Raw genomic sequence first — 57,671 nt, forward strand, 5'->3', positions numbered from 1 at the left:
AGGTTCTGGTGTTGGTTCAGGTGTTGGTTCAGGTTCTGGTGTTGGTTCAGGTTCTGGTGTTGGTTCAGGTTCTGGTGTTGGTTCAGGTTCTGGTTCAGATTTAACTCTAGAGCCAAATTCGGATAAAATGTCTTCTGCGTCTTTTGATTTTTTATTGTTGCTCAATTTTAAATTCCTGTTATACCGAATTTCTCTCTCGCTTTTATTTAATTTTTCAGGTATTTCCTTTCAAATAGTCTTCAAATAGTTTTTCAAGATCGTCATCATTGTCTATTTTCTTGATTTGCTCGACTAGATCTACTTCTTCAATCTCATAGCAATTCATCACATCTTGAGAATCCTTGAACACCAGCATTACTTTATTTTTAAAAATACAGTGATAGAGTTTTTCCTTTTCCATTTTTTCAGGTTTAAACTTGACACCATTTTCATCCACAGATACAGGATATTCCATGGAAATACTATTCTTCATCAATATTTAGATGAATACACAATATAGTAATAATCAAAACAGTCCAGAAGAGTATTGGAAACAAGAGTAGTTTTCCACATAGATTTTGATTATTTTTATGCCCAATGTGAAGAAACAAGATCTCCAGAACTAAAATCAAAACCAGTATGTGTTTGTGTTTATTCTGATAGAGGAGGAGATAGTGGGGCCATTGCTACTGCAAATTATACGGCCAGAAAATACGGAGTTAAATCAGGAATTCCAATTGCATTTGCAAAAAAAAGACTTGAAGAAAGAAAAGATGCAGTTTTTTTACCAGTTGACTTTGATTTCTATACTGAAATTTCAGAAAAAGCAATGGAGATCATGAAAGAGTATGCAGATATTTTTGAATATGTTGGCAGAGATGAGGCATATCTAGATGTAACAGGCAGAGTAGAAGGAAGTTTTGAAAAAGCAAGTCATCTCGCACAACAAATAAAAAATTCCATTAGAGATAAAATAAAACTCAGCTGCTCAATCGGAATTTCTCCAAATAAATTAATTTCAAAAATAGCATCAGACTTTCAAAAACCAGATGGTTTAACTACAGTATCACCAGAAAAAGTTGAAATATTTTTAGATCAATTAAAAATTAGAACCATACCAGGCATTGGTAAAAAAACTGAGGAGAAATTTTTAGAAATGAATTTAGAAACAATTCAAGATTTGAAAAAAATAGATATTTTCACATTAAACAAAGAATTTGGCAGAAAGACTGGAGCATACATCTACAATGCAGTTAGAGGAATAGATAATGAACCAGTAAAAAAACGTGATGCACGAATACAATATAGTAAAATTACAACATTAAAGCAAGATTCAAAAGATTATCAATTCTTATCTGAAAATATTATAGAACTTTGTAAAGAAGTACATAATGTAGTTAAAAAAAATAATCAAATGTTCAAATCAGTTGGCATACATTTGATACGATCAGATTTATCAAACAAATCAAAATCAAGAATGCTTAGAAGTCCCACTACCAGTATTGCAGAATTAGAAAAAACAGCTGATCAATTATTAAAAGAAGCATTAGAAAATCAAACCATTACAATTAGAAGACTAGGAGTTAAAGTCTCAGAACTTTCAGAAATTCAGGGACAAAGCGACATTACTTCTTATTTTTAAAATATCATTTATTTTTCGGATTTTTTAAGGCGTCTTGATTCAATGATAATTACTACTAAAATGAACGCAAATAGCCAAGGTAAGAACATTATCTCACCTGCAATTTTATGATATTCTTCCCAAGCAACAGGATCAGTTGTAACTTTAAGCGCATACCAAGATAATGAGAAAATTCGGATTAGATTGACGATAATAGTTCCAATAATTCCTAAAACAAAGTAAATTGCCTTTCTAGTTCTAGGGATGTTTAGTTTTAGCATGAATGCCCCAATCACTAATGAGAAAATTATGATGCTATGAACACCAGCTGATGGCCAAAAGACTTGAAGAGCCATTGAACCATGGTCACCACGTAAGAACATTACATTGTCTTTAGCAACTGCAGTTCCAAGATCAAGTACAGTAATTATCCAAACATTTGCTTGTACAAAGTATGGGACGATATATTGTAAAGGACCAAGTGTATCATATGGGAAAAATGCGTCAAGTGAAAGAATTATGGCAGTACCTGTAAGAAATATTGGACCAGCAGGGGCAATTCTAATCCAACGTTTTCCAAAGAATATACTCAATGCAACAACAATAAAAATTGCCATTACAACAAAGTCCCACATCCAAGTCCAAGAATAGATTAATTGTACATCAAAATATTTTGCAGATTCAATAATGTAATCTCTTAAACCATATTCTAATGAAACAAGATAAACAATTGTAGCCACAGCTAAAGGAATTACAGCAAATAATTTTTTCTTTGAAATCACAATTTTTAATCCGATTAATTCAGCAACAACAAATATCAAAGCAAAGAAATAACCTCCTCTTCCTTCATTCCAACTCCAAGATATAGAGTCTGGAAATGCAATCATTGCAAAGAGAATAGGACTAGAAATTATGAAAATTCCAAAAATTAAATTCCAATTCTGCATTATGTTAAACCCGAAAAAGGCAAATAAATATCTCGACTTTGAAATTTATGAAATGTATCAAATCAATGTAGAAATTTAGAGAGAATACTAGTCTTCAGCATCTTCTATTTCATCAGATTCTGGATCTCGTCTACCAGGCCTAATTGGAATATAGAGGATGGTCATACAAACACTCGAATTAACTGCAAGATACATTCCAAGGTTGCAATTGTTTGTCTAAGTGGTGATTTCTAATACATCATATCTTTGGATCAAACTTACACTCAATTTTCAAAGATCTTACGGAAGTAAAGTAAGTGATTGCCAATATTCCAATAGCAATTATTCGGATGGGAGTTTCATAATTTGTCAAAAATGCTGTTGCCGTAGCGCCAACAGAACCAAATGTCGAGATTACAGCAAACCCAATAGGACCACAACTACATGCACCTGCAGCAGCTCCAATTATTGAACCAAAAACACCTCCACCCATTTTTTGTTTTGATTTTTTCAGTATATTGATACGAAATATGTTCATCGGTAATACTATGGCAGATAAAGCAGATATTGTAACAATAAGAACAAATCCAAATTCAGTTCCAGATGGGATATGGCTAACTACATAGGGTTCTAAGAAAATATACTCAGATATAATTAACAGGCCAATTAACATGGTTGAAAAAAGGATAATTGATAAAAAAAGATATTTTGAATTTGAAAATACAAGATTAATTGCAGATACCATTAGATCATTTTGTCCAACACTTGTTTGAACACAGAGAAAGGTTGCGCACCACCAAGTTGCTCTTGTCCATCAGGACCAACAATAAAGAAACCAGGAGTTCCTCTCACGCCATGATCTCTTGCTTGTTGACTATTGTATTGTACACGTTTAGAATATTTTCCAGAGTCAAGACAACTCTCAAACAGTTTATCATCTAGACCTAAATCAAGAGCAATTGCTTTCAGCCTTTCAGAATTTGCCCATCCACTATCAATTTTGTCTTCTTGTAAATTGTAAAGCATGTCATGGTATTCCCAGTACATCTCTTGATCTTCAGCACAATAAGATGCCTGAGCTGCTTTTGGAGAATCACGTCCTAAAAAGGCTAAATCAACAAAAACTAGATTTGCTTTTCCAGTTTCAATATAATCACGAGTTATTGCAGGTTTTGTATTGTGAAACCAATTATAACATTGATGACATTGGTAATCACCAAATTCTACAATAGTGATTGGAGCTGAAGGATCACCCAATATCGGAGAACCCATTGCAGTTGAAATGGTTCCATGTGTTCTGCCCATATCCAAATTAACAGTTTCAGAAGTAGATGTGGAAAAGGATACAGCAGCCCCAGCAATAATTGCAATAACTATGGCGCCTATAATCACGCCTATTTTATTCATAATTAAAAACAGGGATTCTTGGTTAAAAAAACTTATTCCAAATTACGAGAAGATTTTCTTTTGAATAAATTTACAAATTTTGCAATAACAGTGTCAATTGGACAAACCTCACATACAAAACTAGACGAATGACTTTCAATATGTTTATCAAATTTTTGACGAGATTCTAAAATTAAATCACATTTTTCACAATAAATTTTAGATACATTATTCTTCAAAGGTTTTTTCACAAACATTTTGAGGGATTAGTGCTTATAAAGATCCTGTTGAAAATCAACATATGATAAAAATTGTAGATAAAACTATAACATGATTTTTCATCATAACATTTGGAATTTCCCAATATTCTATAAAATATTTAGTTAAATTTAATCAATATAGAATTGGGGTTTATTATATTCTTAAGAATTAAATGAACCTATATTGGATTATGATTAATTTCATGGGATGCAGGAATTCTAGATATTAAAAGATACTAGACACCAAATAAATTATAAAATGAATTAGATATAATGAATTCGCATATGGACATTTAATTCAACTTGATATTGTGTTACATATCCACAATGAGTACATGTAAACATTTCATGTTCAGACTGGGGTGTGGTATTTTCAATTATTTTTCCAGAGATAGACGTAATGTTTATCATGTCATTATTTGAAATTACAGCAAAATTTTGTCCTTCATCAATAGAATCTAAAAATTCCTTTATTGCAGAAATAACTGCAGTAGTGTCAATAATTTCATCATCATCAAAAGAAGACAATGTAAACTGATGATTCTTCAAAGTGGGGATTGCAGCAACTTGATCTGCCACAAATACAAGCAAATCATTTTTGACTGATACCACATCTTTGCAATCAATTGTAAGCATAAAATATCATAATTGAATCGATATTTTAGTTTAACAAGAATTTGAAAATGATTATTATGGTTTAATATTGTGAGTGTAATTACATGGCAGATTCTGAAACATTTGGAGTAGAAAAAGGACACGGAGAAGAAGTCATAGCATGGCTAAATGAACAGGCAAAAGTACAATCCATCAAACTAGAGGCAAGGCTGTACGGTTACAATGTGACTACAGAGAATTTTGGAGAGTTTGAAATGTTTTCATGGATTGGTAATGTTCAGAATGCAAGAAAGATGATCATCAAAGCAAGTAAAAGATTCAAAGTAAAAGTCATCGAAGGCGGATACAAACCAAAAGAAAAAATAATTAAAATGAAAAAATTTGATTTTGCCAAAGTCAAAAAAGGAGATAAAACAATTGGCCAATTAGAATTTGTAGCATCAAGATTTGGAAACAAATATTGGGAGATTCAAAATGAAGAGAGACATTAGTGTAACAATTCCAGGAGAAGCTAAATGAAAAAAATAGGAATTATCGGATTAGGTATGCTAGGTAATGCAGTGGCTTTACATTTAGTTGATTCAGGTTATGAAGTAACAGCATACAATAGAACAAAAGAAAAATCAGCAGAATTAAAAGAAAGAGGCGCAACAATTGTGGAATCCCCAAAAGAAGTTGCAGAAAAATCAGATTTAGTAATTACAATAGTAAAAGATGCAGATGCTGTAAAACAGATTTCATTTGAGAATAATGGAATTGTATATGGAAATCACAAAAATCTAATTGTTGCAGATATGAGTACAGTTGATCCAACAGAGTCAAAAAATATTTCAAAACAATTTATGGATTCTGGAATAACAAAGCTAGACATCCCAGTAATGGGAGGGCCAAATGTAGCAATAACTGGAGATTTAGTTTTGATGGCATCAGGGAATAAACAAAGTTTTGACAATTGTAAAGAAGTGTTAGACACAATAGCAAACAAAGTATTTTTCTTGGGGGAGAACGGAGTTGCTAATTCTATAAAATTAGCTATGAATCTCCAAATCACGATGTTAGCATTGGCATTATCTGAAGGAATAACACTTGTAAAAAAATCAGGTGTTGATCCAAAAATATTTCTAGAAATTTTAAACTCTACTTATTTCAAAACAGGAATGAGTGAAAAAAAGGCTTACAAAATGATAGAAGGTAAATACGATATAACATTCACGCTTTCAAATCTTAAAAAAGACATCACCACCATGACAAATGCTGCAAAATCACTTGGAATAGAACTTCCCATGATTAGTAAAGCAGAAGAAGTTTATGAAAATGCAATAAAGGAAGGATTCGGAGATATTGACTATACTGGCATTATAGAATATCTTAAAAAAATTAATGAAAAAAAATAATCAAAATTACGAATAGAATTCAACAAAAATTCTATAAGATAGGATAACAAGACCATATTATGCGATTAAATGAAAAAGTTGCAATAATTACAGGAGCATCAAGTGACATTGGGAAAGGCATTGTCAAGAGATTTGTAGAAGAAGGGGCCAAAGTAATCTTAGTTGCAAGGAATTTAGAGCAATTAGAGGCAACTAGAAAAGAGATAGGTCATGAAGAATCAACGGCTTCAATTTCATGTGATTTGACTGATGAATCCCAAGTATTACAAGCAGTGAATCAGATTATGGATACATATGGTAAGATAGACATTTTGGTAAATAACGCAGGAGCAATTAATGACCCGATACATTTTCACGAAATGCAAGATTCTGAAATAAAAAAATTGATTGATGTAAACTTGTTTGGAGTATTCCACATGACAAAAGCAGCTCTTTCAAAAATGTCAGATGTGAAAAAAGGAGCAATAGTTAACGTAGGATCAATTTCAAGTGAAAGGGCAATACCAAGAGTTCACTTGGCAGTATACTCATCTACCAAAGCTGCAATATCCATGTTCACAAAATCAATTGCAGTAGAATATGCAAGACGAAACATCAGATGTAATTGTGTTAATCCAGGAATTATAAATTCAGGAATGATAAAACCGTATCTGGATGATCCTCAAGCAAGAAAAGTGTTAGAAGAAAGACTACCTCTTGCAAGAGTTGGTGAACCAGTTGATGTTGCAAATGCAGTTCTTTATTTAGCATCTGATGAGGCAAACTGGGTTACAGGAACCATTTTGAATGTAGATGGCGGTAAAACAGCTTCAGAAGGATGACATTAGATTTTAAAATAATTTCATGTAGAGATCTTGTTCTTTTTAGAATATGCTCTATAGCTAAATCCAGTAACAAGCATAATAATTCCAGTGATAGCAGACCACATTAAAAAAGATCCAATTTCAGATTCATCCACATTTTACAACAAATGAATAAACATCTAAAGTTTGGGTTGAGAATGAATATTTCACAAAAAGTATGAAACATCTAAATAGATTTGATGATGACGGGATTTATGCCTGAAATTATATGTCCAGACTGTGGAAAACGGCTATTTCATGAAAATGAAACCACGTTAAAAATTGAAGAGACAATTCATTCAAAATTCTGTAGAAAAACAGAAGGAGAAACCCATAGTTTCATGCACAGAGATCCTGCACATATGGGAACTTTTGATTCAGAAAGAGAAAATGACACCACCGGCACTCCAGTGTTAAAAAAATAATAATTCTTATTCCTCAAAATTATATCCTAGGTATTCATCATTGAAGTAATTGTCAGAAGAACATCATTATGATTTAGTCATCGTAGGCGGCGGGCCAGCAGGTTCCTCAGCAGCATATGCTGCAGCAAAGAACGGAATCAAGGTAGCATTACTTGAAAAAGAAAACACTATTGCAGAAACGGTTAGAACTAGCGGGGTAACCTGGATTCAAAATATCAAAGAATTTGGAATTCCAGATGATTGTTTTAATCCAATTAAGAATTTTTCATTTTGTTCTCCCAATAATGAAGTCACAATTAGTGATACAATTCCAAGAGCCGCAGTATTAGATGTGAGAAAAACATATCGGTGGTTGGCAAACGAAGCAGAAATTGCCGGTGCAGACATTTTTGTAAAAATGAATATCAAAAGTGTGATAAAAAATGAAAAAGGAGACATCACAGGAGTGAACGGTGTCGGCCCTAATGGAGAAACAACATTTCATGCTAAAGTGGTAATTGATGCCAGCGGTTTTCCATCAACAGTTTGTAAGGCAATGGGATTAGCACCACAATGGGAAAGATTTGGTGCAGGTGCAGAATATGAAATGAAAGCAGAAAATGTAGACTCTGAAACATGGTGGTTAATGGTAGGTCAAGAATACTCGCCTGCAGGATATGCATGGATATTTCCATTAGGAAATAATATAGTCAGAATTGGAGTAGGTGTTGGAAAACCAGAATCAAATGTAGACCCCACCCAAAGACTCAAAGAAATTATTGAGAAAAAATTAGGGCCAATAAAAAAACTAGGCAAATTAACTGAAATTGAATTTCATTATGGATTAATTCCAAATGATGGATTGTCGAGAAAAACTGTTTTCAATAATTTGATTCTAGTTGGAGATTCAGCAGGACAAGCAAACCCGTTAGTGTTAGAAGGCATAAGATATGCGATAAAGTTTGGAAGAGTGGCAGGAAAAGTAGCCTCAGATGCCATAAAATCAGGAAATACAGATAAAAAATCACTCTACCCCTATGAGGAAAATTGGAGAAAAGCCATTGAATCAAAAATTAATTCTGCAAGTAAAGTTCAAGATAGATGGATTGGCCTCACCGATGAAGAATGGGATAAAGAATTGGACATTATCAACGAACTAAAACCTGAAGAATTCATAGATTTCATAAAAGCAGATTTTGGTTTATCAAACATGATCAAATTAGCAACTCATCATCCAAAACTAGTAGTTAGACAACTATTCAATTTGGTGAAAGGTAAAAAATAATTATTTTACGTTAAAGAAATCACTTACAATTAAATCATGATAAGACAACTGAACTACATAAACCCCAGAATCAAATGATTTGTTTACAACTTTGCTAAACTTTCCACCAGCAGTATCCTTCAATGCAATCTCTTCTACAATATTCCCTTGTTGATCATAGATGTCAATGAAAAGATCTTCAGGGAATTGAACAGTCTTTAAAAGAGCACCAGATATCACCAGTTTATCTCCACTATATTCAGCCATAATAGGGGCGGCCTTATTTCGTATTGGAAGATATCTTTCGATTAGAGATTTTAATTCGTTTAGATTTTCATTTACATTTTCTGCATTTTTGTCTTTGAATGCAAATTCGATTTCATTAATCACTGACCCAAATCTAGAATTTTCAGAATAACTTTTCCCACCAAATTTTTCAGCAAATGATTGTAATTCTTCAAATTCACGTGCCAATTCAACCATACTCAAATCAGCAGAATTGTATTCATAGTCAAAGTCTTCCTCAATATGGACAATTTGAGATGCTTTGGAATCTTTGTATTGCAACAGAACAATATACAGTCCAGGATCAGTAGGTGCAATCCATTGAGTAAAGAAATTACCTTGTTTTGTATCAGTAAATTCTAGACTACTATGTTTGGTTCCATCCATATTATACACAGTCACATAGAGATTTTCACGTCGGTCAAAAACGGATTTTTCAGTAGCACCGTTAATCACCCAAATGTTTTTTTCAGCATCAAATGAAATATCGTATATTATACTGTCATTATGAAGAACCAAATGTTTACTAAGATAGTCACCAATTTCCAAAATCTTTGATTCTGCATCTACAAAATTTGCCAATTCAATCATATGATCAGCATCTGCCATCATGGTGTTGTATTTATCTACATATTCTGAAAATCCTGCATTATAGAAAGTTGAAACCATATTTGAAAAAGTATCTAATTTTTTACGGAATTCGATTCGTTTGATTTCATCACCAGTGTAACCCACATCAGAACCATGTGGATCATCAGTGTATGCCTGAGAAACTAAACGCCATTCATCAAATAAATTACGAACTAGTACATCTGCTTGATCAAGATCATTTTTAATTACAAGATCTCGAACATTGTCAATTTTTTCATTAAATGTTTCAGCGAATTCAATATAATTTGGAAGGAATCTATTTTTCGTCAAACTCAATTCAACTAAATTTTCAAGAGATTTTGCACGTTGTAAAATATCACTTGCACGGATTTTGTATGCATCCTTGTTGTAAGAATCTAAATCATTTTGAATTTTTGAAGACATGTCACTAACCCAGCTTAATAAAACTTCAATCCTATCAATTCTAGTTATTGAAGGACTGCCAGATTCCATTTGTTTGGCAGTGTCCAAAATTTTCAATGCGTTATCAATTAAGAATAGATTTTCATAATCAGCTTGAAGTTCAGCTTTTTCTTTCATGGATTTATATTGGAATTCCAAGACTGTCAAAGGATTTCTTTTCTCTCTTAATTCGGTCATAGTTTGATCAAACTCAGAAACAATTTTTAAGATATCATCAATAGAATCAGCACTATCAACTTGCTCTAAAAGTAATTTCCAATCATTAACTAATGCAGAGTTTCCACCAGTAGATTGAGAAATCTCTACACTCTTACTGATTCTTGAAGAAATGTCTATGACTTGGACCATTTGATGGATTTTTGATTCAGATTCTAGAATATCTTCAACTGAACTAGCCAATGCCAAATCACGCTCTAATACATTCCAATCAGGTTTAATCAAATTGGCAAGATCACTATTTTCTTCAGAATTTGAAGAGATGAATCTATCAACATTATCTAATTCTCTTAAAAGAATGGCTGCCTGATGTAACTCTGAAACACGCATTGATGTGGAAATCAATTCATCTATAGACTCTTTACCCATAAGAGAGAGTTTTAGAGACTCCCAGTCATTTTGAACTAATCGATAAAGATCACTTTGTTTTCTAGAAACTACATCAAGATATCTAGATTTTGAAAGTACGTCTATTAATTCACCAATCTCATCTGAAAATACAGGGGCAGTTCCCCTTGCAAAAATAAATCCAACCTCATTTTTTACAGATTTACTCATTACGGTATCAGATTTTTTCATCAAATTCAATAGAGTCTCTTCTAATTCATCAAAAGTAGGAGCTCTTTGATTTGTAACTTTATCAGGATTGACATTTGTTACATCTACAAATGCATCAGTCAATAAATTAATGGCTTTGGTTTTATCCCCAATTTCATAATAAAAAATAGATGTAAAAATAGTTTCATCAATTGATTTTGCCATTTCAAAAGAAATTTCATCATCATCCAATAATTTTTGAACTATATCAAATGAGGAAGTTACCGTAGGTCGGATTAGAGGATCAATTTCAATTATCAAATCATCTACAAAGAACTCACTCCACAAATCTACAAAATCACGTTCTAGTTGAGATAAATCATTTGAAGAAGGTTCAGATAAAGGAGATGGAATATCAAATAATTTTCCAATTACATTACTATGAGAGACTATCAAGTTTTGAGCAGACAAAATCATTTGTTCTTCATCAGGTTCTAAAAAAGAGTCAGATGAAACAGTGAATGTTGTAGATTTTGAATAATCACCATAGAATAACTTTATTTCATAATCTCCAGAAATACCACAAATTCGACCTTTCAATGGAATAACATCCGTAATGAAAGCACCATTTGACAATGGCATCAATTGTTGAATTTGACATAAATCACCTTGAGGATTAATGATTTGCATTATCAAAAAAGAATCATCTAGAAGATTTGCTATTTGGCCATAGACAAACAATGGTTCTCCACTATGATAACTACCAAAATTTTCAAGTATTGTAATTCTGTCAGGAGTTTGAGCTGATGCATACACAGGCATCAAAAGTAGAACAAATAGGCTCAAAACGACCGGAATTCGACTCATACGGATCCAAATCGAGGCTCATACTACTTAAAACTTGAGCAGCTATTGTATCAAATATTTTGAATTATTTTGATAAATTAAGCCATGGTAACCACCATAGAATAGTTACCAGGCTTAATTTGGGGCACAGTGTTGGTTTGGTTTGTCTGGTAAGACATACAAATTGAATGAAATTGCTCTGGCGTAATTGTCGAACATTTGTCACAGATCATTCTGTTAGACTTGAAGCATTGAGAACATTTAGAATATTCATGCAACTTTCCACCACAATTTCGACAAGATTCATCAGGCAATTATATTCAAAAGAAATCATTGAAAATTAAATATAAGAAATACGTAGAAATTGTTCATGGTATAGATCAGTAAGAAGAAGAATATATTGGAAATAAAATAATTAAAACTCATGGATAAAGTTAGAGAAACTTTTGATAAATGGGCTCAAAATGGAAGGGCAGAACTCATGGAGGAAGAGCATGGAAAAAATGTTTTAAAATTTTTAGAATCAGTGTCATTTGATAAACCATTTACATTTTTAGATGTGGGTTGTGGAAATGGATGGGTAGTAAGAAAAATTACAAAAGAAAAGTTTTGCAAAAAATCCATAGGCATAGATAAAAGTAAAAAAATGATCATTCAGGCTAAAAAAAAGATAGAGAGTAAAAAAGAAGAATACATCCACACAGATATAGAATCTATGAATTACAGAGGGAAATTTAATTTCATTTTTTCTATGGAATCACTTTACTATGCAGACTCTATTGAAATTGCACTTGAAAAAATATTCAAATTATTAAAACCTGGCGGACAATTTTTCTGTGGAACTGATTTTTACACAGATAACAAAGCAACTGCAAGATGGGCAGGGATAATGAAAATTCAAATGCATTTACATTCAAAAAAAGAATGGATAGAATTTTTCAAAAAAGCAGGATTTAATGTAAAAACAAAAAATATCAAAGATTTGAAAAACAAAAAGAAATGGAAACGAGAACACGGTACTTTGTTCATCATAGGCACAAAACCCGAAAAGTAATACTCAAATCCCATAACAAAATACAGCAACCATGTGAGCTGGAGCACGACACGCTGCTACGGCAGAGGAAACTCCTCCCTCCAAACAGGAAATGTGATCTGGAGATAGATAATCAGAGATGGTTGGCAACGGAGCAGAAAATAATCCAATATGGCGCACTATGATGGCAAAACCTGAGGTTTCCATAAAAGGAATGAAAAAGACGACCCACATGGAGCAAAGCCAAACAGAACTAATAGTTCCTGTACTAAGTTCAGGTAGGCTGCAAAGCGAAATATCGTGAAAACAGAAGGAGGGTTACTCCCAGCACACATATTTTTAATACAAGAGTAATGAATATATGAAATTCATAAAAGATATGAATTTAAGAAATGGTAAAAAGGATCCAATGTCCCCATTGTAAAAAACATCTTGCTGGAGAAGGACACCTAGAAAGACACATCAGGACAATTCATAAAAAAGAAATGAACTAAAATTATTTGAGACCTTTTTCTAACACTTCATTTACAATTCTAGAAAAACTCACAGTTGATGAAGATTCTTTGATTTTTTTTGCTTGTAAGGATCTAAGTTTCTTTGCAATATCACTATTGAGCATGATTGTAAGTCTTTCAGACATACCAAATTAACGTAATACTAGTATTTTCAAGGTTCATGAATTATTTTTTTACAAAAAGATCAAACAACAGAGAATCTTTCCATTTGTGGAAATATGAAATTATATGAAAAGATATGAAACTATGATTAACTCATGGAGCTAACGTGTTCTTTACAAACATCTGCAGTACATCCACATGATGCATCACAAAGACAAGAACCTTGCATTTCACAATCACATTCAGAGCCCATTTCTGCCGAAGATGCACATCCACATGCAGCCTCTTCACGATTAGCCATTGTTGGAGGAGGAGTCGTAGTTTCCTGAGGAGCAGTGCTCTCATACACAGTTCTAGTTTGCTGATAATCAGAATCATCTTTCAGATGAGCCTCACCTCTATTGGTTTGATATCCACCAGAAGAGGCACTAGTTTGATAGCCAACTAGTCTATTTGGATCAATTCCTTGTTGACCTTGTGTTTCATTTTTGAGTGATCTGCTACTGATAAAGAAAAATGCAATACCTGCAACTGCAGCTATTCCAGCCATTCCATAAACTATCATCACAGGGAAATCACCAGTTGACGTAGTCATATAATCAGCAGGAGGAGTTGGAGTTACACCAGCGATTTCAACACCATCCAATTTATCTAAAGCACCAAATCCAATAGTAGACAAGTTTGCGGTGTCAGCTGCTTGAACACTTCTAACAACATAAAGTTGATCAGCTATCACTTCAGCTGCAAAAACTCTTTCAACTTGTCTTCCTTCTCGAATGCTGCTTTCACCCATAGTCCATGATGATACAACAAATCCAGCGATTTCGTCATCCAGTCCAAAGGTACCAGCATCTACATTAATTCCAGTTGGATCAAATAGAAAGTGCCAGTTTGTTAATGGTTGTTCTAAAATAAAATCAGCATTAATGAGATGTCTTCCTAAAACATCTTCTGCTTCAGTTCCAGCAAAGTATGTGAATACTTCTGGCTCATGGTCTCGTAAAATGTTAATTGGAATATTGATTTCAACGCCATCAATTATAATTTCTTTATCAGTAGTTAACCCTCTCCAACCTAAATCAACCAAAGATCTTTGACCATCATCTGTAATTACATAATCACTTAATGTGCCTTGTAATATTACACGATAGTCAATTGAAGTATTGATGTTTCTAGCTTTGAGATGAAAGTCATAAGATACATTCAAGTCACTGATTTGTGCTTGACTACCATCATTGGCAATTCCACGATTTAATTCTGCAATAAGTGCTTGAACTCCAGGATTTGAAGAATCAGCTGTACCATCTACAGTCCATTCTTTTCCTTGTAATTCATCAAAAAGATTTCCGCCATTTGGATATTCAATAAAGATAGTTTTTAGATAAGTTATTTTGAAAGGGGAAGTTTCAGTATTAGGGTTAATTCTAGCATCTAATTGTGCTGCCCAAACAGGAGTACTGGCACCTACAACAATAAGAGTTGCTAGCAAAACAGACAATATCACAGCCCGAGACACGAGTAAAATCCCTGAAATTACAGTAATAAACTTATCCTAATTATCTAGATCGGTAATTTTTTGAAAAAGTAATATTGAGTGACAAACACTGTAAATACAGTTTTAGAGGAATATGATATGATAACAGTCTTAGCAGGTGGAACAGGTTCAGTCAAGCTAGTCCGAGGATTAGTGGCTCAAGAATCCAAAGTTAACGTAATTAGTAACGTTGGAGATAATTATTGGCTATACGGACTTTATGTTTGTCCAGATATTGATACCATAGTATACGGATTAGCAGATTTACTTGATCAAGAAAGAGGATGGGGAATGAAGAAAGACACATTCAACTTTTTACGTCAAATGGAAGTTTTCGGTGAAGAGACATGGTTTAGAGTAGGAGACAGAGATGCAGCCACTCATTTAATCAGAACAAACATGTTGAAAAATGGAAAAAATCTAAGTGACATTACAAAATGGATGTGTGAGAAATTTGCAGTAAGTGCAAACATCATACCAGTTACAGATAACAGTATTGAAACAAGAATTACCACAGACAAAGGAGAATTACATTTACAAGAATACCATGTTAAACATAGAGGTAAAGATCCAATTGAAGGAATTCAATATATCGGAGCAGACAAAGCTCGTCCAAATCCAGAGGCAATAAATGCAATCCATGATGCAGACATGGTAATTTTAGCACCAGGAAATCCATTAACATCAATTGGTCCAATGTTACAGATTAAAGGGATTAGAAAAGAATTATCAAAAATAAAGAAAAAAGTAGTTGCAGTCAGCCCATTAATCGGAGATAATGCAATTAGTGGACCTGCAGCAAAATACATGCAAGCTGCAGGAATCGAATCAAATGCTTATGGATTAGCAAAGATGTATTCCGACGTATGTGCAAATATCATCGTAGACCCAAAAGACAAGATGCTAGTAAAGAAAATTCAGAGTTTAGACATGAAGGTTTTTGAAACAAAGATTACTATGAAAAATAAAATTGCTGAAGACGCATTAGCAAATTTCATTTTAAAACAAGTACACGTGTAATTTGAAAATAGCCGCAATTATTCCTGTAAAGACTTTCTTAAATGCAAAAACCCGTTTAGATTTATCTCAACAGCAGATTGAAGAATTATGCAAAGTTATGTTAGAAGAAATTTTACATACTTTGTCAATTTCACCGCAAATTGAAAAAACAATAATGGTAACTAAAGAAGCAAAAGCAATTGAGATTGGAAAAAAATTCAATACTGTTACAATCATTGATGAAAAAGAAGAGAGTGTAAACAGTGCAGTTGCTTTAGCTGACAAATATCTTTTGGAAAATAACTTTAATGCATCAATAGTATTTCCACAAGATATCCCATTTATCAAAACTCAAGATATTGATTTTATGTTAAACTACAAGATGCACCCTAATTTTGCAATAATTGTCCCTTCTAGAAGATTTGATGGTACCAATGCCTTGGCAAGAATGCCAATAGACTTGATGGAGACTCATTATGATGAAGATAGTTACAAAATCCACATGAACACTGCAAAAGAGCACACACTCAATGTTGCAATGGTATTTGTGAAAAGAATAATGTGGGATGTAGATAACATGGAGGATCTCAAGTTTTTGCTAGAGCAAAATGAAAAGCCAGAGATATCAGAAAAAATTAGAAAAATAATAGCATCAAAATAAAAAAAGTTCCTTAAAATATAAAAAAATTGTCATTTTAGGTACGAGATCTCAGACATACTTATAAGCAATAAATTAGAAAATGTTAAATATCATCATAAAAAGTTTTGAAAGAAAATGGTTAAAACAACTAATCCAAAAGACAGATGTCCCAGATGTGGAAAGGGTACTCTAGTTACAGATGCCAATACAGGGGAGAATTTTTGTGGAAAATGTGGTTTTGTAATTACAGACAAAGTGGAAGAATCAGGACCCGAATGGAGGTCATTTTCTAACGAAGGTGAGAACAAAAGTAGAGCAGGGGTTCCAACATCACTTGCAATGCATGATATGGGGTTAGCCACGGTAATCAATCCACAAAATAGAGACGCTACGGGTAAACCATTAACTGCAGCAATGAAAAGTACTATTGAAAGATTAAGAACTTGGGATAGCAGAAGTCAAGTCCATGAACCAGTAGACAGAAACTTTAGACAAGCATTTAGTGAATTGGACAGATTAAAGGATAAACTAGCAGTAGGCGATTCAGTTATTGAAAAAGCAGCTTACATTTACAGAAAGGCTTTAGAGAAAGGATTAGTCAGGGGTCGTTCCATTTCAGCATTGATTGCATCAGCACTTTATGCAGCATGCAGAGATACTGAAACACCAAGAACTCTAAAAGACATCGGTCAAGCAAGCAACATTAAGCGTAAAGATATTGCAAGATGTTATAGATTATTACTTCGAGAATTAAATTTGAAAATGCCAGTAGTTGATCCTGTAAAATGTATTTCACGAATTGCAAGTAAAGCAGGATTATCTGAAAAAACAAAAAGAAAAGCAACAAAAATTCTTCAAACAGCTGAAGAACAAAAGATATCAGCAGGGAAAGATCCAATGGGGTTGGCAGCTGCTGCACTTTATGTAGCATGTGTTACAAACGGTGAAAATAAAACTCAAAGAGATGTTGCAGAAGCTGCAGGAGTTACAGAAGTAACAATTAGAAATAGATACAAAGGATTGAAGGTAGCACTAAACCTCTAAGGTAGACGCTTTTTTAGAATAAAATCTATTTACAAATAAAATGCATATTGAAAAAATACCCGTCACAAGCAGCAAGATTTCTAAAGTGGACATGAGAGAATGTGAAAATGCACCTTCAATAGAAATTACATTAATCTGGGAAATAAAATTTGCATATGAAAAAACAAAATAATTTGCAGCCCAATGAATTAAGAGAGAAACAACAAACCCATATCGAAGGTATACCCAACCTAGAACTATACCACTTGTTGCAGCTTGGGCAAATTTCCCAGTACTCCAAGAATCACCAAATGCTATGTGTGCAAATCCAAAAAAAACGCCAACAAAAATAATTAAAAGAAATGCTTTTTTTGCATCATAAATATCCAAATTAGCAGGACTCCACAAACATTTAGCAAAATATCTCAAAGAAGTTTTTGCAGAATAGAGAGCAAATAACGGAACACCAATTAAGATTAGACGAAACCCAAACTCTTCAAGAAGAGGAGCTAAACTTACATAAAAAAACTGGATTAAATTATTTTCAGCCAAAGGAGGGACAATTTCAAGGCCAATTCCTTCTTGAACATAGTTTATCAGAGTTGAAATTAAAATTAAAATTGAAAACCATTTAGTAATTCCAATCATGTAATTTACACGCGTATCATATTTTCCAAATGAAATAATGGGCGAAAGAGTTTTGAAAAAATTATGACGAGGTCCAAGAAGAGCAATAACAAAAAAAACAAGATAAAATGTCCACAACACAACAAATGCATCGCCTAGACTAACATCAAGAGGAGATTTGTAAAAATCAGTACCATCAAAAAGATCCAAATGAGTTAAAGGATATTCAAAATTAATATCACCTCCCACATTAGTTTCAAAAATTACATAAATTCCAATAGGGAATGAAACCAAAAGTAAACCAAAAACTACTGAAAGTAATGCAGTAAATGGGATTCCAATAGACTGGATTATTTTATTTGTATTTTGCAATTGCGCTCTAATGTAATTCTATTGTGTCTTCTGCAAATCCTAAATGAATCAAAGTATCTTTGATTGTATCACGATGATCTCCTTGTAAAAATATGTAACCTTCTTTGGCAGTTCCCCCACAGGCATATTTGTTTTTAAGATCTTTTGCTACAGTTTCCAGATTATTTATTTTAGGATCCAATCCTTCAATCATAGTACCCTTTTTCTTAAAACGCCTAGTTTCTAATCTGATAATGATTTTAGTACTATCTTTGGCAAGTTCACCACATGCGCACAAATCTTCGGGTAGACCACAAGTATTACAAATTACTGCCATTCGTTCGAACTAAATTCAATTATTCACACTATTAAGCCTTGTTTGAACATTATGAAAAAATAAAAAATAAACGGATTTTTTAGATAGAAAATTAAAGGAAAATAGTGACAGAAGAACTTACAAAAAAAGCAGCTGAGATGCTCCTTCAAGGAGCAACATTACTTAGCGAACCTTGCCCATACTGTGCAGGCGTCAGAGTGATGAAAGCAGGTCAAGCATTGTGTATTAGTTGTGGGAGACAGCCAGAGAAAAAAGAGATAATCATTGAAAATCCACTAAATGAGACAACCCCCATAGAAAAAACATTTGAGAAAAAATTAGAGGTACTTTCAAAGGAACTTGAGCAAGAAAAAGATCATGAAAAACAACAAAATATCTTAAAAACAATTAACTCATTATTAGAAACTATTGAGAAGATTAAAGGAAAATAATAAAGAAAATCTTAAGTTCACGATCCATCTACAAAAATTATGAACCCTGATAGATATGTAACAATATCAATTGAATCAAAAATAAGAGAAGGAGTTTTTCATAAAGTTGTCAAAGACTTAGAAAGCGGAAAAGCTGTTTCTTGTTCTTGTAAATGTTGGAGTAAAGGAAAAAAGCCCTGTGCAGGGATGAGAACTATTGGTTATGAAAGCATCTAAAACAAATTGCTAAAAAGAAAACCTGATCTTAAAATCAACCACACAGTATAAATTCTAAAACAAATGTTACAATGCATTGAAAAATATTTTAGTTCCCTTTGACGGTTCAGGATACTCACAAAAGGCATTTGAGAAAGCATTGGAGATAGCAGAAAAATTTGAATCAAAACTCACAGTTATGACAGTATTACAATCGAAATTATCCGATTCTGCCGGGATTTCTCTTGAAAGATTGCAGGAAATCCAGGATGAAGAAGAAGATACAGCAACGGTTATGCTAAAAAAACTAGAAGAGCAAGCAAATTCTAAAAAAATACCATTCTCAATAGCAATAATCCACAACCCTTCATCTTCAGATGGAATAGTGGCTTTTGCGGGAAAAAACAATGTGGATTTGATTGTAATGGGTTCTCATGGAAGAACTGGTTTTAGGAAAATGGTGTTAGGCAGCGTTGCAAATGGAGTAGTTGGACATGCCAAATGCCCAGTTCTAATTACAAAAGGAACTGAATAATACAGAATTGAGCCAAATTTAGAAAAAAATGCGATTTAAAGTCAAATTTTACTTGATGAATAAAGTTTTTATGTTAAAATCCGCGATGACGAATTGTAATGGCAGATAAAAAATCAGCACCACTCCCAGCATCAAGTGGAGGTCTCATGAGATTCTTTGAAGATGAGACCAAGGGATTCAAATTAGATCCAAAAATAGTGGTAACAATTCCAATTAGTTTAATTGCCATTTCATGGATAGCAGATTTATTTTTAGCTCCGTGAAGGGATAATGGAACAAGAAATAGACGACGTTTCAAATATACACAATAGATTTTCCCTTACTCTAGTAAATCCAGGATCAAAATATTTTTCACTGGTTGTTTCAATGGTTGTAGCATCTGTAACTGTTTTAGCAATATATTTTGGATATTTGAGTAATTTAGGTTTTGAAGAAAACTGGTATAGGTTACCAATAGTTTTAGGAGTTTTAGCATTAACACAATTACTAGATATAAGATTTTCAAAGAAAAAAGAATACTCAAAATCTTTGCATTCATCTCTTTTTGCAAACATGTTGTGGACAGTTACACTGTTGATGGGCATACTTTCAAGCATTGTGTTATCAAAAGATATTGAACCATTTTTCATAGTATTTGGGTTATTGCTTTTTGCTAGTTTTAGAATTGGTATTTACACTACAACTTTAGGAGCAAGTCTCAAAAAAGCATGGGCAATATGCTTCATTCAACCAGTATCAATGTATCTTGTATTAATCCCACAAGATTTGTGGATTTCAATACTTAGTGAACCAATAGGTTTAGGATATGGCATATCATTTATGATAATTGCAAGTGTATGGTCAATTGTTACAGATAGAGCTGGAAGACCTGCAATGGAAAGTACACATAAAACAATTCAAGCATATCTTGCTTCTCAAGGAAATGATTTTGAAGATGCAGAGGAGCTCATGGAACAGCGCTCAAATGAAACCAAAGTATCAACATCACAAATCAAATTTTCTATGAATAATGGAGATAAGGAATTCAGAATCATATTGCCAGAAATTCATCCAGGACCCTATCACCCAGTAGGTGGAAGTAATATTCCCTACCTAATTTATAAAAATTTATCATCATCAGCCATGGTTATGCATAGCATATCAAACCATACATTAAATCTCCCATCAAGAAATGAAGTTGAAAAATATTTACAAAATTTAGAAAATACCAAAGTAAGAGATGAAGGTGCCAAATGCACAGAACCAGTGATTGTTCAAATTAACAAATCAAGAGTTACTGGTTTACTTTTTGGAAATAATCCATTATTGTTTTTGTCACTATCCCCACATGGAATGGAAGATATTCCAGATTATATGAAAACAGAAATTGAACAGTACGCAAACAACAAAAATTATTCACAAACAATGATTGTTGATTGTCATAATGCAATGGGGGAGGAAATTTCAAAGGAAGATGGTGAGGACATGTTAAAAGCTGCAAAATCTTGTTTGGATACATTAATTTCAAAAGAAAGTTTTCCTATCGAATTAGGCTATGCCAATACGGATCAAATGGATGTATGGACAGAAGATTTAGGAATGGGAGGGCTTGGGATTATTTGTCTCAACATTAATAATAAAAAATATTTTCTCGGATGGGCAGATGCAAACAATATGGAAAATGGAATTAGAGAAAAAATCATAGATATTTTTGCAAAGGAGGACTACCAACTGTTAGAAATATGTACTTCAGATACGCATTATGCACCAGTTAAAGCAAGAAACAGAAACGGGTACTATCAATTAGGATTAATTACAAGTGCCGAGAAACTTGCAAAATGGTTCTTTGCAATTGCAAAAAGTGCAGAGGCCAACATCACTACAGCAAAATTTGAAATTTTAGAAAATGAGACAAGTGTGAAAGTGATGGGGCAAGGAATCTATGAGGACTACTCCAAGGCATTAGATAATTCATTGAAAATCACCAAGGGATTTGTGATAGGAGGAGTGGTCTTTTTTGTCACTAGTCTGTTCCTATAGTATTCATTTTATCAATATTGCCATAAAATTCATCAATAAATGAAGCGAATTGAAAGATAGGAACTATCGGCACATTCTCAATAAAATCAATTTTATCTTGATATAACGTCACTATTACTGGCACAGCGATTGCTCCAGGGGTTTTTTCAACATATTGTTTTGTTCTTTCAATTTGTTTTTTAACGGCAGTAGATAACGCAGATGAGCTATAACGTTTCCAATGTTTACAATCAATTAAAATTGCAATGCCAAGTCTAATTCCAACAACATCAATTTCCATTCTAGGTTTTGTCAACATCATATTTTTCATTACTGCAAAATTTTTTTCAGATAGAATTTCTGCAGTCAAACCTTCAAAATCTCTCCACTCTAAAGCAATAGAGATCTCATCTATAGAATATCCTTTTTCAAGTAAGAATATTGCAGTCTTTAATTTATCACCGTCTTCAAAAAGATATGAATTATTTTCTTTTGTTCCAATATCATTTTCAATAAATTCATCTAAAATTATTTTAGATTCAACATCACTTAGTTTTGTAACAGCGGAAAAATCTTTAACAGATACACCTCCCTGTATAATGCCCTGTAATCCAGTTATCATTTTGGGGTTAATGTTCAATTGTTGTATTTGTTCCATGATGGAAATATAGGTTTTAGGAGCTATTAACACCAGGGTATTATGATATAGGTTTTAGTATATGGTTTTAAAATAATCAATATGAAAAAAATGCTAGTTATCATACTAGCTTTTTCAGTTACATCAATTCTATATGATGAATCATTTGCAGAAAAAAATACATTTTTTGATTCAGTAAAATTTATTCAATATTTAGATGAAAATACAGCACTAGAAGAAGTTAGGAATGGAAATCTGGACATCTACTATTTCACAATATCACCAGACAGACTAGAAAGTGACCAAGGCAGGAAGGGATTACAGGTATTTGATTCTGCAGGAGGATCATATAGTATTTTGATAAATCCTGCTGAATCTCAAAAGTTTAATCCTTTTTCAAATAAAGATACCAGATTTGCTTTGAATTACCTAGTAGACAGAAAACTAATTGTAAATGAATTGATGGGGGGTTATGGTTCACCAATTATTTCATACTATAGTCCATCAGATCCAGAATACCTTACAGTGATTGAACAACTAGAGACGTTTAATTTCAGATATAACCCATCACTTGCAAATGAAATCATCTCAAAAAATCTAAATGAAAAAGGAGCAACTAAAATGGATGGGAAATGGCAAATCGACGGAAGTCCAATTGAAATTACAATTTTTATCAGAAGTGATGATCCAGTAAGAAAATCAATAGGGGAAATATTATCAGTCGAATTAGAAAGAATTGGATTTGAGGTTAAGAAAGAATTTGGAGATTTGAATAAAGCATTCGTAGTAGTGTATGGTTCAAATCCTTCAGAGGTAAAATGGAATTTGTATACAGAAGGATGGGGACGTTCAGCATTTGTAAGATATGATTCAGTAGGAATAGGACAAATGTATGCGCCTTGGTTTTCAAATATGCCAGGATTTAATGACCCTTCATATTGGAATTATGAAAATGAGAAATTAGATTCATTAACTCAAAAAATCTACACAGGAGATTTTGAAACATCAGAGCAAAGAACAAAATTAATTCAAGACGCAGTAGTTGAGGGGATTAATGAATCAGTACGAATTTTTTTAGCAAGTAAAATAGACCAGTATGTTGTAAATGAAAAAACCAGCGGAATTGTAAATGATTTCGGAGCTGGAGTTCCAAGTAGATTTACACCAATTAATGCAAAGAATGGTAATGATGAACTAGTAATAGGAGTTAAGCAAATCTATCAAGGAGCATGGAATCCAGTGATGGGGTTCGGAGATACGTATAGTAGACACATTTGGGGAATTATCTCAGATCCTGCAACATTCAAACACCCTTTCACTGGAGAAACATTTCCCATAAGAGCAACATGGGAAGTTGAAAGTGAAGGACCAAATAATAAAATCAACATTCCTCAAGAGGCAATAATGTGGAATCCAATTATTAAAAAATGGGAAAAAGTAGAAGCAAATGCACAGTCAACAAGCAAGGTAACATATGATTTTAAATTCAGTAATTGGCACAATGGTGAAAAAATGGATATGAATGATATCTTACATTCATTGTATTTTACAGTAGAGTGGGGAACTCAAACAGATGAAAATGATAAAACATTTGATACCGAATTCACACCAAGAGCTGCACAAAGTATTCAGACAATAAAAGGAATTAATCTAGTAGATGACAAAACCATCGAAGTTTATGTCGATTATTGGCACTTTGATGAAGGAGAGATTGCAGAGTGGGCAGCATTATGGAATACAATCCCTTGGGAAATTACTGCCGCGATGGAGAAAGCAGTAACTGATGGCAAAGTATCATTTTCTAGATCAGGCGCTACAAGTAAAAATGTAAACTGGTTATCTTTGATCATCCCAAATGATGCAAATACGATAAAAGGGTATTTGGAAGAATTCAAAAAATCAAACCACACCCCAATAGCATTTAGTGAAAACAATGAAAGTTCAGAATATTATCAATCAAGATATGACTCTTCAATAGACTGGATTAAAAATAAACAGCATGCAGTGATAAGTAATGGGCCATTTTATTTAGAATCATACTCTCCAGAATCAAGAACCATCAAAGTTACTTCATTTGATAATGATTCATATCCATTCAAAAAAGGGGAGTGGTCAATATTTGAAAAAGCAGAGTTCCCTACAATTGAAAAAATAGAGATTAAAAAATCAATACAGAAAGGAGATGAAATAAACATTAATGTAAAAACAAGAAATTCAGATTCAATTTTATATTTTTTAACAAATAGTAATGGTGAAAATATTAGTTCAAACACATATTTTGTTACTGAGGACAACACTAACATCACAATATCATCTATTGAATCAAATCTCTTAGGAATAGGAGCAAATAATATCAAAATATTTGCAATATCAGACTCAGTTTTAAAGCCAGATTTTTACGAATCTAGTTTTATTGTAACCAATAGTGAAAATAATTTACCACTAGTAAAAACAGATGAGATAGAATTTACTGAAAATAAATCAGAATATTGGTTCTGGGCAATACCAATCATAATAATTATCACAGTGTCAATATATTTTAAAAAAAGAAATTAGATTAAACCATAATCTTTTAAAATCAAATCTATTTGTAATTCATTTTCAAGCTTGGAATATTCTTCTAAAAGGTTGTGATTTAATTCGTAAAAAGTATGACCCCATTTGAATTTGTCAAGTAACTCTAAAGCCTGATCTCTAGAACCTAAAATAAACAAAGATGCAGATAATGCCTCAACAGTAGTTAACTTATTTAATTTTGAATAATTCACAGGATTGCCAGCAAGTAATGGAGGTAGTTTCCTTTTGATACCAGAAAATTTTTTTGAAAATGCCTGATCTACCAAATTCCAAGAGCAATCTATACCAATTATTGTGTTAATTATCGATTTATCTTTAGGAAGTAAAGTTTTTTCAGAAAATGGATCTAACACTAAACCTTTAGAACCAATTTTTTTAATGTTTTGTGCAAGACCGAATTTTACCATTTTGGCAGCGGTGCATTTTTTTGGATCATCTTGATAAAACATCAATACTTGTAATTTCATTTCAATAAGGAATAAGATTGAGAGTATTTTGAATTTACTCTAGTGTTTTGTAAGTTACTTTATAGTAAAATCTTGAAACTTGTTCATCTTTTAGTACCTCAACATTCCAATTTGTATCAGGTAGAAATGCTTCAGAGGATTCAGGCAAAATACTAAATTTTTCTAAACGTACATCAGGACCACTATACCTAACATTAAGAATAACACCGTCAACTTCTACTACATCATAGATTTGGCCTTGTTTTCTAGTAGATTCTTTTACCAAACAATCAGCATCAGGTCCAATAATACACATGCCAGAAGCAGTAGATACTTTAAGATTTACATTTAATTCATCCCCTCCAGATGGAGTAATCAGAGAGCCTGAAACTACTCTAGGGAAAATGACTACATCATCGGAAATCTTATCTTCAGTAGTAATTGAAATTACCTTCTCAGATATTCTATTTTCTTTCTCAATTACAGTGTTTGATTTTTCAATTAATGGTTTTTCAACAACATTGAATTTGACAGATTTCTTTTCAAAATCAGCATCAACTGTTACTTCGTATGTCCCAATTGATGTTGATTTATCAGGAACTACAAACTGATGAGTGAAAGATCCAGAAGGGCTAGGACGAATTTTAGTTACAGATCCCGTATTTTGTCCACAAATAAATGAGCCACAAGTAATTTCAGTTCCAGATTTTTTAATTACACTTACATCAAATCCTTCAAGATAGATTAGCTTGTTTGGTTTTCCACTAATTGAAACAACATCTCCAGGGTGGTATTCAGATTTGTCAGTTGTTATTAAAAGAGTCAAATCAGCATCTATGCCAAAAATGAAATCATTTGTGACACTAAATTCAGACTTTGCAGAAGCCTTAGAATAAGATGCTTTTACAGAATAGAGGCCTTCACTAAATATTGTAGCTGGTAATTCAAAGAGACTTGAAAAGTCACCACCTTGGTTTGGATAAACAGAAGATTCATGGATTTGTTTAAATGGGAATTTGCCATCAAGTACTTTGATAGTAACTCTTTCAGGAACTACAAGGCCTTCAGAACCTTGTTGACGTTTAATTACATTTCCAATCACTTTTAATTTTTCACCAGCTTTGTACAATGATTTTTCAGTGGATAGAAAGAGAGGTGTTTTATCCAAGGAATCATTTTCAGGATCTGCAGAAACTTTGAAGAAAAGATCTAGATTATTGGATCCAATTGAAACCTTAATTTTGTATACTCCAAAATTAGATTTTTGTACATCTCTTTCAGCAGCATCAATCTTTAAGTTTGCAGGTTTCTCACTTATCGGAGTAACCCAAGACCATGAGAAACGTTGGTTGTCAATAGTTGCACCAGAATTTCGAACACTTCCATCAGGTTTTGTAAGTGAAATCTCAGCTGAATTAGCACCGGTTAACGGAGCAATGCCATTAAGATAAACAGTCTCCCCCAATCCATATACTTCCTTATCAAGTGTAATTACAGGTCCTCCTTTCAAATCAAGAGGATCCTCAATGGAGAATGAATTAACTGCAGTATGACCAGAATATTGAGATTTTACAAGATAGTTACCTTTAGTAAAGATGTTTTTACTCACATCAATTTGCAAAGAGTATCTTCCAGAAGTTTCAGGGATTGCAGTAAAAGAATATCCTATATCAGCAGGATTCTTTTTTGACAAAGATGCAATAGTCAAAGGAGTTCCATCTTCATGAGAAATTGAAACCTTTACTCCGGTACCAGTAGTATAGCTGGTGTTACTATATGGATCCTTTACAAAACCACTAATCATCATAGAGTTACCAAATTCGTAGATGTCCTTATCCATTTCAACTGTCAAGGACTTGTCAGAAACAACATAATTTTCAGGATCAGATACAACAGGAATTATAATTTTTGCAGTTCCAATGTCTTTAGATACAGAAATTTTATAATCACCCAATCTAAGAGAATTATTTGGGATAGTAAAAGAATAATCAAAGGAACCATCACCTTTGAGAGTTACAGCATCTAAAATTTTAAATCCAGATGAACCACCTGAAGATGAACTCAATATCGAGGTTTGTTTGGTTTGAACAATTTCTAAATCTAATGTACTAACAAAAACTTTGTTTACCCTACCAGAGATTTTTACAACATCACCCAAACCATATGCTTTTTTGTCAGACCACAAAGAGATAGGTACATCTTCTTTAATGTCTTTTACAACCTCGTACGAGGTAGATGCAGATTTATCAAAATATTCGGCATTGATAGTATATGTTCCATAACTAGGATTGACAGTCGTGACAAAAACATTAGTCAAGAATTTACCGTTTGTTGGAAAGAGATTTCCATTATAGATGAGTTTTCCATTAAAATCAGTCACAGTAAATTTCATTCCCTCAAAAGGAATTATCTCATCAGCAAATCCTGTAATGCGAACTGTCTGTCCTGGGATATATTGTGATTTGTCTGTGGAAATACTTAGTTCTGCATCCTGCTTGATTTCTTTTTCAATTGTTTCATATCCAACTGTGAAATTAGTAGTTTCAGTTGCACCACCATAACTTACAGACACATTATAATTTCCACCGTAAATTCCCAAAACCTGATGTAAACTAAGAGTAGTTTTGTAATTCAAATTAAGATCAGGATAAAGATTTATGGTTTTATCAAAATTAGGTCCAGAGATAGTAACTACAATTTGTTCTGGTTTAAAGAAAGGTTTTACAACAAATACTTCTTCAGAAACACTTCCAGAAAGTACTGCCACTTCGCCAAATGTATAAAACGATTTATTGGATGAAACAGAGACATTAACTCCATCAGCAGTTTGTGTTTGAATTAATTTTCCATTTGATGAACCTGCAGTAGAGGTAACAAATTTCCAATCACTAAGATTATCAGTATCAAATCCATCATAGATTCTCTGCCAAGAAGTAAAATCATTTTTGAGATCAGTAATTGCAGGAGTCTTGTCAATTACAATGTTATTTTTATCTCTAAGTTCAATTGATTCACTGACATCAGTAAACCAAAGACTTTGATAAGAATAAGTTAGAAATTGTCCTGGTTTAATTACAGTTCCAGATGGAATTGTCATTGTTTTTTTAAGTATCGTAGTTGATGCCACACTCCATCCACTCAAATCAACATTAGCATCAGTAGGGTTATGCAATTCTACCCATTCAGATACGGATTTAGAGTCATCGCCAGGGGGATTAATGTCGACTTCGTTAATTACAACATGATCAGCAGTCTGAGCATACGCGGGAACAAGAATTCCGGCAAAAAGAAGTATAGAAAATACTAGAGGTATATTTCGATTCATTATTAATTCCTAATTTTGTTGCCTAAAAGACTCATTTTAGAATGGGATTGAGGAAAAGTTGAGCTTGTTGTTAAAGTCAGATATATCAATGTCATCAAAAATTAACATGATTTTTTGGTTTTAAGGCATGCGTATGAGTTATTCTTTAGAATAGTCACAATTAGGACATTTTGTTTGAATAAGTTTTGAGCCACATTCCATACAAATTCCACCTCCAATACTACTTTGAATGGATTTTCGTCTCTTTTCAACATACATTTTGATTGTAAAATAAAACCCAATCCCTATCAAGACAGAATAATGAAATGGTATGTATTGAGTAATACCAAGAACAATAAGAAAAACTCCAATAATCAAAACTATATCACGTCGCTCAAATTTCATAAAAACAAAAAACCCAAGAATTGATAAAAACGTGCCGGAGCTCAGACTCAATTAGTTTAATTCATTTTAAATCAATACTCTAACTCTTCCTCATTGCTCGGCAATTGGATATGAACGTGATTTGTTAATAAGATGATGATGGTGGGATCGGCGAAATTTGAATTCGCGACCTCTGCGTCCCAAACGCAGAATCATACCAAGCTAGACCACGATCCCAGTAAAACCAGAAAATCGCCCAATTTAAGCTTCACAGATAATCATTTTAAAGGCAAATTCAGGATCGATATCGTGCAAGCAGAGCAATACATCAAGGCAGGTAAAATTGCAGCTGAAGTAAGAGAAATAGTACGAGTAAAAGACTGGATAGGTAAAACAGTTTTTGAAATTTGTGAAGAAGTAGAAAATGAAATTAAAAAAAGAGGTGCCAAATGTGCATTTCCGGTAAATGCAAGTATTAATGAAATTGCAGCTCACTATACTGCAGAACCAAATGATCCAATTACTATCAAAGATACCGATTTGGTAAAAATTGATCTTGGTGCACAAATTGATGGATACATTGCAGATACAGCAGTAACTGTTTGTTATGATGCACAATTTGACGGATTAGTTCAAGCTGCTGAAGAAGCATTAGGAAATGCAATGTCAATGATAAAAACAGGAGTAAAGGCAAGTGACATTGGACGAACCATTGAAACAACAATTAAAAAAATGGGGTTCAAACCAATTGCAAATCTTAGTGGACACTCATTAGATCAATATACAATACATGCAGGTAAATCAATTCCAAATATTTGGTCAATTGGAGGATTTTCACTTTCAGGAAATACGGCTTATGCGTGTGAACCATTTGTGACAACAGAGCAAGCAGGCGGATTTGTTAGAAATGGCAATATAAAAAATATTTTTGCATTAAATTCAAGAAAGAAAACCAAAAATGCTGAAGCAGACAAACTACTTGACTTCATTTGGGAGAATTGCAACATGTTGCCATTTGCCCTAAGATGGCTAACAAAAGAATGGGAAGAAAAGGAAGCACGTGAACTATTAGACTTTTTGATAAAGAAAAAAGCAGTTCAAGCATACCCCATACTGATTGAAGTTAATGAACAAAGAGTAGCACAAGCAGAACATACATTCATTCCTAATGAGAATGGAGTTACAGTAACTACAAAGGCTGAATAAAAAAATCATGAAAATATGAGTGAAGAAGTCAGAGCATGTCCAAAATGTGGCAGATTTATGTTTAGAGAACAAGGAGAAGCGACAATGTGGTTTTGTCCTTCATGTAATGTAAAATACAAAACAGAGTAATCTAAAAATTATTGTTCTACTGTTTCACCAAAAATTTTCTCAATTCTAGTGTGTCCATCACAAGAGGTGCATTTTGAGAGTTTAGTAAACAAGATATCACCATGATTGAATTTCCTTTTAGTCAAAGTGCCACATTTAGTACATTGCTCTACAGTATATTCAGTTGTAATTTTTTTCTTGGAGAAAATCATTGTGGAACTCCAGATGTATTTCCAACTCCAATTATCACAACAGATTGACCAGGTTTAGTATTTTCAATAATCATTTCATTTACTTGTAATCGAACAATTTCTGCAGTATCAGCAATTTCTTTAGTCATCAAAGTGATAGCTTCTTTAACTGATTGTTTGACTATGATAGAAAATATTGGAACATTATTTGTTGTTGCAACTGCTTCAATTTGGAATCTTTCTGTTCCAATTCCTCCAATAGCAGCACCGAAACCTTGAGCAATAGATGCAGAATCTTCACCCTCCATTTTCAATGCAGCATCAATCATAATTATTACATCAATTTTATTTTCAGACATAATTTTTTCTAATCCGTCTGCAGGTCTGCCAACTGTAGAGGCAGGGCCTTCAGCTTTTAAAAGAAACAACTTTCTATCTTCAAAGTTAATTTTTGAAAGAGATGTTTGAAATGCAACAGTTTCTTTTTCATGTTCTAACATCATTTTTCCAACAACCATCGGACCAATTCCATCACCAACAGGCTGATCAGATTTGAATGCAGGAATTGCTTCCCTCATAGCCTCTGCTTGCTCCATTATGAAGGGTAGAAGCATTTGGAGAGGTAAAATTAGAGGATAATTATTTTGTTTTTTAGCAGTCAAGAACATGTGATTAACGATTTTGTAAATCATTTGTAATGAGGATGAAATTTCAAGTAAGGTTTGGATTTTACTTAATTCAATATCACTCATTTCAGGGGAAAGAGATTTCACATGGGCTCTTGTGTAATCTTCTCTAGACCTAACTGTGTGATGGACTTTGTCAACGATTCCATTAGGATCCATATCAACTGGCATGATTGTAAAATATTCTAAAAATTTATCAATTCTTTCCACAGGATCATTTTTGACTTTTAAATTATTTTTAAGATAATTAATTAATTCAGTTCTAGATTCATCTCTGAAATTATCTAATTTTTTTAGTCCTTTTTTAATTTCTCTAGAGGTAACAAAAAGTTGTATTTGTTGCCCATAAAATACGAAAAGAATTATCGGAAGAATCCAGACAATCATCATCAATGGGTTTGAATCATCACCCATCGAAAACAATTGATCTAAATCAAAATTTGTAAAATTCACTAGAATCAATATTTTTCAGAACCAAATTAAAGCATTCGTCCTAATTTCAAATAGCACAGCACATCTGAAAATGAAAAAATGTGTTTTTTAGGCAGAATAATGGCGAGTGCTTTTATTGTAGTTTAAAGACAAAAAAAGCCGAATATGCCGCAAACAAAACCCATGGTAAGTGTAGAAAACGTTGTAGCTTCAGCAGATGTAATGCAAAAAATGGACTTGAATGATATTACTAGAAAATTTCCAGATGTAGAATATCATCCAGACTCATTTCCAGGACTAGTATTCAGATTAAAAACTCCTAAAACTGCAACATTGATTTTCACTTCAGGTAAAATGGTGTGCACGGGTTCAAAATCCGAAGAATTGGCAAAAAAAGCAGTAAAAACAGTAGTGCAAGATCTTCGAAAAGGAGGAATCAAGGTCAAAAAAAATGCAGTGGTGACAATTCAAAATATTGTCGCATCCATCAATTTAGGTGGGAAAATCCATTTGGAACAAGCTGCAAGAACATTACCACGAAGTATGTATGAACCTGAACAATTTCCAGGATTAATTCATAGAATGGTGGACCCAAAGACAGTCATTTTGTTATTCTCATCAGGAAAACTTGTCTGCACAGGAGCTAAACATGAAGAAGACGTGTATCGTTCTGTAAACAATTTACACGCATTACTTGAAGAGAAAGAATTAATGATTTATGATTAATTTCATAAATCAAAAACTAATTTTCATTTATTTTAATTTAAAAAATAATTTTTAATCTAAATTATTTAATCGGACTTCCTAAAGGAACATCTTCTGTTACAGTTAACCAGAAAGGTTTGTCATCCACATCAGCTGCCAACAACATTGCATTTGATTCAACTCCTGCCATTTTTTTTGGTTCAAGATTTGCAATTACAATAACAGTTTTTCCAACTATATCTTCGGGTTGATAATACTGTGCACCTCCAATTATTACATCACGCTGATCATCATTACCCAAATCAATCCTACCTTTGATAATCCTAGATTTACCCTCAATTGGTTCAGTCGCAATTATTTTAGCAACACGAATGTCCAACTTTGCAAAATCATCATAAGTTATTGTAGACATGATAAAACCTAATTTCCCCTGTTAAAATGAATTTCGAATCTCATTGTAAATCTTTTTTGTTAATCCCACTTGTTTCAATCTCATATCTTAATGCTGCTGGAATTTCCATGTACTTTTTGTTAACTAGTTCAACAATTTGATCTTCAGGAACATTGACTTTTTTTAATAATTTTCCTCGTTGATGAGCATATGCATTTTTCCAAAAACCTGCACCATCTAAAGTTTCAATTTTTGGCATGTATTTTGTTGGTTTCATTTTTTTCAAATTTTAAGGGACTGTGACCGAAGAATGGCAAACGCCATTGGAACTGGAGTTAATGTTCCGGATTTTAGGCATGTTACCGATCACAGTCTATTTGAAACGTTGTAAGAATCTAATATATTTAATGCGGAAGAGAGGATTTCATTCTATGGCTACAATCCAAGTTGAAGTGGAAATCAATGCTTCAATAGACAAAGTATGGGACATTGTTTCAGACATAGATAATGAACCAAAGTTTTGGAAGGGCACAAAAGAAGTTAGAAATATTTCAAAAGAGGGAAACATCACTAATAGAGAAGTTACAATTGCTTTTAGAGATCAAAAATGCTTACAAGAAGTAAAAATTTACCCAAAAGAGAAAATTGAAGCACGATTTATCAAAGGAATAATCGATGGTGAAAAAATAGTATCATTATCTGCTAAAGGTGAAAAAACAATACTTTCAACATATTGGGACATCAAACTAACAGGAATGATGGGCATGTTTACAGGCATGATTAAAAAACACATCAAAAGTGGTACAGAGCAGGCCATGCGAAGTATCAAAGAAGAAATCGAGAGATAGGTTTCATGGATTTAATCTTAGATATTTTCAATTATACATTTACTGCAATTCTTATTGGAATTTGTGGTGCATGGATTTTTCTTATCAAATCAATGCTGGATTCATTTAGATTAACACCATATTTAGATAAATTTGAAAATACATCTAAAACAAATCCCAAAGTTTCAATAATTTTACCAGCAAGAAACGAAGAAGAATTTATTGGAAAATGCCTAGATTCACTAGTTAAACAAGATTATGAGAATGTTGAAATAATTGTAATTGATGATTCGTCAGAGGATAAAACTGGAGAAATAATTTCAGAATATGCAAAAAAATATCCAAAAATAATTTCAGTGTCTGCAAGACCAAAACCAGATGGATGGATGGGGAAGAACTGGGCATGTATGGAAGGTTACAAAAAAGCAACTGGTGAATTATTACTTTTTACTGATGCAGATACAAAACATGCAAAAAATGTCATTACACTTGCAGTAACTCATTTGAATTCATTTGGTTTAGATGCATTATCAGCAATACCAAAAATGTTAACATTTGATTTTTGGACAAACATCACACTACCAATGATTTCAACATTCTTGCATACTAGATTTTCAGCATTAAATGTAAACAATCCAGAAAAAAAGACAGGTTATTTTTTTGGTAGCTTCTTTATTCTTAAAAATACAACATATCAAGAAGTAGGTACTCATGAAGGAGTCAAGCAGGAAATTATTGAGGATGGCGCACTAGGGAAAAAAGTAAAGGAGGCAGGGTATAAAATGAAAATGGTTCGTGGAGAACATCTCATCGAAGCTATTTGGGCACGAGATAAGGGCACATTATGGAATGCACTAAAGAGACTAATGGTGCCACTCTATCTTCAGAGTGGAAAAATTGCAATAGGGATATTTTTCGCAATAGTATTTTTGTTATTTATCCCATTTCCAACATTTGTAATTTCATCTACGTTCCCCATAGAGTCAACATCTGCAAAAATACTTTGCATTACATCTGCAATAGCTTCAATTCTGATTTACACTGGAGCAATTATCGAAGTGAAAATAGGTTTAAAATTAAAATTAGCATATGCGATATTTGCACCAGTAGGGAGTTTGGTAGTAGTCTTAGGATTTTTGAGTGGGTTGCTACAAGCTAAAAGAACATCCGCGGTAACGTGGAGAGGTAGAAGTTATTCAATGAAAGATCATTCTCAAAGTTCAATCAGTGTATAGCAAGCCTTTTAGATAGAAAGTAAAGAATAGAAAATCTCATGGACAAATCAGGAGTATTTGTAGGTGGGGCAATAGGAGCAGTAATGACATTAGTTATTGTTGCAGTACTGTTTATCTCACCACCAGAATTAGTGAAACCAGATATCAAAAATGATAATGTAAACTTAGTTGCTGAAGCATCCCCACTGGTTTCCAAGAAGTTATCATTGATTGAAATTTTTGAAAAATCAGAACCAGGAGTAGTTAGAGTTAATGTTCAAAGAGGAGAATCCGAAGAAGTGAAAGGAGGTGTAGGTTCAGGTTTTGTTTTTGACAAAAAAGGGCACATCATAACAAATGCACATGTTGTAAAAGATGCAAACAAAGTAGTAGTTACATTTCTGGATGGTAGATCATACAATGCGGATATTATTGGAATTGATACATACACAGACATTGCCATCATCAAAGTTAATGCAGATTTAGCCCTTTTGCATCCATTATCTATTGGGGATTCATCCAATCTCAAAGTTGGAGAACAGATTGCTGCAATTGGTAATCCATTTGGATTATCAGGATCTATGACTTCAGGAATTATTAGTCAATTAGGTAGATTACTTCCAACTGAATCAAACTATCAAATCCCAGATGTAATTCAAACAGATGCTGCAATCAATCCAGGAAATTCAGGAGGACCACTACTTAACATGCGTGGAGAGATAGTTGGAATTAACACTGCAATACAATCAACAACCGGGGAATTTACAGGAGTTGGATTTTCAATCCCATCACAGACAGTTGCAAAAATTGTTCCAACATTAATTGAAGATGGAGAATACAAACACCCATGGATTGGAATTTCAGGCAGAGATATTGATCCAGACATGGCAAATGTTTTGAATGTAAAAGAGGCAGTAGGATTCTTAGTAATTACAGTGGTAGAAGATAGTCCAGCATTTCGTGCCGGATTGATTGGTTCAGAAAAAACCATCGAAGTTGACGGATTCAACTATCCATTAGGAGGAGATATTATTTTAGCAGTAGATGGAAAAGAAGTCAGAAAAATTGATGATATTTTGGTTCATTTGCAAAGAGCAAAGACAGTAGGAGATGAAATGGTATTAGAAATTCTAAGAGATGGAAGGACTACAAATGTCACAATACTACTAGATGAAAGACCAAATGGAAATTAAATCAATACAAGCATAAATACTTCCTAACAAGAAATTCTTCTGTTGAACAATCTTGTCTTTGATTCAGAGAGTTTAAACCACATTTTAGAGAATAAACCAGTCTCCCGTCAAGACATAATTGAAATATATCAAAAGGCAACAAAAAATCCAAATGACTTGTATCAAGTCTCACAAAATTTAAGAAAAAAATTCAAAAAGAATACTGTAACATTTTCAAAAAAAGCATTTTTCAATATCGTAAATTTATGCAAAGATACTTGTTCGTATTGTACTTACAAATCTGAACCTGGAGAAGCAAAACTTTCGTTAATGTCAAAACAACAGATAACTGAATTATTAACACTTGCAAAAAAATACAGATGTGTGGAAGCGCTTTTTGTTACAGGGGAACAACCAGAACAAAGATATCAAGAAGCTCGAGATTGGTTAAAAGAAAACGGGTTCAAATCTACTGTAGAATATCTGATTCATTCGTCAGAATTGGCGTTAGAAATGGGAATGCTCCCACATACAAATGCAGGGAATCTAAATTATGAAGAGATGAAAGAATTGAAAAAAACTAATGTATCAATGGGAGTAATGCTAGAAAATGTCAGTGAGCGATTAACAGAAAAAGGAATGCCACATCATTTGGCAGCAAGTAAAAGACCAAAAGCAAGATTAGAAATTTTAGAAAATTCTGGAAAACTAGGTATTCCAATGACTACAGGTATTCTAGTAGGCATAGGAGAAACAATAGATGAAATTATTGATTCATTGTTTGCAATTAAACAACTTAACGACAAACATGGGAATATTCAAGAAGTTATTTTACAAAACTTTCAACCAAAACCAGATACTAGAATGAAAAATGAACCATCAGCTGATGAAAAATACTTCAAACTGGTTGTTGCATTATCAAGGATTATCATGCCACAAATGAATATACAGATTCCACCAAATCTATCTCCAAAATCATATCAGAGTTTCTTATCAGTTGGAATAAATGACTGGGGCGGAATATCTCCACTTACCCCAGACTTTGTAAATCCTGAATTTTCTTGGCCAGAGATCGACAAAGTAGATGATTATTCAAAAAAAGCAGGCTTTGATTTAAAATGCAGATTCCCAATATACCCAGAATATTTTTCTTTCATTAGTAAAGAGTTAAGAGACAAGATATCAATTATTGAAGATGAGGAAGGATTCGTAAAAGAGGAATATTGGAGATGATCACTAACATAGATTCACTTTTTAGAAATGCCGATCCCATAGTAGCCGAAATTCTAAACAATGCATTATCTGAAAAAGAAATTTCTGCAGATGACGGATTAGAATTATTCAAAGTGCAAGGAATCGATTTTCATTTAGTAGGTCTCGTTGCAGACGAATTAAGAAAGAGACGAGTCGGAGATATAGTATCATATGTAGTAAATAGAAATATCAATTTTACAAATGTCTGTATCAAACAATGTGGTTTTTGTGCATTTAGTAGAGATTTCAGAGAAGAGGAAGGATATTTTCTTCCAAATGAAGAGATTGTACGAAGAGCGAAAGAAGCATATCAGTTAGGAGCAACCGAAGTTTGCATTCAGGCAGGGTTGCCACCAGATATGGAGGGTGATTTGTATGAAAAAATTTGCAGGGATATTAAAAAAGAGATTCCAGATATCCACATTCACGGATTTTCCCCTGAAGAAATTCTCTACGGAGCAACTCGCTCAAATGTGTCAATTGAAGAATTTTTAAAAAGAATGAAGGAAGCAGGGGTAAATACACTTCCTGGCACATCAGCTGAAATTCTTGATCAAAAATTAAGAGACAAGATTTCTCCAGGCAGAATCAGTGTTGAAGATTGGGAGACAGTTATCAAAAGTGCCCATAAAATGGGAATCAATACAACCTCAACTATGATGTTTGGACATGTGGAATCATTTGAAGACAGGGTAAAACACATCGTAAGGTTAAGAGAAATTCAAAAAGAAACAGGAGGATTTACAGAATTCGTCCCACTAAATTTCATACATACAGAGGCACCAATGTACAAACATGAATTACATGAAGGAATAAGACAAGGAGGTAGTGGAAATGACGTTTTACTTACACATGCAGTTTCAAGAATCATGTTAAATAATTCAATCGATAATTTGCAAATGTCATGGGTAAAAGAAGGACAAAAAATGTCACAATTATTACTTATGTGGGGAGCAAATGATTTTGGAGGAACCCTAATCAATGAAAGTATTTCAACATCTGCAGGTTCAGAATATGGTCAATTATTAAAACCAAAAGAAATTAGAAGAATGGTAAAAGAAATTGGAAGAATTCCAGCTGAAAGAAACACACATTATAAAATTCTGAAAAAATTTGATGGTAATGAAGAGATAGAAGACAAATTAGATAATGTTACAGATAAGCAATTTGGATCATATGTAGAATTAATTAAAATAAATAAATTTAATTACAAAAATCCAAGGAAACAATAATTTGTCAGCCTTAGAAAAGGCACTTAGTCATTCAAAAAAATTAAAGATTGATGAATGTGATGTTACCTCAGTAAAGAAAAAAATTACTACAATCAGAATTACAGATTCAGAAATTGTTGAAATTAAACAAAATTTTGATGAAAGTTATGGGGTTAGACTAATTCATGATAAAAAAATTGCATCCATGCAGACAACAAATGAAGAAGACATAGAACAAACAATGTTGAAAGCATTGAGAGCAACATCAAATCTCAAATCAAGGGAATTTTGGAGAGGATTGCCAGACAAAGCAGATCATACTCAATTAGATGGAACATTTGATACAAAACTAGATCAGATTTCAGGCACTGAATGCACGGATATCGCACAAAATATGATTAATTCTACAAATAATGATAAAGTGAATACGATTACAGGATCACTCCATATAGTATCTGAAAAATATCAATTGATGAATTCCCATGGACTTGATTTTGTGGATAAATCCACATACATTTCAGGAATCATTAATGCAGAATCAGAACATGGAGAAACGCCAGTATCAGGAATAGGGCATGCATGTGGTAGAACATTATCAAATTTTTCACCACAACAAATAGGCAAAGATGCAAAGACCATGTGTATAGAGTCAATAAACCCACAGAAAATTAATTCTGACACATATTCTATAATTTTTGAACCATATTCAGTAGGAGAATTATTAGCTTTTGTTATTACATCTAATTTTAATTTTAAAACATTTAGAGAAAAAAAAAGTTGTTTTTCAAATAGTTATGAAAAAGAGATTGCAGTGGAACAACTCAATTTAATCGATGATCCACACATACCAGAAGGGATTGGAACAAAATCAGTAGACGATGAGGGGATCAAAACACAGAAACAGAATCTTATAGAAAAAGGTATTTTCAAAAATACGTTTTCCAATTTGTTTGATAGTTACAAAGAAGGAAAACAATCAACAGGTAATGCATCACGTCCCGGCTCCCCCATGGGAAGAAGTTCTGAGCCAATTCCAACATCATCTCCACATAATTTGAAAATAGTTTCAGGAGATTACTCCCAAGAAGAGATGATTAAAGAAACAAAGAAGGGATTACTTGTAGGAAGATTATGGTACACATATGCAGTGAATCCAATTAGAGGGGATTTTTCATGTACTGCAAGGAGTGGAATTAGAATTATTAAGAATGGAGAAATTATAGGTCCAGGAAAGTCAGTTAGAATAATTCACAATCTTCCAAACATGTTGAAAAATATTTCAGCCATTGGAAATAATCAAAGAAACGTCATCCAATGGGCATCACTTCCATCAATCACCCCTTCATTAAAGGCGGAAAATATTGCAGTAAATTCCATTTAGGCTCAAATTTAGGCACAAATTACTTGAAAAATGTGACTATTAGATATGCAACATACCCAATTGTAAGACAAACTCCCATCGTCCTGCCAATGATTCCGGTTTTCAAGGCAATCAATAATGATAGACTGAAAATAATCATAATTGCATAGTCAACATAAACATCAGCACCAACCATTACACCTCCAAGTGCAGCACCAACGCCCATAATCATCAAAATATTGTAAATATTACTCCCAATAATATTTCCAACACCAATGTCTGCATGACCTTTTCTAATTGCAATAATTGATGTGATTAGTTCTGGAAGAGAAGTTCCAATGGCAATTACAGTTAATCCTATAATCTTCTCAGACAATCCAAATTCTTTAGCTAAAATGACAGCATTGTCAACAGTCAATAGCGCACCAACATACAAGAGAACCACACCAATTCCAATTAATCCGGCAGATTTTAGATAAACATTATTTGCACCTTGTTGAATTTCTTTTTTAATTTCTTCTTTGTTTTCTGCTCTTTGTTTCATTGCATCCTTGAATGTATAATAAGCAAATACACCCAAACCTGCAAGTAATAAAACACCATCATATTGGGAAATCTCTCCATCAATTGAAATTAAAATTAAAAGTAATGAAACACCAAGCATGATTGGAATTTCTTTTCTTAAAACGGATTTGCTTACAGCAACCGGAATAATTATTGCAGATAGACCAATCACCATACCAATATTTGCAATGTTACTACCTACAATATTTCCCAAAATAATTGCACTGTGTTCACCAGCGGCTGCAATACTTGCTGCAAGTTCAGGAGTGGATGTACCATATGCAACTATTGTCATTCCAATTATCAAATTACTGATATGGAATTTTCTTGCAATTGCTACACCCCCACTTACTAGCCAGTTTCCACCGAAGCACAACATAACTAAACCAACAATAGTTAGCATAGCACTTATTGCAATTTCCACAAATTGATTTTAAATTTTGGTTGTTTAAATCAGGTGATACATTATAATTTCACAAATCAAACAATTCAAGCTAATTCCAAATTATATAGATCTAGGCACGATCAGGTGTAAAAAAACCAGCTGGGAAGATCAATAAAGATCAAGTTAAAGACTAATAAAGTAATGTACCGTACTATACGGTATGATGCGAGCAAGACTAACATATGTACCACTAGAAGTGGCAGATCAATTCGAGGACTTTATCATACATAGAGATGAGCAAGTTTTAGATGCAGTAAAAGCAAGAACGAAAGATTACAGCACATTATCTTTATTGAAATTGCTATACCAACTAAAAGGAAACCCTATGACATTCTCGGATTTGTATTCAAAATCAAAAATTAGAATGAAAAAATCATTTCTAAATTATTTACACCTATGTGTAGATTATGAATTTATCAGCAAGGAAGCCGTGGGAGCAAATGTGATCTATACAATTACAGACAAGGGACGAACCATGTTGCAGCTCTTTATTCAAAAGAACAACTACGTGGCTTAATCCTTTATTTTTTTATTTTCTCATACAATCTACTTATTGACAAAGGTAATTAATCAGAACAAATCGACGTAAGCAGTGCAAAAAGAGTTTCCAGAAGCTGAAGTTTTTGAAAAAAAGAAAATAGAATTAAAGAGTCCAATAATTTTTGCAGGATTTGTTGGGGCAGGTCTAGTTGGACCTGTAGCAATTAATCACATCATCACAGAATTAAAAATGGAGGAGATTGCAGTAATGAGATCAAAATATTTACCACCATCAACTGTATTCATGAGAGGTAGATTACGTCATCCTTTTCGATTTTATGCAAATAAGGAAGGGACTGTTTGCGCAATTATTTGTGAAATTACACTAAGGATGCAGGGGCTATTCACACTTGTATCATCAATTTTAGATTGGGCAGAAGAAAAAGGCTCTAAAGAAATTGTAATTTTAGATGGAGTTGCAAGTACAGAGCACGATGATAAAGCATACTGTGCAGCAGAAGAAGATCTAGTAAGAACAATGGCAGATAAGGATATCAGTATGATTCCACAAGGATTCATCACAGGAATCCCAGGAGGCATACTAAATGAGTGCCTAGTTAGAAAAATTCAAGGGTTAACCCTATTGGCAAAAGCAAACAAAGAGGCACCAGATTCAGCAGCAGCAGTAACTCTAATTGAAGCATTAAATCGATTTTATGATATGAAGATAGATACAACAGAACTTCAAAAACAAAAAGACAGAATCCATTCAGAGTTTAGCGAGTTATCTCAGAAATATGCAGAACATAGAGAAGAGATATCTGGCATGTACATGTGATCGAAATAAAGGGCAAATTCTTTTATTCACAGCAAAAGCGCAACAAACTATGGCTCTAACTTATAAAAAAGCAGGAGTAGATATTTCTAAAATTAAACAAAGTCAAAAAGCCATCGGTAAACTAATTTCATCAACTCATAAACTTCAGAAAAAAGCAAAGATGACACATGGGTTTGGTCATTATGCAGGAATTGTAGAAATTCCAGGTGGAAAATTATTGGCAACACATACAGACGGTGTTGGAACTAAAGTTGTAATTGCAAACATGATGAAAAAATACAACACAATAGGAATTGATTGTGTTGCAATGAACGTTAATGATATAATCTGTATCGGGGCAACACCAATTTCATTTGTAGATTATATCGCTGCAAACAAAAATGATGTGACAATATTCAAAAAAATAGTAGAAGGACTAGTAACAGGTGCTAAAAAATCTGCAATGCCAATTGTTGGAGGTGAAACAGCAATCATGCCAGATGTCATCGAAGGTGATGGATTTGCATTTGATTTAGCAGGAATGGTAGTAGGATTATTGGAGAAAAAAGAGATGGTACTTGGAAACAAAATCAAAGCAGGAGATGTAATTATTGGCGTAAATAGTTCAGGCATTCATTCAAACGGATACTCACTTGCAAGAAAAGCACTATTAACAAAATATTCAGTTAAAGACAAAGTCAAAGGAGTTGGAGTCATTGGTGATGCATTACTAAAACCAACTGAAATCTATACAAATCCAGTTCTAGAGATAAACAAAAAATGCAAAGTTAATGGATTTGCACACATTACAGGTGGGGCATTTACCAAACTATTGCGTCTCAAAAATATAGGATATCAAATAGATACACTGCCAAAAATACCTCCAATCATGGGATTGATTGAAGAACAAGGAGTGAAACCGGAAGAAATGTACAAGACATTCAACATGGGAGTAGGATTCTGTGTAGTTGCACCAAAAAATCAAGCAACAAGAATCCAATCAATATTCAAAAAGCATAAAATTTCGAGTCAGGAAATTGGACAGATTATTTCCAAGAAAGGTGTTTTTGTAAATTCTACAAAAATCGCGTAAGTTGAATTTAAAAGGTTTAGGAATCCATCAATAGTTTTAAGAAATCATGAAAAAATAACCGTAATGGAAGTAGTTAAAAAATTAGAAGCAATAAACAAAGAACAGAAGATAACATTAGAACAACTTCATGAACAATTTATAGATCTACAAGCAGATCCTAGATTTGAGGGGTTACCAATAGACGAATTAGAGAATTTGTTTTCAGCATATCTAAAAACTTGGATTAGTACTAATACTGAAATAATTGAAACGTTACTTAAAGAGGAAAAATAGATCCTCAAAAGATCAATATAGAAAAAAGATGTTTTTTACAAAGGTAAAATAATTTTCAACAAAATATCACCTTATATGACAGATTTTTTTATGAATATAGAGAGATGGCTGAGGCTCAATTCATTGAAACAATAATTGGAGTAGGAATACTTCTATTTGCAGCTAAATTAATGGCAGAGCTTTTCCTCAGACTAAAACTTCCAATTGTCCTAGGTGAATTGCTAGCTGGAATGATCGTAGGACCATTTGCATTAGGAGCATTTTTTGTAGTTGATGGAAGGCAACTACTTCACATCAACGATGAAATTAAAATTCTTGGAGAAATGGGTGCAATTGTAATCTTGTTTATGGCAGGGTTAGAAATGACACCAAAAGAATTTCTTAAAGGAGGAAAGGCATCATTTACAGTTGGAACATTAGGAGTGGTAGTACCATTCTTTGCAGGGCTCGTAGTATTCCAGATGTTTGGATTTGACGCATTACAATCAATGTTAATTGCAACAGCACTTACTGCAACAAGTATTGCAATATCAATTCAAGTGTTAAGTGAGTTTGGTAAAATAAAAACTCCAGAAGCCAGACTAATCATAGGAGCAGCAGTCGTGGATGATATTTTAGCAATTGCAGTATTATCAGTAGTATCATCAATTGCAGGTTCAGATGGAGGAATAGACAATATTGACATTACAGAAGTTATAATTACAATTCTCCAAGTATTAGGATTCTTTGCAATAATGTTAATTGTAGCAGTAGTTATCATTCCAAAAGTTATCACACCAAGACTATGGAAAGCAAAGGGCAGTGTGGAAGGAATTGCAACTGCGTCGTTCTTTGGGGCGGCAGCACTTGCAGGTTCAATAGGACTATCGCCCATTGTAGGAGCATTTGCAGTAGGTATGGCATTATCAACTACCAAGGTATTTGATAAAATAGAAAATTATATCGGAAAGATAGGACTGATTTTTGCTCCACTCTTCTTTGCAATTATTGGCGCACAAGTAGACCTAAGAGCAGTTAATTTTGAAATTTTACTAATCAGCGGAGTTGTAATCATAGTGGCAGTTGTAACAAAATTATTTGGATGTGGATTACCTGCAATGTTGTTTTTGAAAAGCAAACAGCAAGGAATGCGAGTTGGGATTGGGATGATTTCAAGAGGAGAAGTAGGATTAATTGTGGCAGGAGTAGGAGTTACAGCAGGAATTCTAACATCTGAAGTATATTCTACCATTGTAATCATGGTCGCAGTCACTACAATCATCACACCAATATGGCTAAAAATGGAATACCGAAAAGAACAGAAAAAGGGCGAAGGGGATTCAGAAATGAAAATAGATGAGAATTCAAAATAAACTACAAATATATCATGAGAAATTAAAAGAGAAAACAAGTTGACTGTAAATTATAATGAATTATCAAAACAAGTATTGAAATTAGATGACAAGATAAGATTTGCCGCAGTAGCAAATAGTAAAGGAGAATTAGTTGCAGGAGGATATAAGGAAAATATAGAAAAAATATTTGGAGAAGATGAAGCAAAAATGTCAATGCATTATGCATTACAAAAAAGAGATCTAAATACAAATTTAGCATACAAAATTGGGCTTGAAAAGGCATCAATCACAGATTTTGAGAAAGTGTCAATGATCAGTATTCCCATAAATTCAAATGAATTGTTTTTGATTAGAACAGAGCCAAATGTTGATCATTGTAAAATACTAAATTTTGTTTATTCTGCATTAGATTCTAAAAGTGGGATTAAAGAAGAAATTAAAAAAATCCAGACAGAAATAGCAGAATTAAAGAAAATGGAAAAAAAGAAAATAGTAAAGAGAAAACCAGCTAGAAAGAGTGCAGCAAAGAAAAAGGTAGTAAAGAGGAAACCAGCTAGAAAGGCAGTTAAAAGAAAGACAGCTAGGCGTAAATAGATATCAAAAATACCAATTTATTTAACGAATTTATGTCCAAATTAAAAAGATCATTCATGAACAAGCTTGACCCCATCACATCCAAAGCATGTGACGAAATTACTCAGAATCTACTAACAATTCAAGAGCCAAGCAAAAAGCAAGTAAAAGAAGAAATAATAAAAATTTGTACCAAATATGCACTAAGTAGAATTCCAAAAAATTATGAAATATTATCAATGGCAAAGGAATCAGATTTTGATAAACTAAAAAAAGTACTGATTAGAAAACCAGCTAAAACAGCATCAGGAGTATCAGTGGTGGCATTAATGCCAAAACCATATGCATGTCCTCATGGAAGATGTACTTATTGCCCAGGTGGAATTGAATTTAATTCTCCCAATAGCTATACAGGAAAAGAACCATCATCATTAAATGCAATTGAAAATGAATTTGATCCTAAATTACAGATAACATCAAAGATTGAAAAATTAATTGCGTTTGGACATGACCCATCTAAAATGGAAGTGGTGATTGTAGGTGGAACATTTCTATTCATGCCAAAAGATTATCAAAAAGATTTCATCAAATCATGTTATGATGCATTAAACGGAACTGATTCAAAAGATTTAGAGGAAGCAAAATCAAACAATGAACATGCGTCAATAAGAAACGTAGGGTTTACAATCGAGACAAAACCAGATTACTGTAAAAAAGAACACGTAGATTTAATGTTAAGTTATGGAATTACAAGGGTTGAGATCGGAGTTCAATCATTACAAGAACGAGTTTACAAAATAGTTAACAGAGGACACGATTACAATGATGTAGTAGAATCATTTCAAATTTCAAAAGATGCAGGTTACAAACTAGTTGCACATATGATGCCAGGGTTACCTACAATGAAACCAGAAGAAGACATTGCTGATTTTAAAAAATTGTTTTCAGACCCGCAATTACGTCCAGACATGTTGAAAATTTATCCATCATTAGTTATTGAAAATACTCCATTATACGAAGAATACAAGCAAGGAAAATACACACCATATTCGGATGAAGATATGATCAAAGTTCTAACAGAGGCTAAAAAAAGTGTTCCAAAATGGGTGAGAATTATGAGAATTCAAAGAGAAATAACCCCAGGTGAGATCATCGCAGGGCCAAAATCAGGGAATTTAAGGCAAATCGTACATCAAAATCTTGCAAAACAAGGACTGTCTTGCAAATGTATCAGATGTAGAGAAGCAGGATTAACTAACAAAATAGATGGAGGAGAGGTAAAACTAAACAGAATTAATTATGATTCATCTGGAGGAAAAGAAGTATTCTTGTCATATGAGGACAAAAATGAATCAATTTATGGATTTTTGAGATTGAGAAAACCCAGTATTGATGCACATAGAGATGAAATTGATCAAGACACTTGCATAGTAAGAGAAATTCACGTGTATGGAAAATCATTGAAACTAGGAGAAAAAGAAGAGGATGAAATTCAACATTCAGGATTAGGAAAGAATTTGATGAAAGAAGCTGAAAAAATATCTAAAGAAGAATTTGATGCTAAAAAACTTCTAGTGATTAGTGCAGTAGGTACAAGAGAATATTATCAAAAATTAGGGTATTCGTTATATGGGCCATACATGTCCAAGACATTGAATTAGAGTAAAGAAATGACTGAACAAAAAATTATAGGAAAAGGGACTTGGATTGACAAATTAGCTTCGGAGTTACTTGAACGAGAAAAAGAACTTGGAAGAAATACAGATCTACTTAGGGTTGAAAGTGGATTAGGAGCTTCTGGAATTCCGCACATTGGAAGTTTAGGGGATGCAGTAAGAGCATACGGAGTTAAACTTGCATTAGAAAATTTAGGATACAAATCAGAACTAATTGCATATTCAGATGATCTTGACGGATTAAGAAAAATTCCTGAAGGAATGCAAGAGTTTGGATTAGAAGAACATATTGCAAAACCAGTATCATTAATTCCAGATCCTTATGGATGTCACGACTCCTACGGGATGCACATGAGCAGCATCCTATTAGAAGGATTAGACAAAGTAGGAATAAAATATGAATTCAGAAGAGCAGTTGACACTTACAAACAAGGATTACTAAAAGAACAAATCCATACAATTCTACAAAACAGTGCAAAAATTGGAGACAAGATTTCAGAACTAGTAGGACAAGAAAAATATCAAAAATATCTACCGTATTTTCCAGTTTGTGCCAATTGTAATCGCCTCTACACTGCTGAAGCTTCAGAATACATTGCAGATGAAAAGAAAGTAAAATACACTTGCCACGATACAGAAATTGGCTCAAAGAGGGTCAAGGGATGTGGTCATATAGGTGAAGCAGATATTGGTAAAGATCTTGGTAAATTAGCCTGGAAAGTAGAATTTGCTGCAAGATGGAAAGCATTTGACATCAGATTTGAAGCATATGGAAAAGACATCATGGATTCAGTTAAAGTGAATGATTGGGTTGCAGATGAGATTTTAGGATTTCCACATCCCCATCATGTAAAGTATGAGATGTTTTTAGACAAGGGTGGGAAAAAGATTTCAAAATCTCTAGGAAATGTAATTACCGCACAGAAATGGTTAGAATTTGGCAGTCCAAAATCAATTCTATTGTTACTTTACAAGAGAATTACAGGTGCAAGAGAATTAGGATTCGATGACATTCCAGGATTGATGAGCGAGTATAATGAATTAGAAGACATCTACTTTGGGCGAATCAAAGTGGATAACCAAGCAAAGTTGATAAAAAACAAAGGATTGTATGAATATGTAAATCTCCTCAACCCTCCAAAACAATCAAGCACACATGTTAACTATAGATTATTAATTGAATTAGCAAAAATTTTCAAAGAAGATAGAACTGAGCGAGTAATGAAAAAATTGTTAGACTACGGAGTGATTAAAAATCCAGAACCTGAAATTGAGAAACTCATTGAACTTGCAGGAAACTATTCAAATGAATTTGATGAGCAAGAAAAAACTCAAGTGGATTTAGATGATACAGCTAAAAAGGCATTAAAATTACTTGTAGTAGCATTAGATGGTAATGAAGAACTAGAAGATATTCAAAATACAATTTATCAAATTGCAAAAGCAAACGATGTTCAACCAAAAGATTTCTTTAAAATATTATATCAGATCATACTTGGAACCTCAAGAGGACCAAAAATAGGACCATTCATTTCAGACATTGGACGAAAGCAAGTAGCAAAAACACTTTCAGAGTATGTTTAGCCATGGTTCACGGAGAACATAACAGATCAAAGAACAGTGGAGGATTTGCACTAATCATACTTGGGGCATTATTGCTATTTCTTGCACCTCAAGAGAGCACAAATGAGATGGGATTAGGACCCATTGCATGGATTGCAGGCATTATGATTGGAAGTATTGGATTCTACCTAAAATTTTTCAGATGGCGAGTAAAACAAGCATAAGAAAGGTTCATCTTTTGGAAAAATCAGGAATTAGATATGGGATTTTTTGGTAAAAAGAAAGTAGAAGACATACCAGATAACAGTGCAGAAACAACACTAAAAACTGAACTTGAAGAAGAAGTTGAAAAATTACAAAAAGAATTTAGAGAAAAACAAACAGAATTAGATGAAATTACTCAGAGAATTACTACTGTCAAAGAAGAATACGATTCAACAGTTGGCAGTTTAATGATAGTAAAAAAAGAACTTAATCAAAAAAAGATGGAACTGGACATTACTCAACGAGAATATAGAGAAACAAGAGAAAAATCCAAAAAAGCAGAATTAATTAAAGATTCAAAATCAGTAGAAAAATTCAACAAGACTGAAGGAGATCATTCAAAAATAAAAGAAGAATTAGATCAATTTACAAAAAAATATGATGAAATTAAAAAACAAATAGAAAAAGAACAAGCAACATTACATAATATTAAAAAGCAACAAGTAGAAGTTGAAAAAGAATTAGATGAGGCAAACTCTAGGTTATACAATGCAAAACAAGAATTAGATAAAAAAGATACTTTTGAGGACCCCAGCATTCTCACAACATCTGAAAAAGAATTCATCGGAATAGACAATAAAAGTCAAAAAAGTTCAGCAGGAGTTATAGAGGCTGCAAGTGTAGTAGTAGGATCACTAAAATCAAAACTTAACACAACATTGAAAGAATTAGAAACAGTTCAATCATTATTAGAAAAAGAAAGAGTGGAACATGAAAAAACAAAGAAAGATTTAGAGAGTCTTAAACAAACTGCACAATCATTGGATAAATCATAGAGAAGAAAAATGACTTTTCCATTTTGATTTTATTTCTTCTTCAGAAATTCCAAGATCATACAAAGGAGAAATTACTTCAGACACATATGACACATCTACTAATACGATTGAATTAATTGGGCTCTTAATCCCATTTTGTCTATAATGGTTTAGAATGTCTCGATACAATTCACCATTTTTTATCAGTCTAGCAAGTCCTTGAAACAAGTATCCCTTACGAAGAAGAGGATCAATTACATTGATTTCAACATTAGGATTATCAATTAAATTTTTCATTGTATCAGGAGAACGAATATCTGCAAAAGCAAGAGTTTCCGAAGACCACCCAATAATAGTACCCTTTGGAGAAATATTGGGTTTGCCATCAGAGGACACAGTTGCAACATATCCAAGTTTTTGTAAATTAAGAAAATCCTTAATTTCTTTAGTTATCACAAATAATATTTTAAAATTGAACGTATTTAGTTTTCACACTATCGCATGAATTCAGCCATCTCAATTGAGAAGAAGAAGAATCCAACCCCACCACCAATTATTGCAATCCAGGCTGCAATCTGTTTAATTTTAGACATTTGAGAAGAAGTAGTTAAACTCATTATTGAATCTAATTGCTCATCTCAGACAATTATAATTAGATACAATGAGTGAATACCATATGGCAAGCATCAAAGATATTGGAAAATTATTTTTGTTCATAGTCACAGGACTAGTTGCCATAATTGTAGGTTCATTCATGGTTAGAGGTACTATGCATATGTGGGACAAACCAGGTGAACTAAAAAAAGACAAAAAGAAAAAGGACTAAAATGCAAGACTATCAATAAGATTTTGAGTTGTTTCAAGATTCAACGATTAGAAAATCATTAGATCAATACATTCAAAGAAGAATTCTAGAAATCCCAACTGAAATAAAGCAAACATTTCCAGCAATCAAACAAATTTGGAAATGTAAAGACGAATTAGATTTTCTTTATGGATACTATGTAGGAAAAATAGAGGAAGGATCTCTACATTATTTACTTAAAGCAACTAGAGCATCAGCTGGCGGATATGTTGATACTTTTGAAATACGTGGAATAATTGAAACCCATAAGAGAGATTTGCAAGAAGCAATAAAATCAGCAATCAATTAGTGAAGTAGAAATAGAACCTCAATTTAGTAAATGCATGGTAGGACCGCAAGATGGAGGGTTTGGATTTGATCAGTCTAAAAAATATACTACTGTAGATAACATTGAAGAAATTTGCGTACAATGTCAGGCAGGTCAACATAAAAAATGCCTAAAGAAATCAAAAGAGCAAGAGGTTTGTGAATGTGAACACTGTATGATTTACGGATAATAGATTTTAAAAAAAATAATTTGTACTAAAAAACTCAAAGAGCAGACAATTTGTTTTCAAGTTCTTGAATATCTTTGTGATATGAATTGGAAACATTTTGTGCAAACTCTTTGTGTGCCTTAACAATAACAGTCAATGCCTCTTTGTATTCTGAATGCCCTTTCTTTAAGACATCACAAGAGTTTAGGGAGGTAATATGACCAGTAACAGTTGCCATAGATCCTTTTTGATTAAATTTTACAATTCCTCCAAAAGCTTCAATTAGCATGAATGCTGATTCGGCCTTACACTTGTAGGTGACTCGACCAGTTTCAGTGTTGAATAATTGAGTTACACCACCTGGCTTTCTTGTTATAATAACTGTCATGAAAGAGTTGAAAATAACGAGGTATTAATTATTTTAGAAAATCTATGCTGCAGGTTCAGATGGAGCTGTAGCTTCTGTAGCAAGGAATTTATCAATTTCATTTATTCCTAGTTTGTCTCTACCAAGCAAATCAAACTTTTGTAAAATTGTTTCAAACTTTGTTTCTTCTTGTACTTGTTCATTTACAAACCATTCAAGGAAAACATATGTTGAATGGTCTTTTTCTTTTTGTGCAATTTCTACCATATTATGAATTGCTTTAGTTACTGCTTGTTCATTTTTGAGGGCAGTGTTAATTAGTACTTCAAGTGATTTGTAAGAACTAGATGGAGACTTTGTTGCAGGAACTGTTGCAATTGTACCAAGTGCATTAAGATAACGAACTATTTTGAGCATATGTGTTCTCTCTTCATCAGACTGAGCGTAAAAATAGTCTGCAGCTCCCTGATATCCCGTTACTTCACACCATGATGCCATTGCAAGATAGCTGTTTGTTGCAGATGCTTCAAGAAGAATTTGATCATTTAGAGCTTTTTTCATTTTAGGAGATAGTTTCATGTCTTTCAACATAACCTCATGAGTCACCATTAAAAAAACTTGCTAAAATACTCACATTACAGAATTTTTAAAATCATTAATTGTTGACATGTTATTTTTTGTCTGATGACCGATATCATGAATGGTGGAACCATTGTATTTTTTGTCAAGATATCTACCAGCAATTATCATCGGTCCTCCAATAGCACAAGTTACACCGGTGGGTTCAGGTATCCATAACATCAGAAATCCTATTTTTTGTAGTTTTTTACCTGGTGCAGGCGCTTTTTGCAAAGACCCCAATGAACGTGCAGTGTGTTTATCATCTATTCCAGACACTTCAGAATACAGATTTGCTCTACGTCTAGCAGAATCAGAAAATTTCTTCAATTTTTCGAGACGTTCCTTTAGAGGATCAACCATTCCAATCTCGATTTAGAAGAAATTAGTTAAGAAACAGAGATCAACTCACGTCACATTCAAGTCAACAAAGAGTAGCTAAAATCAACAAAAAGACACCCAATTATACTAGATTCCATTTAGATACAAAGATACATGAAAAGTAAAGATTCTAAAAGATTAGATTCAATCAAAGCAGCTCATCAATTAGAAAGAACTCGTTCAAGCTCAAGAATGGAGGATTATTTAGAAATTATTGGAGAGTTAGTAGAGTTGAAAGGATATGCAACTACTTTAGATATTTCAAGATACATGCATGTTAGTGCACCAAGTGTCACCAAAATGCTTCAAAGACTAGATGAAAATGGATTTTTAGAATATGAGAAATATCATGGAATCAATCTTACAAACAAAGGAATGCAAGTGGCAGAGGGAATAAGACAGAAACATGGAATACTATTGGAATTTTTTGAAATTTTAGGGGTAGGGTATGAAACGGCAAACCAAGATGCAGAAGGAATTGAACACCATCTCAATCCAAAAACAATTAAACAATTAAGAAAATTCATTACTTTTCTAAAAGCCAATCCAAAAATTATTGGTAATTTCAAAAATCTTTAAGATAAAGTTTAATGTCGTTTTGTGAAGATGAAAAATCCATTAATGTTCTTGCAACATCTGAACGTTTAGGAATTTTAATCTGTCCTTTTTTTCCAATTCTAACTGATGCAATGAATTTTTCATTGGCATAGATATCAGCATGCATTGAAGTAAAATCCCTATTCACAGTAAGTAAAATTGCAGTTTTTGATTCAGAAAAACTAAATGGCAAATCATTAGATGTTAACGATAAATCATCAGACGATTTTTCAACAACATCAATGTGTACTTTGAGTAATTTTTCAATTTCATTAATGTTTGAGCCTCCCCTTCCAATAATTGATGCAATATTTCGTTCATCGACCATAACTTTAACTCGATTATCAGATAAAATTTCAACCTCAACATTTGGATCATATCGTCTAAAAGTTTCCTTGATTTTATCCTCAGCCAGTTTTTCTATTCCAATTTTATCAACTTTTTTTCCAACTGGAACTATAACATTTTCTTCACCAAAGGTGTAAATTTCATGTTCTAGAACATCGTTCTCAAAATTTCTAATTTCAATTACAGGTCTAGCCAAATCAGATTCAGTCATACCAGTTGGAACTTTGACTTTTAATTCTAAATCATACACCATTTGAATTCCACCGTCTTTAACAAAAACTACAGTGTCCAAAACATTTGGAATAATCCCCAATTCAATTTTTCCAATAAATCGTTGAATTGCATCTAATGGAGAATTTGCATGAACAACACCAACCATTCCAACTCCAGTTAATCTTAAATCAGCAAATGTAACAAAATCTTCTCTTCGTCTGACTTCATCAAAAATTGTATAATCAGGTCTAACTAGCAATAAAATATCAGCAGAGTTATCAAAACTTCCATCAAGTTTACTGTATTGAGTTACTCCTGAATCAACTTGCAAATCTCGTGGAGATTCAAATGTTTTTACAATCTTTCCCTGTTTATAATAAAAATTTGCTAGTCCTGATGCAAGTGTACTCTTACCAGAACCAGGAGCACCTGAAATAACAATTCCTTCTGCACTGTCTGAGAACCTTTCCATTAATTTTTCAGAAATAGAATAATCATCAAGAGATAATTTTACAATTGGATGAACTATGGTAATTTCAAAAGATTCTGAAAAAGGAGGATGAGTGATTGCAATTCTATAATCTTCATGTTGAACAACAGATGCACCTGTTTTAGATATCTCCAGAGTAGTAGAATCAGAGATGTTCACAATATCCAATATTTGTGCTGAAATCATTTCTAAATAGTCCTTAGATAGAAGTTCATCGTTTAACTTTGTCAATACAAAGGCTCCGGGCTTTCCTTTTTTTGCCAGAGGATATTGATTTTCTTTTAGATGAATACTCATGGTTTCAGAATCAAAATATTTTAAAAATTCTAAAGTTTCATTTTTAATTCTAGATTTTAAAAATACGGTTTCAACATCTCCTGCTTGTGCAACCAAGTGTTGTACATGATCAGAAGTATACAATATCGCATTATTTTGTTTAGCCATATCTACAATTAGAGAATCAATTCTCCCACTACCAGCAAGCTTCACATCATCTGAAGAAGGATGCGTTCCACCTACAACAATATTTAATCCATAACTTCCAGATAATGATTTTAGCTTTCGTATCTTCTCAAGACCAATGAATCCTTGTTCTTTTTTCTTAGATGCTTGAGATTGTAATTCATCAAAAACAGCTTGAGGGATAATGATTTCAAAATTTCTAATACTTCCAGATTCAATTTGAGATACAAGTTGACCATTGATAATCACACTAGTATCAGCTACAATTTTTGACAATTTTCAGATCAATTCCTTAGATAACTAATACCCTAATTTACTTTCTCAAATTAAAGACTTGATTGATTCTAAAACACCATTAAAATCAAAGGGTTTTGATATGTATGACGATGCACCGAATTCTAAGCATTGTTGAATAATTTTTTGATCATCACTTGCAGTTATCAAAATAATTTTTGCGTTAGGGTCATATGCAATTATTTCTTTTACAACAGTAAATCCATCTTTTTTCGGCATGGCCAAATCTAACAATAGAATTTGAGGATTATATTTCTGATAAAGAACAACTGCTTCGGCACCATCTATTGCCTCACCAACAATTTCATGTTCACCGATTGATAAAATATCTTTTAAAACAAGTCGAATTGCATCTGAATCATCTGCAATCAAAATTTTAGCCATTTATTTTCTTTAAGACACCACATTAAAAAACTACATTATTCAAATTTTAACTAAAGTTGTCTAATTCGCTCATCAATTTGACTAAAATCATAATCAATTTCATTCATGGATTTTTTCATATGAGGTATAGAATCAAGAATCAAATCAAAAACCCCATCAATCTGCTGACCGTCAATAATTTTTTTAAAAAGATCATCTAATGAAGTAGATAAATCACCAAGAGGTTCTTTACCCATCATGGGTGCCAAGCCTTTAATTTTATGAGTGTGTTTTTGTAATTTTGAAGCGTTTTGGAATACATCGGCATCATTGACACATAATTTTAAAATATTTTCAATAGAATTAATATCATCAGTCACTTCTTTGGTTGCAACTGAAAGGAATTCTTCAGACATTATGTATTATTAAATTAAATTAACCCTTTATTTTTATAGTGTACGATGAGTGATTTTCAATATGAAAATAGTTAGTAAAGCATATATTTTGATATCTATTCTCATCGCTGCAGCAGTTTTTAATTTATTTCTACTATATCAAGAAGACAATTCAGATACATCTCAATCATATTCCATTATAGGTACAGGAGATGTAAAAGTAAAAGCAGAATCAATTTCAGGTTTATCTATATCAGTTGCAAACGGCGTATTAGAAGACAAAGAAAAACTGGAAAAAGAAATTACAGAAGTTCAATCAACATTATCGGTAATTAAAAACGGAGGAGATTTCAAAGGTCATATGTTAGAAATAATTCCAACACCACTCATTACAGATTATAATGAGGTTCTATCATCATGGGAATCTTACAAATCTAAAGTACGAATAGTGGAAAAAATATCAGTGTTTGATTTAGAAGCTACAAACGCCATGAATTATGTCTTACAGAAAAATCAAGATCTAGTACTTGTAACAGACAGACTAAGCAAAGATCTAGATAAATTAAACAGAGATTATAATCCACACAAACTAATTGCAAACGATTTAGCTGAAGGTGCAAAAATAATAGGACAGCAAAGTCTTCTCATTTCTATAGGAGAAGGAGAGAATGCTCAAGAAATTCTAGAAAAAAAGAATTTACAATTTGAAATAGGGTTAAGAAAACTGATGCAAATATCCACATCAGATTTAGATGTAGAAAAAGTTGGCATGACTCATGAGGAACTAATCCCAATCCCAAGAGAAAATTCAGAAGCTTTACGAGATTTAGATCCATTATGGGAAGCAATTAAAGTAAAAATTGAAATATTACAAGAAAAGGCTTTGCTATCACCAGAATTTAATTTAGCAAAAAATAAAATGATTGGTGAAAAAAACATTTTATTTGAAAAAATAGATATGTTCCTTAATTCATGGAATGATGAATTAAGTTCTCAAGGTTCAGAGAGGCAAATTATCATTCAAATTCTCTTAGGGGCAGACATCGGAGTGTTCATTTTAGTTTTGTTTATCATTAGGCAATCTCTATCACCTCTAAATACAATATCTAAAGCATTATCCAAAGTAAAAGAAGGAGTGTATGGTGAAAAAATAGAATATTCAAGTAAAGATGAAGTCGGACAACTTGTTACAAACTTCAACATTATGTCAAATACAATTAAAGAAAAAGAAGAGGAATCTAAAAAGACAGATATTGCTAAAGAGGAATTTCTTGCAATGATCACACATGAATTAAAAACACCTCTAGTTCCAATTCAAGGATACGCAGATATTTTACTTAATGAACACTTGGGAAAACTAACAGATAAACAAAAAGAACGAATTAGTATCATTAAATCCAGTTCCGAAACATTGTTATCAATTATTTCAGATTTACTGGATGTACAAAAATTAGAGTTAGGACAATTACGAATGGTAAAACAAAAATTAGATATCAAGAATACAATCACTAAAGCAATTGAAATTTTGCAACCAGAAACAGATCTCAAAAAGATTGAAATTACATCTAATGCTGAAAGTTTAATCATTAATCACGATCCAGAAAGAATTAGTCAGGTCATCACAAATCTAATTAAAAACAGTATCATTGCAATTGAGCCAAATTCAGGGAAGATTGATGTAACTCTACAGGATCATCCTAATGAAATAGAAATTTCTGTTAAAGATAACGGAGTAGGAATACCAGAAGAAAAACAAAAAGATCTGTTCAAAAAATTCTATCAAGTAGATGCCTCACTTACAAGAGAAAAAGGAGGAAGCGGATTAGGATTAGCCATTTGTAAAGGAATCATAGACAATCATCTAGGAAAAATCAGAGTTCACAGCATTCCT

67 protein-coding genes, 1 tRNA gene and 1 other RNA gene (1 of these 69 running past the window's edge) are annotated in these 57,671 nt (G+C 32.9%); 40 read left to right on the top strand and 29 right to left on the bottom strand.

Annotated elements, in window-relative coordinates:
• Positions 1-214: 214 nt before the first annotated feature.
• On the bottom strand, positions 215-454 hold the full coding sequence (locus ACW9W4_RS08700; RefSeq protein ID WP_457762076.1) for a hypothetical protein: 240 nt from the start codon (positions 452-454) through the stop codon (positions 215-217).
• Positions 455-526: 72 nt separating this feature from the next.
• Here ACW9W4_RS08700 and dinB point away from each other — a divergent pair, with 72 nt between their 5' ends.
• The gene (dinB, locus tag ACW9W4_RS08705) at positions 527-1,621 is read left to right on the top strand and encodes a DNA polymerase IV (protein ID WP_457762077.1); all 1,095 of its coding nucleotides are present in this window, start codon (positions 527-529) and stop codon (positions 1,619-1,621) included.
• Positions 1,622-1,629: 8 nt separating this feature from the next.
• On the opposite strand, the gene artG is transcribed toward dinB, so the two are convergent.
• The 5 genes from artG to ACW9W4_RS08730 form a co-directional block, all read right to left on the bottom strand.
• Positions 1,630-2,547 carry a thaumarchaeosortase gene (gene artG / locus ACW9W4_RS08710; RefSeq protein WP_457762078.1) on the bottom strand — a complete coding sequence of 306 codons (918 nt, stop codon included), beginning with the start codon at positions 2,545-2,547 and terminating at the stop codon, positions 1,630-1,632.
• 238 nt (positions 2,548-2,785) lie between these two features.
• A complete protein-coding gene (locus ACW9W4_RS08715) occupies positions 2,786-3,271 on the bottom strand; it encodes a hypothetical protein (RefSeq protein WP_457762079.1) in 486 nt (161 codons plus the stop codon).
• A complete protein-coding gene (locus tag ACW9W4_RS08720) occupies positions 3,271-3,933 on the bottom strand; it encodes a DsbA family protein (protein WP_457762080.1) in 663 nt (220 codons plus the stop codon). Before ACW9W4_RS08720 ends, ACW9W4_RS08715 begins: the two co-directional genes overlap by 1 nt.
• A 32-nt stretch (positions 3,934-3,965) precedes the next feature.
• Entirely contained in the window at positions 3,966-4,163 is a 198-nt protein-coding gene (locus tag ACW9W4_RS08725; protein WP_457762081.1) for a hypothetical protein, read from the bottom strand.
• A 273-nt stretch (positions 4,164-4,436) separates the two neighbouring features.
• Positions 4,437-4,808: a C2H2-type zinc finger protein gene (locus tag ACW9W4_RS08730; protein WP_457762082.1), complete on the bottom strand. Its 372-nt coding sequence runs from the start codon at positions 4,806-4,808 to the stop codon at positions 4,437-4,439.
• 83 nt (positions 4,809-4,891) lie between these two features.
• On the opposite strand from ACW9W4_RS08730, the gene ACW9W4_RS08735 reads away from it, so the two are divergent.
• From ACW9W4_RS08735 to ACW9W4_RS08755, 5 genes are all read left to right on the top strand, one after another.
• Positions 4,892-5,278, top strand: a complete 387-nt coding sequence (locus ACW9W4_RS08735; protein WP_457762083.1) for a hypothetical protein — start codon at positions 4,892-4,894, stop codon at positions 5,276-5,278.
• A 24-nt stretch (positions 5,279-5,302) separates the two neighbouring features.
• The gene (locus ACW9W4_RS08740; RefSeq protein WP_457762084.1) at positions 5,303-6,181 is read left to right on the top strand and encodes an NAD(P)-dependent oxidoreductase; all 879 of its coding nucleotides are present in this window, start codon (positions 5,303-5,305) and stop codon (positions 6,179-6,181) included.
• Positions 6,182-6,240: 59 nt separating this feature from the next.
• Entirely contained in the window at positions 6,241-7,002 is a 762-nt protein-coding gene (locus tag ACW9W4_RS08745) for an SDR family NAD(P)-dependent oxidoreductase (protein WP_457762085.1), read from the top strand.
• A gap of 236 nt (positions 7,003-7,238) precedes the next feature.
• On the top strand, positions 7,239-7,448 hold the full coding sequence (locus ACW9W4_RS08750; protein ID WP_457762086.1) for a hypothetical protein: 210 nt from the start codon (positions 7,239-7,241) through the stop codon (positions 7,446-7,448).
• Positions 7,449-7,497: 49 nt separating this feature from the next.
• Positions 7,498-8,712: an NAD(P)/FAD-dependent oxidoreductase gene (locus tag ACW9W4_RS08755; protein WP_457762087.1), complete on the top strand. Its 1,215-nt coding sequence runs from the start codon at positions 7,498-7,500 to the stop codon at positions 8,710-8,712.
• On the opposite strand, the gene ACW9W4_RS08760 is transcribed toward ACW9W4_RS08755, so the two are convergent.
• On the bottom strand, positions 8,713-11,670 hold the full coding sequence (locus tag ACW9W4_RS08760) for a hypothetical protein (protein ID WP_457762088.1): 2,958 nt from the start codon (positions 11,668-11,670) through the stop codon (positions 8,713-8,715). It lies immediately after the preceding gene.
• 403 nt (positions 11,671-12,073) lie between these two features.
• On the opposite strand from ACW9W4_RS08760, the gene ACW9W4_RS08765 reads away from it, so the two are divergent.
• Positions 12,074-12,703: a class I SAM-dependent methyltransferase gene (locus ACW9W4_RS08765; protein ID WP_457762089.1), complete on the top strand. Its 630-nt coding sequence runs from the start codon at positions 12,074-12,076 to the stop codon at positions 12,701-12,703.
• A 33-nt stretch (positions 12,704-12,736) separates the two neighbouring features.
• An RNA gene (gene rnpB, locus ACW9W4_RS08770) (RNase P RNA component) lies at positions 12,737-13,015 on the top strand.
• A gap of 163 nt (positions 13,016-13,178) precedes the next feature.
• On the opposite strand, the gene ACW9W4_RS08775 is transcribed toward rnpB, so the two are convergent.
• Positions 13,179-13,322 (bottom strand): hypothetical protein, encoded by a 144-nt coding sequence (locus ACW9W4_RS08775; RefSeq protein WP_179362100.1) that lies wholly within the window; start codon positions 13,320-13,322, stop codon positions 13,179-13,181.
• A 125-nt stretch (positions 13,323-13,447) separates the two neighbouring features.
• Positions 13,448-14,815 carry a hypothetical protein gene (locus ACW9W4_RS08780; protein WP_457762090.1) on the bottom strand — a complete coding sequence of 456 codons (1,368 nt, stop codon included), beginning with the start codon at positions 14,813-14,815 and terminating at the stop codon, positions 13,448-13,450.
• A 117-nt stretch (positions 14,816-14,932) separates the two neighbouring features.
• Here ACW9W4_RS08780 and cofD point away from each other — a divergent pair, with 117 nt between their 5' ends.
• The 3 genes from cofD (at position 14,933) to ACW9W4_RS08795 (ending at position 17,516) form a co-directional block, all read left to right on the top strand.
• Complete coding sequence (cofD, locus tag ACW9W4_RS08785; protein WP_457762147.1) at positions 14,933-15,853, top strand: 2-phospho-L-lactate transferase; 921 nt, start codon at positions 14,933-14,935, stop codon at positions 15,851-15,853.
• Between the two features lies 1 nt (position 15,854).
• Positions 15,855-16,493, top strand: coding sequence for a 2-phospho-L-lactate guanylyltransferase (cofC, locus tag ACW9W4_RS08790; RefSeq protein WP_457762091.1), 639 nt, complete (start codon positions 15,855-15,857; stop codon positions 16,491-16,493).
• Positions 16,494-16,607: 114 nt separating this feature from the next.
• On the top strand, positions 16,608-17,516 hold the full coding sequence (locus ACW9W4_RS08795; protein WP_457762092.1) for a transcription initiation factor IIB: 909 nt from the start codon (positions 16,608-16,610) through the stop codon (positions 17,514-17,516).
• Here ACW9W4_RS08795 and ACW9W4_RS08800 read toward each other — a convergent pair.
• Together ACW9W4_RS08800 and yciH are read right to left on the bottom strand one after the other, a co-directional pair.
• Positions 17,505-18,494 (bottom strand): CPBP family intramembrane glutamic endopeptidase, encoded by a 990-nt coding sequence (locus ACW9W4_RS08800; RefSeq protein ID WP_457762093.1) that lies wholly within the window; start codon positions 18,492-18,494, stop codon positions 17,505-17,507. The two genes, ACW9W4_RS08795 and ACW9W4_RS08800, sit on opposite strands and share 12 nt — an antisense overlap.
• A 7-nt stretch (positions 18,495-18,501) precedes the next feature.
• Positions 18,502-18,810, bottom strand: a complete 309-nt coding sequence (gene yciH, locus ACW9W4_RS08805; protein WP_179362104.1) for a stress response translation initiation inhibitor YciH — start codon at positions 18,808-18,810, stop codon at positions 18,502-18,504.
• A gap of 104 nt (positions 18,811-18,914) precedes the next feature.
• Between yciH and ACW9W4_RS08810 the strand changes: the two genes are divergently transcribed.
• The 5 genes from ACW9W4_RS08810 (at position 18,915) to ACW9W4_RS08830 (ending at position 21,990) form a co-directional block, all read left to right on the top strand.
• Positions 18,915-19,241: an Sjogren's syndrome/scleroderma autoantigen 1 family protein gene (locus ACW9W4_RS08810; protein WP_457762094.1), complete on the top strand. Its 327-nt coding sequence runs from the start codon at positions 18,915-18,917 to the stop codon at positions 19,239-19,241.
• Between the two features lie 39 nt (positions 19,242-19,280).
• Positions 19,281-19,457, top strand: coding sequence for a hypothetical protein (locus tag ACW9W4_RS08815; protein WP_457762095.1), 177 nt, complete (start codon positions 19,281-19,283; stop codon positions 19,455-19,457).
• Between the two features lie 76 nt (positions 19,458-19,533).
• The gene (locus ACW9W4_RS08820) at positions 19,534-19,971 is read left to right on the top strand and encodes a universal stress protein (protein ID WP_457762096.1); all 438 of its coding nucleotides are present in this window, start codon (positions 19,534-19,536) and stop codon (positions 19,969-19,971) included.
• A gap of 98 nt (positions 19,972-20,069) precedes the next feature.
• The gene (locus tag ACW9W4_RS08825) at positions 20,070-20,234 is read left to right on the top strand and encodes a preprotein translocase subunit Sec61beta (RefSeq protein WP_457762097.1); all 165 of its coding nucleotides are present in this window, start codon (positions 20,070-20,072) and stop codon (positions 20,232-20,234) included.
• Between the two features lie 7 nt (positions 20,235-20,241).
• Positions 20,242-21,990 (top strand): DUF2070 family protein, encoded by a 1,749-nt coding sequence (locus ACW9W4_RS08830; protein ID WP_457762098.1) that lies wholly within the window; start codon positions 20,242-20,244, stop codon positions 21,988-21,990.
• Here ACW9W4_RS08830 and ACW9W4_RS08835 read toward each other — a convergent pair.
• Positions 21,974-22,627, bottom strand: coding sequence for a hypothetical protein (locus ACW9W4_RS08835; RefSeq protein ID WP_457762099.1), 654 nt, complete (start codon positions 22,625-22,627; stop codon positions 21,974-21,976). The genes ACW9W4_RS08830 and ACW9W4_RS08835 overlap by 17 nt on opposite strands.
• Positions 22,628-22,708: 81 nt before the next feature.
• On the opposite strand from ACW9W4_RS08835, the gene ACW9W4_RS08840 reads away from it, so the two are divergent.
• Positions 22,709-25,162: an ABC transporter substrate-binding protein gene (locus tag ACW9W4_RS08840; protein WP_457762100.1), complete on the top strand. Its 2,454-nt coding sequence runs from the start codon at positions 22,709-22,711 to the stop codon at positions 25,160-25,162.
• Here the strand turns inward: ACW9W4_RS08840 and ACW9W4_RS08845 are convergent.
• The 4 genes from ACW9W4_RS08845 to ACW9W4_RS08860 form a co-directional block, all read right to left on the bottom strand.
• Positions 25,159-25,650 (bottom strand): DUF367 family protein, encoded by a 492-nt coding sequence (locus ACW9W4_RS08845; RefSeq protein WP_457762101.1) that lies wholly within the window; start codon positions 25,648-25,650, stop codon positions 25,159-25,161. The genes ACW9W4_RS08840 and ACW9W4_RS08845 overlap by 4 nt on opposite strands.
• A 34-nt stretch (positions 25,651-25,684) precedes the next feature.
• Positions 25,685-28,954 carry a lamin tail domain-containing protein gene (locus ACW9W4_RS08850; RefSeq protein WP_457762102.1) on the bottom strand — a complete coding sequence of 1,090 codons (3,270 nt, stop codon included), beginning with the start codon at positions 28,952-28,954 and terminating at the stop codon, positions 25,685-25,687.
• Positions 28,955-29,092: 138 nt separating this feature from the next.
• On the bottom strand, positions 29,093-29,338 hold the full coding sequence (locus ACW9W4_RS08855; RefSeq protein WP_457762103.1) for a hypothetical protein: 246 nt from the start codon (positions 29,336-29,338) through the stop codon (positions 29,093-29,095).
• Positions 29,339-29,477: 139 nt separating this feature from the next.
• Positions 29,478-29,554, bottom strand: a tRNA-Pro gene (locus ACW9W4_RS08860).
• Positions 29,555-29,626: 72 nt separating this feature from the next.
• Here ACW9W4_RS08860 and map point away from each other — a divergent pair.
• Positions 29,627-30,523, top strand: a complete 897-nt coding sequence (gene map, locus ACW9W4_RS08865) for a type II methionyl aminopeptidase (protein ID WP_457762104.1) — start codon at positions 29,627-29,629, stop codon at positions 30,521-30,523.
• A gap of 137 nt (positions 30,524-30,660) precedes the next feature.
• Here map and ACW9W4_RS08870 read toward each other — a convergent pair whose 3' ends face one another.
• Entirely contained in the window at positions 30,661-30,843 is a 183-nt protein-coding gene (locus tag ACW9W4_RS08870; RefSeq protein WP_457762105.1) for a hypothetical protein, read from the bottom strand.
• Positions 30,840-31,961: a DUF1512 domain-containing protein gene (locus tag ACW9W4_RS08875; protein WP_457762106.1), complete on the bottom strand. Its 1,122-nt coding sequence runs from the start codon at positions 31,959-31,961 to the stop codon at positions 30,840-30,842. The genes ACW9W4_RS08870 and ACW9W4_RS08875 overlap by 4 nt, the downstream gene beginning before the upstream one ends.
• 144 nt (positions 31,962-32,105) lie before the next feature.
• Here ACW9W4_RS08875 and ACW9W4_RS08880 point away from each other — a divergent pair, with 144 nt between their 5' ends.
• Positions 32,106-32,666, top strand: coding sequence for a TATA-box-binding protein (locus ACW9W4_RS08880; RefSeq protein WP_179362116.1), 561 nt, complete (start codon positions 32,106-32,108; stop codon positions 32,664-32,666).
• A gap of 61 nt (positions 32,667-32,727) precedes the next feature.
• Here the strand turns inward: ACW9W4_RS08880 and ACW9W4_RS08885 are convergent, their stop codons facing one another.
• Both ACW9W4_RS08885 and ACW9W4_RS08890 read right to left on the bottom strand, forming a co-directional pair.
• Complete coding sequence (locus tag ACW9W4_RS08885) at positions 32,728-33,057, bottom strand: tRNA-binding protein (RefSeq protein WP_457762107.1); 330 nt, start codon at positions 33,055-33,057, stop codon at positions 32,728-32,730.
• A 40-nt stretch (positions 33,058-33,097) separates the two neighbouring features.
• On the bottom strand, positions 33,098-33,313 hold the full coding sequence (locus ACW9W4_RS08890; protein ID WP_014964802.1) for a hypothetical protein: 216 nt from the start codon (positions 33,311-33,313) through the stop codon (positions 33,098-33,100).
• A gap of 154 nt (positions 33,314-33,467) precedes the next feature.
• Here ACW9W4_RS08890 and ACW9W4_RS08895 point away from each other — a divergent pair, with 154 nt between their 5' ends.
• From ACW9W4_RS08895 to ACW9W4_RS08920, 6 genes are read left to right on the top strand one after another with little or no spacing between them, the layout of a single operon-like run.
• Positions 33,468-33,884, top strand: a complete 417-nt coding sequence (locus ACW9W4_RS08895) for a type II toxin-antitoxin system RatA family toxin (RefSeq protein WP_457762108.1) — start codon at positions 33,468-33,470, stop codon at positions 33,882-33,884.
• 5 nt (positions 33,885-33,889) lie between these two features.
• Entirely contained in the window at positions 33,890-35,098 is a 1,209-nt protein-coding gene (locus tag ACW9W4_RS08900) for a glycosyltransferase (protein ID WP_457762109.1), read from the top strand.
• 38 nt (positions 35,099-35,136) lie between these two features.
• On the top strand, positions 35,137-36,270 hold the full coding sequence (locus tag ACW9W4_RS08905; RefSeq protein ID WP_457762110.1) for a S1C family serine protease: 1,134 nt from the start codon (positions 35,137-35,139) through the stop codon (positions 36,268-36,270).
• A gap of 42 nt (positions 36,271-36,312) precedes the next feature.
• A complete protein-coding gene (gene cofG, locus ACW9W4_RS08910; RefSeq protein WP_457762111.1) occupies positions 36,313-37,482 on the top strand; it encodes a 7,8-didemethyl-8-hydroxy-5-deazariboflavin synthase subunit CofG in 1,170 nt (389 codons plus the stop codon).
• Entirely contained in the window at positions 37,479-38,735 is a 1,257-nt protein-coding gene (cofH, locus tag ACW9W4_RS08915) for a 5-amino-6-(D-ribitylamino)uracil--L-tyrosine 4-hydroxyphenyl transferase CofH (RefSeq protein ID WP_457762112.1), read from the top strand. Before cofG ends, cofH begins: the two co-directional genes overlap by 4 nt.
• Before the next feature lies 1 nt (position 38,736).
• Positions 38,737-40,095 carry a TldD/PmbA family protein gene (locus ACW9W4_RS08920; protein ID WP_457762113.1) on the top strand — a complete coding sequence of 453 codons (1,359 nt, stop codon included), beginning with the start codon at positions 38,737-38,739 and terminating at the stop codon, positions 40,093-40,095.
• 19 nt (positions 40,096-40,114) lie between these two features.
• Here ACW9W4_RS08920 and ACW9W4_RS08925 read toward each other — a convergent pair whose 3' ends face one another.
• Positions 40,115-41,062, bottom strand: coding sequence for a calcium/sodium antiporter (locus ACW9W4_RS08925; RefSeq protein WP_457762114.1), 948 nt, complete (start codon positions 41,060-41,062; stop codon positions 40,115-40,117).
• A 181-nt stretch (positions 41,063-41,243) separates the two neighbouring features.
• Between ACW9W4_RS08925 and ACW9W4_RS08930 the strand changes: the two genes are divergently transcribed.
• The 10 genes from ACW9W4_RS08930 (at position 41,244) to ACW9W4_RS08975 (ending at position 49,932) form a co-directional block, all read left to right on the top strand.
• Positions 41,244-41,600: a helix-turn-helix domain-containing protein gene (locus ACW9W4_RS08930; RefSeq protein WP_179362125.1), complete on the top strand. Its 357-nt coding sequence runs from the start codon at positions 41,244-41,246 to the stop codon at positions 41,598-41,600.
• A 75-nt stretch (positions 41,601-41,675) separates the two neighbouring features.
• Complete coding sequence (locus tag ACW9W4_RS08935; RefSeq protein ID WP_457762115.1) at positions 41,676-42,401, top strand: proteasome assembly chaperone family protein; 726 nt, start codon at positions 41,676-41,678, stop codon at positions 42,399-42,401.
• Between the two features lie 49 nt (positions 42,402-42,450).
• A complete protein-coding gene (purM, locus tag ACW9W4_RS08940) occupies positions 42,451-43,473 on the top strand; it encodes a phosphoribosylformylglycinamidine cyclo-ligase (RefSeq protein ID WP_457762116.1) in 1,023 nt (340 codons plus the stop codon).
• A 63-nt stretch (positions 43,474-43,536) separates the two neighbouring features.
• The gene (locus ACW9W4_RS08945) at positions 43,537-43,746 is read left to right on the top strand and encodes a hypothetical protein (protein WP_457762117.1); all 210 of its coding nucleotides are present in this window, start codon (positions 43,537-43,539) and stop codon (positions 43,744-43,746) included.
• Between the two features lie 104 nt (positions 43,747-43,850).
• On the top strand, positions 43,851-45,098 hold the full coding sequence (locus tag ACW9W4_RS08950; RefSeq protein ID WP_457762118.1) for a cation:proton antiporter: 1,248 nt from the start codon (positions 43,851-43,853) through the stop codon (positions 45,096-45,098).
• Between the two features lie 39 nt (positions 45,099-45,137).
• The gene (locus tag ACW9W4_RS08955; protein ID WP_457762119.1) at positions 45,138-45,674 is read left to right on the top strand and encodes a DUF6659 family protein; all 537 of its coding nucleotides are present in this window, start codon (positions 45,138-45,140) and stop codon (positions 45,672-45,674) included.
• A gap of 56 nt (positions 45,675-45,730) precedes the next feature.
• Positions 45,731-47,314: an elongator complex protein 3 gene (locus tag ACW9W4_RS08960; protein ID WP_457762120.1), complete on the top strand. Its 1,584-nt coding sequence runs from the start codon at positions 45,731-45,733 to the stop codon at positions 47,312-47,314.
• A gap of 9 nt (positions 47,315-47,323) precedes the next feature.
• Positions 47,324-48,913: a lysine--tRNA ligase gene (gene lysS / locus ACW9W4_RS08965; protein ID WP_457762121.1), complete on the top strand. Its 1,590-nt coding sequence runs from the start codon at positions 47,324-47,326 to the stop codon at positions 48,911-48,913.
• 2 nt (positions 48,914-48,915) lie between these two features.
• A complete protein-coding gene (locus ACW9W4_RS08970; RefSeq protein ID WP_179362133.1) occupies positions 48,916-49,116 on the top strand; it encodes a hypothetical protein in 201 nt (66 codons plus the stop codon).
• A 36-nt stretch (positions 49,117-49,152) separates the two neighbouring features.
• The gene (locus ACW9W4_RS08975; RefSeq protein WP_457762122.1) at positions 49,153-49,932 is read left to right on the top strand and encodes a DNA repair protein; all 780 of its coding nucleotides are present in this window, start codon (positions 49,153-49,155) and stop codon (positions 49,930-49,932) included.
• Here the strand turns inward: ACW9W4_RS08975 and ACW9W4_RS08980 are convergent.
• A complete protein-coding gene (locus tag ACW9W4_RS08980) occupies positions 49,927-50,367 on the bottom strand; it encodes a pyridoxamine 5'-phosphate oxidase family protein (protein WP_457762123.1) in 441 nt (146 codons plus the stop codon). The genes ACW9W4_RS08975 and ACW9W4_RS08980 overlap by 6 nt on opposite strands.
• A 38-nt stretch (positions 50,368-50,405) precedes the next feature.
• The gene (locus tag ACW9W4_RS08985) at positions 50,406-50,528 is read right to left on the bottom strand and encodes a hypothetical protein (protein ID WP_457762124.1); all 123 of its coding nucleotides are present in this window, start codon (positions 50,526-50,528) and stop codon (positions 50,406-50,408) included.
• A gap of 59 nt (positions 50,529-50,587) precedes the next feature.
• Here ACW9W4_RS08985 and ACW9W4_RS08990 point away from each other — a divergent pair, with 59 nt between their 5' ends.
• Genes ACW9W4_RS08990 through ACW9W4_RS09000 form a run of 3 tightly spaced genes read left to right on the top strand, consistent with a single transcriptional unit; the run spans position 50,588 to position 51,273 of the window.
• Entirely contained in the window at positions 50,588-50,737 is a 150-nt protein-coding gene (locus tag ACW9W4_RS08990; protein ID WP_457762125.1) for a hypothetical protein, read from the top strand.
• A 28-nt stretch (positions 50,738-50,765) separates the two neighbouring features.
• Positions 50,766-51,065, top strand: a complete 300-nt coding sequence (locus ACW9W4_RS08995) for a hypothetical protein (RefSeq protein WP_457762126.1) — start codon at positions 50,766-50,768, stop codon at positions 51,063-51,065.
• 34 nt (positions 51,066-51,099) lie between these two features.
• Complete coding sequence (locus ACW9W4_RS09000; protein WP_179362137.1) at positions 51,100-51,273, top strand: hypothetical protein; 174 nt, start codon at positions 51,100-51,102, stop codon at positions 51,271-51,273.
• 34 nt (positions 51,274-51,307) lie between these two features.
• Here ACW9W4_RS09000 and ACW9W4_RS09005 read toward each other — a convergent pair whose 3' ends face one another.
• The 3 genes from ACW9W4_RS09005 to ACW9W4_RS09015 are packed head-to-tail and all read right to left on the bottom strand — an operon-like array spanning position 51,308 to position 52,600.
• Complete coding sequence (locus ACW9W4_RS09005) at positions 51,308-51,640, bottom strand: hypothetical protein (RefSeq protein ID WP_457762127.1); 333 nt, start codon at positions 51,638-51,640, stop codon at positions 51,308-51,310.
• Between the two features lie 42 nt (positions 51,641-51,682).
• Positions 51,683-52,198, bottom strand: a complete 516-nt coding sequence (locus tag ACW9W4_RS09010; RefSeq protein WP_457762128.1) for a ferritin — start codon at positions 52,196-52,198, stop codon at positions 51,683-51,685.
• Between the two features lie 51 nt (positions 52,199-52,249).
• Positions 52,250-52,600 (bottom strand): hypothetical protein, encoded by a 351-nt coding sequence (locus ACW9W4_RS09015; RefSeq protein WP_457762129.1) that lies wholly within the window; start codon positions 52,598-52,600, stop codon positions 52,250-52,252.
• Between the two features lie 132 nt (positions 52,601-52,732).
• On the opposite strand from ACW9W4_RS09015, the gene ACW9W4_RS09020 reads away from it, so the two are divergent.
• Complete coding sequence (locus ACW9W4_RS09020; RefSeq protein ID WP_457762130.1) at positions 52,733-53,197, top strand: metal-dependent transcriptional regulator; 465 nt, start codon at positions 52,733-52,735, stop codon at positions 53,195-53,197.
• On the opposite strand, the gene ACW9W4_RS09025 is transcribed toward ACW9W4_RS09020, so the two are convergent.
• Genes ACW9W4_RS09025 through ACW9W4_RS09035 form a run of 3 tightly spaced genes read right to left on the bottom strand, consistent with a single transcriptional unit; the run spans position 53,184 to position 55,801 of the window.
• Positions 53,184-55,004, bottom strand: coding sequence for an ATPase, T2SS/T4P/T4SS family (locus tag ACW9W4_RS09025; RefSeq protein ID WP_457762131.1), 1,821 nt, complete (start codon positions 55,002-55,004; stop codon positions 53,184-53,186). The genes ACW9W4_RS09020 and ACW9W4_RS09025 overlap by 14 nt on opposite strands.
• 45 nt (positions 55,005-55,049) lie before the next feature.
• Positions 55,050-55,406 carry a response regulator gene (locus tag ACW9W4_RS09030; protein ID WP_457762132.1) on the bottom strand — a complete coding sequence of 119 codons (357 nt, stop codon included), beginning with the start codon at positions 55,404-55,406 and terminating at the stop codon, positions 55,050-55,052.
• A 50-nt stretch (positions 55,407-55,456) separates the two neighbouring features.
• Positions 55,457-55,801, bottom strand: coding sequence for an Hpt domain-containing protein (locus ACW9W4_RS09035; protein ID WP_457762133.1), 345 nt, complete (start codon positions 55,799-55,801; stop codon positions 55,457-55,459).
• A gap of 61 nt (positions 55,802-55,862) precedes the next feature.
• Here ACW9W4_RS09035 and ACW9W4_RS09040 point away from each other — a divergent pair, with 61 nt between their 5' ends.
• Positions 55,863-57,671: the 5' portion of a HAMP domain-containing sensor histidine kinase gene (locus ACW9W4_RS09040; protein ID WP_457762134.1), read on the top strand. 78 nt of this gene lie beyond the right edge of the window; only the first 1,809 of its 1,887 coding nucleotides appear in the window; its start codon is at positions 55,863-55,865; its stop codon lies beyond the right edge, outside the window.

The sequence above is a fragment of the Candidatus Nitrosopumilus sp. bin_7KS genome (assembly GCF_054095835.1).

Excerpts from the sequence above, each read along its gene's own strand:
- ACW9W4_RS08775 (WP_179362100.1), bottom strand. The coding sequence starts at position 13,322 with ATGTCTGAAAGACTTACAATCATGCTCAATAGTGATATTGCAAAGAAA.
- ACW9W4_RS08895 (WP_457762108.1), top strand. The coding sequence starts at position 33,468 with ATGGCTACAATCCAAGTTGAAGTGGAAATCAATGCTTCAATAGACAAA.
- ACW9W4_RS08830 (WP_457762098.1), top strand. The coding sequence starts at position 20,242 with ATGGAACAAGAAATAGACGACGTTTCAAATATACACAATAGATTTTCC.
- ACW9W4_RS08745 (WP_457762085.1), top strand. The coding sequence starts at position 6,241 with ATGCGATTAAATGAAAAAGTTGCAATAATTACAGGAGCATCAAGTGAC.
- ACW9W4_RS09010 (WP_457762128.1), bottom strand. The coding sequence starts at position 52,198 with ATGAAACTATCTCCTAAAATGAAAAAAGCTCTAAATGATCAAATTCTT.
- ACW9W4_RS09020 (WP_457762130.1), top strand. The coding sequence starts at position 52,733 with ATGAAAAGTAAAGATTCTAAAAGATTAGATTCAATCAAAGCAGCTCAT.
- ACW9W4_RS08840 (WP_457762100.1), top strand. The coding sequence starts at position 22,709 with ATGAAAAAAATGCTAGTTATCATACTAGCTTTTTCAGTTACATCAATT.
- ACW9W4_RS08970 (WP_179362133.1), top strand. The coding sequence starts at position 48,916 with ATGGTTCACGGAGAACATAACAGATCAAAGAACAGTGGAGGATTTGCA.
- ACW9W4_RS08750 (WP_457762086.1), top strand. The coding sequence starts at position 7,239 with ATGCCTGAAATTATATGTCCAGACTGTGGAAAACGGCTATTTCATGAA.
- lysS (WP_457762121.1), top strand. The coding sequence starts at position 47,324 with ATGACTGAACAAAAAATTATAGGAAAAGGGACTTGGATTGACAAATTA.
- purM (WP_457762116.1), top strand. The coding sequence starts at position 42,451 with ATGGCTCTAACTTATAAAAAAGCAGGAGTAGATATTTCTAAAATTAAA.
- cofH (WP_457762112.1), top strand. The coding sequence starts at position 37,479 with ATGATCACTAACATAGATTCACTTTTTAGAAATGCCGATCCCATAGTA.
- ACW9W4_RS08960 (WP_457762120.1), top strand. The coding sequence starts at position 45,731 with ATGAACAAGCTTGACCCCATCACATCCAAAGCATGTGACGAAATTACT.
- ACW9W4_RS08765 (WP_457762089.1), top strand. The coding sequence starts at position 12,074 with ATGGATAAAGTTAGAGAAACTTTTGATAAATGGGCTCAAAATGGAAGG.
- ACW9W4_RS08855 (WP_457762103.1), bottom strand. The coding sequence starts at position 29,338 with ATGAAATTTGAGCGACGTGATATAGTTTTGATTATTGGAGTTTTTCTT.
- ACW9W4_RS08900 (WP_457762109.1), top strand. The coding sequence starts at position 33,890 with ATGGATTTAATCTTAGATATTTTCAATTATACATTTACTGCAATTCTT.
- ACW9W4_RS08760 (WP_457762088.1), bottom strand. The coding sequence starts at position 11,670 with ATGAGTCGAATTCCGGTCGTTTTGAGCCTATTTGTTCTACTTTTGATG.
- ACW9W4_RS09005 (WP_457762127.1), bottom strand. The coding sequence starts at position 51,640 with ATGACAGTTATTATAACAAGAAAGCCAGGTGGTGTAACTCAATTATTC.
- ACW9W4_RS08905 (WP_457762110.1), top strand. The coding sequence starts at position 35,137 with ATGGACAAATCAGGAGTATTTGTAGGTGGGGCAATAGGAGCAGTAATG.
- ACW9W4_RS08850 (WP_457762102.1), bottom strand. The coding sequence starts at position 28,954 with ATGAATCGAAATATACCTCTAGTATTTTCTATACTTCTTTTTGCCGGA.
- ACW9W4_RS08885 (WP_457762107.1), bottom strand. The coding sequence starts at position 33,057 with ATGTCTACAATAACTTATGATGATTTTGCAAAGTTGGACATTCGTGTT.
- ACW9W4_RS08735 (WP_457762083.1), top strand. The coding sequence starts at position 4,892 with ATGGCAGATTCTGAAACATTTGGAGTAGAAAAAGGACACGGAGAAGAA.
- ACW9W4_RS08990 (WP_457762125.1), top strand. The coding sequence starts at position 50,588 with ATGGCAAGCATCAAAGATATTGGAAAATTATTTTTGTTCATAGTCACA.
- ACW9W4_RS08835 (WP_457762099.1), bottom strand. The coding sequence starts at position 22,627 with ATGGAACAAATACAACAATTGAACATTAACCCCAAAATGATAACTGGA.
- ACW9W4_RS08930 (WP_179362125.1), top strand. The coding sequence starts at position 41,244 with ATGATGCGAGCAAGACTAACATATGTACCACTAGAAGTGGCAGATCAA.
- ACW9W4_RS09000 (WP_179362137.1), top strand. The coding sequence starts at position 51,100 with ATGGTAGGACCGCAAGATGGAGGGTTTGGATTTGATCAGTCTAAAAAA.
- artG (WP_457762078.1), bottom strand. The coding sequence starts at position 2,547 with ATGCAGAATTGGAATTTAATTTTTGGAATTTTCATAATTTCTAGTCCT.
- ACW9W4_RS08815 (WP_457762095.1), top strand. The coding sequence starts at position 19,281 with ATGAACCCTGATAGATATGTAACAATATCAATTGAATCAAAAATAAGA.
- ACW9W4_RS08795 (WP_457762092.1), top strand. The coding sequence starts at position 16,608 with ATGGTTAAAACAACTAATCCAAAAGACAGATGTCCCAGATGTGGAAAG.
- ACW9W4_RS08880 (WP_179362116.1), top strand. The coding sequence starts at position 32,106 with ATGCCGCAAACAAAACCCATGGTAAGTGTAGAAAACGTTGTAGCTTCA.
- ACW9W4_RS08870 (WP_457762105.1), bottom strand. The coding sequence starts at position 30,843 with ATGATTTTCTCCAAGAAAAAAATTACAACTGAATATACTGTAGAGCAA.
- ACW9W4_RS08950 (WP_457762118.1), top strand. The coding sequence starts at position 43,851 with ATGGCTGAGGCTCAATTCATTGAAACAATAATTGGAGTAGGAATACTT.
- ACW9W4_RS08985 (WP_457762124.1), bottom strand. The coding sequence starts at position 50,528 with ATGAGTTTAACTACTTCTTCTCAAATGTCTAAAATTAAACAGATTGCA.
- ACW9W4_RS09015 (WP_457762129.1), bottom strand. The coding sequence starts at position 52,600 with ATGGTTGATCCTCTAAAGGAACGTCTCGAAAAATTGAAGAAATTTTCT.
- ACW9W4_RS08730 (WP_457762082.1), bottom strand. The coding sequence starts at position 4,808 with ATGCTTACAATTGATTGCAAAGATGTGGTATCAGTCAAAAATGATTTG.
- ACW9W4_RS08845 (WP_457762101.1), bottom strand. The coding sequence starts at position 25,650 with ATGAAATTACAAGTATTGATGTTTTATCAAGATGATCCAAAAAAATGC.
- ACW9W4_RS08700 (WP_457762076.1), bottom strand. The coding sequence starts at position 454 with ATGGAATATCCTGTATCTGTGGATGAAAATGGTGTCAAGTTTAAACCT.
- yciH (WP_179362104.1), bottom strand. The coding sequence starts at position 18,810 with ATGGCAGTAATTTGTAATACTTGTGGTCTACCCGAAGATTTGTGCGCA.
- ACW9W4_RS08945 (WP_457762117.1), top strand. The coding sequence starts at position 43,537 with ATGGAAGTAGTTAAAAAATTAGAAGCAATAAACAAAGAACAGAAGATA.
- ACW9W4_RS08715 (WP_457762079.1), bottom strand. The coding sequence starts at position 3,271 with ATGGTATCTGCAATTAATCTTGTATTTTCAAATTCAAAATATCTTTTT.
- ACW9W4_RS08975 (WP_457762122.1), top strand. The coding sequence starts at position 49,153 with ATGGGATTTTTTGGTAAAAAGAAAGTAGAAGACATACCAGATAACAGT.
- ACW9W4_RS08740 (WP_457762084.1), top strand. The coding sequence starts at position 5,303 with ATGAAAAAAATAGGAATTATCGGATTAGGTATGCTAGGTAATGCAGTG.
- ACW9W4_RS09035 (WP_457762133.1), bottom strand. The coding sequence starts at position 55,801 with ATGTCTGAAGAATTCCTTTCAGTTGCAACCAAAGAAGTGACTGATGAT.
- ACW9W4_RS08825 (WP_457762097.1), top strand. The coding sequence starts at position 20,070 with ATGGCAGATAAAAAATCAGCACCACTCCCAGCATCAAGTGGAGGTCTC.
- ACW9W4_RS09030 (WP_457762132.1), bottom strand. The coding sequence starts at position 55,406 with ATGGCTAAAATTTTGATTGCAGATGATTCAGATGCAATTCGACTTGTT.
- ACW9W4_RS08890 (WP_014964802.1), bottom strand. The coding sequence starts at position 33,313 with ATGAAACCAACAAAATACATGCCAAAAATTGAAACTTTAGATGGTGCA.
- cofD (WP_457762147.1), top strand. The coding sequence starts at position 14,933 with ATGATAACAGTCTTAGCAGGTGGAACAGGTTCAGTCAAGCTAGTCCGA.
- ACW9W4_RS08720 (WP_457762080.1), bottom strand. The coding sequence starts at position 3,933 with ATGAATAAAATAGGCGTGATTATAGGCGCCATAGTTATTGCAATTATT.